The following is a 57,671-nucleotide window of genomic DNA, read 5'->3' as shown; positions in this document are numbered from 1 at the left end:
AGTGAATATCTGGCGACGCAGGCCATCGCTGATTATCTCGCTACCGAAGGGAAAGTTCCCTTGGACGGAATCATCTTCCCGTCCGTCCAAGCCGGCAATGAGGGCGTCAACGTGGTGCTCTTTCAAAAGGCGTCGCGCGCCGAAGAGATGGATATTCCCAAAGGCACCGACCTCAGTGCTGATACTTGCCATGACACAGCGGATGGTCCCGAACGCGAGTACACCGTAATCGAGCGCGTGCCGCCGCCCGAGCCAGAGCCTAAGAAGCCGGCGACACCTAGCTTCTTCGATCCGTCAGCCATCGATTGGGCTGAGCTGAGGACGAATTACGATAACCGCGAGATCACGCTTAAGGTCGATCCTGCAGGCATCACGGTGCACGTCGTGGAGGCCGTCGGCTTCAAGACGGATGAGCACCCGGTCAGGCGATATCGATGGGCGAAGCTTGATGCAAAGGACGAACCATTCTGAAATTGGTAGGTCACAGGGGAGGAGTACCGGTGGAGAGCGCGGAGCAACCCACGATCGCTTAGGCGGCAAGCATGTCCGCTTCCGGTAGAAGTTTCTGAGGGGATGAATGACCGGGATGGGGGCGCAAAGCAGACGTATCCGCCAGACCTACGCGACTTCATCTTTGATCACTTCGAAATTCGAAGCTGACCCGAAGCTTTGACAGTGTGACGTCGGTCGTATCCCTGCCGGTCGCCATGTGAATACGTCCGATCCTGGAAATATCGTGTCAAGCTTCGAGGTGAGCCAGGTGCCACTGAGGTAGGCTTCAAACCAGCCATGGAGTCCATTCGATGGTCGACTGGAGCCGGCGACGGCCAAGCCAGAAGACGGGGCACTCTACCCGCGGCATCGAGAGGCCAGCTGGAAGCTCGAAGAACGCCGCCAAGGCACAAAAACCTCGCAAGTGGAAATGCGCGCCCGCATTGCCGAATCCTAAATGTCCCTATTGACGGGACCATGTCCTATTTGATAGCTGTCCCGTACTGAGATCAGAAATGCATTCAACGGGACGGTTATGGAAAAGCTCATCATCACAGTGACCTGCGACAGCGACTCGGCTTTTCCCGGAAATCCGTACAACCCGACGCCCAAGGGTGTGGATGCGGTGGTTGCCGAATACCTGCGCGGTATCGATGCCGGTGCGGCGATCAGCCATATTCACGGACCGCGCAAGCTTGACGACGCGCCCCAGCCGGACGGCGCGCGGCTGTCTTCGCTGGAGATCCCCGGCTGGGGCAAGATGCGGGAAGCGATCATGAGCCAGCGCGACACGATCATGCAGTACGGCATTGCCAGCGGCAGGTTTGCGCAGCGCAAGGAGCTCATTCGGACCTACAAGCCGGATATGCTTTCAGTGGCATTCGTCGCCCATGACGAATGCTTCGACTATGATCCCAGCCGCGTTCCCAAGGAGATCTACGGCATTCACTCTCGCACCGAGCTTGAGGAATACTGCACGCTCTGCTCTGAGCTGGGCATCAAGATCGAGGTCGAGGCCTTCCACACAGGGGGCTTCTGGAATGCGCAGCGCATGATCGACAAGGGCCTGCTTGCAGACCCGGTCTGGATCACCTGCTTCTTCGGCTGGAAGGGTGGCGCATGGACGCCTCCTACGCCGGATGCGGTCCTGTATATGCAGCGCCATCTGCCGGAGGGCGCCAACTGGAACGCCAGTGTGATGGACCCCAAGGAGCATTGGAAAGTGCTCAGCGCCGCGATTGCCGCCGGCGGCCACGTCCGCGTCGGAATGGAGGACAATCCCTTCGTGCGTGACGGCGAATATGCACGCACCAACGCCGAACTCGTCGAAAAGATCGTCCGCATCGCACGCGAAATCGGCAGGGATATCGCAACGCCTCAAGAAGCCAGGGAAATCATAGGCCTGGGAGACAAGGCAAGAAGTAGTGAAGTCAAGATCAAAGCAGACCAGTACGTCTAAAGAGAGCGGGGGACTGGTAAACCTCGTCGTTGAAACGATGTACGCATTGTCAGAGCAACCCGAGGGGTCCAGCATTCGCGCAATCGCAGAGCAGACCGGCAGCAGCCGGAGTTCTACTCATCGGACATTGCAGTTCCTCGCCAGGGGCGGCTACACGGAGCAGACGAGCAACGGAAGCTATATTGTCGGTCCGCGCCTGCTTTCGCTCTCGGCACGCGTGTTCGGAGTCGTGCCGGTCCTGCAGATCGCTCGCGCAACCATGAGCGATCTGGCCAAGCGTATCGACGAGACCTGTTACCTCGCGACATATTCAGTTGGCGACGGATTTTGCACATACATCAATCGCGTCGAAAGCACGCACCTTGTCCGACATATACAGCCGCTTGGAGCGCGCATGCCTCTGAATGCCGGCGCAGTTGGCAAGGCGATCTTGGCCTCCTTGCCTGATTTCGACCTCACCACGCTCGACCTGATCCGGTACACAGCGAGCACCTTGGCAACAATCCCCGAACTGGAAGCCGATTTGCTCATAACTCGCAAGCGCGGATATGCCCTGAGTATCGAGGAACGCGTCATGGGCGTCACCGGCGTGGCCTCAGCAGTGTTTTCGCACGGCACAGCGGTCGGGGCTTTGACTGTTTCGATTCCGCAATCACGGGTGCCGTGCAGGGGTCTCGATGAGATCGGCGCAATTGTGCGCGAGCAGGCGGCGGAACTTACCTCGGCGCTGACGGCGATGGGTGCAAAGCACATCTAGTCATCGCCGCATTCATACAGGTTTTTGATTCGCAGGTTCGTGGCAGACATGGCTTGCACAGGATAGTTCAGAGGTAGAAAATGCGTATTGCTACATTCCTCCGTGACGGTCAGGATTCTGTCGGGATTGTCGACGTTGAGCATAATCGTCTTCTTGATCTGCAATCCGCATGGCCATCCGCGCCACGCTCGGTGGAGAAGTTCATTGAAGGCGGCGCTACGGCGCTGACCGGCGCAAGGAATGCTGTCAGATCAACGGAGGAAAGCGGTACTTTTTGGGTCCCACTGGGTGAATGCCGACTTCGTGCTCCAATTCCGAGGCCGTCCAAGAACGTGTTCTGCGTCGGGCGCAATTACAGACTGCATATCGAAGAAGGCGCAAGAGCACGGGGAGTTGAGCCAATCTTTCCCAAAGCACCCGAATTCTTCACCAAAGCGCCCACCACCGTCATTGGCCACGAGGATGAGGTCAACGTCAGCGAAAACGTCACGAAGCAACTTGATTACGAAGTCGAACTGGCGGTCATAATTGGAAAAACGTGCCGTGATGTGAGCCGGGAGGACGCGCGTTCCGTCATCTTCGGATATACAGTCCTGAATGATGTCTCTGCACGCGATCTTCAATTCCGACATGTCCAGTTCTTCAAGGGCAAAACCTTGGACACGACCTGCCCGATCGGCCCCTGGATCGTGACAGCCGACGAGTTTGGCGCTCCGGACGGGCATCGCATCACCTTGAGGGTCAACGGCGAGACCAGACAGGATTCCGTTACCACCGACATGCTTTTCGGGATCGATGAGATCATTGAAAGCCTCTCGGCAGGACTGACTCTCGAGACCGGAGACATCATCACCACCGGCACGCCATCCGGCGTTGGAATGGGGTTGGTGCCGCAAGTCTGGCTGCAAGAGGGAGATGTCGTGGAAGCCGAAATCGACGGCATCGGCGTGCTACGGAACACCATTCGCCGACCGGCCTAGGCCGAAATTCAGCACGCAGCGATTCACTCGTGCCTCGCTGCAAGCATAATAATGCATTGCAGGTTGCTGTGGCGCCCAAACGGGGTAATCGATCAATCTGCCGGAGTTAATGCGAATGAGTGGCGAGCGCGAGCAACCCAAAATCAGCACAATCGAGTGCGACTATGCGATCATCGGTGCCGGTTCCGCAGGATGCGTCCTTGCAAATCGCCTGTCTGCGCGGTCATCAAACTCGGTCGTGCTGGTCGAAGCCGGTATGGATTTTGCACCCGACAACGTGCCGAGTGACATCGCTGACGTCTATCCCACTTCATACTACAATAAATCCTACATGTGGCCCGGCCTGAAAGCGCACTGGCGCACGACCGCCACTTCGCCCGCGGTACCAATCGACCAGGCTCGGGTGATGGGCGGTGGCTCCTCGGTAATGGGCACGCTCGCGTTGCGCGGCTGTCCCGTAGACTATGACGAATGGGAAGAGCTTGGCGCCAGCGGCTGGAGCTGGCGAGACGTGCTTCCATATTTCATTCGGCTCGAAAACGATCTCAATTTTCGCGGAGAAGGCCACGGCCAGGATGGCCCGATCCCGATCCGTCGCACCCCCCACGAAATGTGGCCTGAATTCACGCGGAGCGCAGAAGCTTTCGCCCGGTCACGCGGTCTTGACTTCATTGAGGACATGAACTGGGATTTCCGAGACGGTTTCTGCATGCAGGCAATGAGCAGTTCGGACGAAGGGCGCGCGACAAATGCAACGCGCTATCTCGATGCCTCGGTTCGCGCACGTGCGAACCTCCGCATCTTGTCGAACACGCAAGTCGAAGACCTGTCCATGGACGGGAAAAAGGTCGTTGGGTTTCGCGCAAGCACACACGCGCATACACTCCAGGTTCGTGCCCGCCACGTGATAGTCTCGGCAGGCGCGCTTCATTCCCCGCTCCTGCTGCTGCGCAGCGGAATTGGCCCTGCAGCACAACTCCAGGCTGCGGGTATAACTGTGAACCTCGATCTGCCCGGTGTCGGGCAGAATCTGCAAAACCACCCTGTGCTCTACATCGGAATGAGAGTGGTGCGGGGTGCGCGTCATGCGCGCAATCTAAGACCGCATCCAACAGGATGCATGCGTTTGAGCAGCGAGGATGGCGAAGGCAGCGATATCTATATCAACGTCCAGAGCAAATCCTCATGGAACGCGCTCGGGCGTCAGATCGGCGTCCTGGCCCCGACGCTGCTCAAGCCAAGATCGGTAGGTTCGGTAACTGTTCGCCGCGACGCACAACGCCTCGATCCGCTCATCGAGTTCAATTTCCTCGATCGTGAGGAAGACCTTTTGCGGCTGGCGAATGCGTTTCGCACCGCCGCGAACCTTGCGTGCTCGCCGGAATTGGGCGCGGTGACGACTGCCCATTTCCCGATCAACTACACTGACAAGATTCGACAGCTGAATCGACTGAGTACGTCGAACTGGCTGAAGGCATCCGCCATATCCTTGGCAATGGATGCGCTGCCACAGCTGTCGGATTTTGCGGTCAAACGACTCAGCAAGGAAAGCAACTCACTGGAGGATTTGCTCAAGGATCAGGATTTGCTCCACTCTCATCTACGTGAGAATGTCGCCGGCCATTTTCACCCATCGGGTACCTGCAAAATGGGGGCGAAGGCGGACAAGATGTCGGTGGTCGATACCCGGTGCGAGGTCCATGGCATGCCGGGACTTGCGGTCGCGGACGCTTCCATCATGCCACGTGTTATACGCGGCAACACAAATATTGCCACGACAATGTTGGCGGAAAAGGCAGCGGATAGTTTCCTCGCTGCCGACTGATCCACCCTGGATAGATATTCAGGTCAGCACGCCTGCCGGTTCGCCAAGATCGCGGTCGCAGGGTCAACGCGCCTGAGCGGCTGTCGGATACTCCTCAGCGAAGATATCCATCTTATACCCCAGTCGCCCGAACAGATGGGACCTTGATTCTTCAGCGAGGGCCTGCATCCTGTGCTTGTCGTAATCCAGTACTGCCCCGCGGAGCTTGCATATGCGGCCGTCGATAATGACGGTATCGACGTTGCCGCGATCAGCCGCCTGGACCACCAGGCCGACCGCGTTCAACAAAGGCATGACGTTAAGTTCATCATGCCGGATGAGGATGACATCGGCCCGTTTGCCAGGTGTGAGGCTTCCGACCGTGTCTGAAAGCCCGGCGCAATAGGCGCCATCTATGGTTACAGCCTCCAGCATATCGCGCACGGTAACGGGACGCGGGGCATGGGTATCGCCGGTAAACCGCCGATTCTGTGCCATTGCCCTCTGCATGAAGAAGGCAACCCGCATCTCGGTAAACATATCGCCTCCGTAGGACCCTTCAAGATCGGCGCTGAGGGCGGGGCGCAATCCGTGATCGATGGCGTGCTGGTAAGTGAAAAAACCTTCCTGCATCGCATACTGGGCATCGGCACGTGGGCATACGTTAACTCGGGCTCCGGTATCCCGAAGAATTTCCCAGCTCTCCTTCGTCAGGCCCGTGCAATGGTTGAAGATATTGTCGGGACCAAGAAAGCCGTCGTCGCGCAGGGAAGGCAGGCTGTTCGCCATTTCGAGACCGAACAGCTCCGTCACGATCCGAATGCCCAGTTTGCGTATTTCTGGCCACATCTCGCGATCGATCCTCGACCAACCGGCAAGTGTGACAAGGGCGTCGTTGGAAGCAAGGCGTTCCTTCCGCAGTCTCTGGAGTTCCCCCGGCCAGTTATTTGCCCATTCGCCGGCCAAAGGTCGACCGGCCGCGAAAACCGCCCTGATACCGGATTCCTGCAGCGCGTCGATGGCGGCGTCAGCATGTTCCGGGGTGCGGCAGTTGTGAGCATTGTCGACAATGGTGGTAATGCCGGAATCAATGCAGGAGATCGCCGTCATCAGATTGCCGGCATACATGTCTTGTGCCCGGAAATGCTGCGCAAGCGACCTGTGTGTCGCGTCTCTGTACTCATCGAGAGTGCGCACATTCGGCATAAGCCGTTTCACCTGTCCGTACCATGCATGCCGGTGCGAATCGACAAATCCGGGCATTACGATCATGTTTGACGCGTCCAGCTCCAACGCATCTGCAACCTCAAGGTCGTGGCCGACGGCTTCGATTCTGGAGCCATCAATAAGAAGATCGGCGCGTTCCAGATCGCCGATTGCCGGGTCCATGCTCAGGACGATTCCCGATTTGATGAGAATGCGGCGCGCAGGGCCGATCTCTTCAATGGTATGACGCTCAGGTTCGTCAGGCTTGCTCGCAGAATTGTCCACAGGACTCACATCCGATACGCCGCGTCAGGACAACCGCCCATGGCTGAGGGCGCTCGCGCGAGGAAAGCGCGCTCCAGCCTCCGGGGCAGCCGCGACGATGGCGTGAACCGCCGCGACAATATCGGTAGCGTCGGGAATGAGATCCATCTCCATGTGTTCATCGTACGGATGGATCACATCTTCCATTGCAAGCCGGCGGACGAGAACAGGGCGCGCAGAGCTTTCCGAGACTCGAGCGATGATCTCCGCTCCCACATTTCCGGTAATAGGGGATTCTTCCGCGACGAGCAGCCTGCCGGTCTTCTCGACCGACCTTTGGATTAGGTCGAAGTCCATGGGCTTTATCGTGCGGGGATCGATCACCTCGACAGACACCCCCTGCTCCGCAAGTTTTTCGGCGGCTTTCTGTGCTTGTTGCCGCATCCACGACCAGGCGACCACGGTGACATCGGTTCCTTCGCAAACAATCTCTCCCTTGCCGATCTCGGTGACGAAATCGTCGTCCGGCAGATCTTGCTCAAGATCGTAAATATGCCTGTGCTCCAGCACCACCGTAGGTTCGCCAGAGCGGACCGCCGCGCGAAGGAGCCCGCAAAGGTCACGGGGCGTTCCCGGACAAAGAATTGTGAGGCCGGGGGCGTGGTGAAGATAGGCTTCCATGCATTGCGAGTGTTCCGGTCCCCGCCCCGGGCCGAAGCCCATCCAGCCACGGATTGTGATCGGCAAGGGACCTTCGCGGTTTTGCTGCTGGCGCCACTTGGGCATGTCCTGCATGACCTCATTGGCAACAACCATAAGGAAATCAGCGGTGTATATTTCGACGATCGGGCGATACCCCGCGAGCGCCAGGCCGAGGGCGGCCCCAAAAAATCCGTTCTCCGACACCGGGGTCTCAATTACCTGTGTGGGGCCGAATGCATCATAAAGACCCCTGCCGGTGCGGCTGGCGCCCGCACGCCTTAGGATCTCGCCGAGATATACGGTCCGCCGGTCACGGGACAATTCGGATCTAAGCGCGAGGTTGACTGCTTCTCGTCCGGTCATGCGTGCCATGTTGCTCTCGCGATTTTCCTGTCTTCCCACGTTGCTTCCTCGGCATGGTCGACGATATCGAATGCCCGCTCGATTTCGGCCCGAGCCGCCGCCTCGGCGGCGTGAATGTCCTGCATCGATCCGCCAAGTTTGGCGATCTGTTCGCGCGCGACGATCAAAGGGTCATGCTTGCGCCACTGCTCGATTTCTTCGGCTGGATGGTAATCGGCATTATCGAACCAGTGGTGAGGATCGATCCGGTAGGTCAGCCCCTCTATCACGCTGGGGCCTTCGCCGCTGCGCGCGTTCGCAATTGCCGTGCTGACGCTCGAAAAGACCTCCGCAGGATTGTTCCCATCGATCACTTCGACCGGAATATCGAAACCCCGCCACACCGAACTCATCCTGCCGCCGGGGTAAAGCCACTCCGTCCGTGAGGAGAACGACCAGCCGTTGTTCTCCGCGACGAAGATAACGGGAAGTTTCCAGAGCACTGCCATATTCATGGCCTCGTACAGGATGCCCCTCGCACCGGCTGCTTCACCGTAGAAACATATCGTCACGTCATCCTTGCCATCGAGCTTGGACGCCAGGGCCAGCCCAGCGGCGATGCCGAAGCGGGTCCCAAAGGCGCCTTCCCTCCCAGGCACACCGAGATCGGGCCTGCTGACATGCATCACGCCGCCCAGCCCTTCGTTGGTTCCGCCCTTCTTCATGAACATGTCGAGCGCTATCTGCTCAACCGGGACACCCTTGGCCATCAGATGGCCATAGCCACGATGCGTGTAGATCATCTGGTCGGTTGGACGGAGCGGATAGACGGACGCGACCATCAGCGCTTCCTGACCGACTCCGGAATGAAAGTGGTGCGGCACGGCCTTGCCGGAGCGATTAAGCTCGTCGCAACGCTCGTCGAAACCGCGGCTCAACACCATCGTCTGATAAACTTTCAGATAATCGGCGAGGTTAAGTTCCGGCGCATTTGACAATGTCGTCGCGGATCCGCTTGCAGGTTCCTTGCCGGTTGCATCATGCTCCAAGTTCTATCTCCCTCAAGCGCACGTTGACGAATTAACGGTCATCGGGCCTAGCCGACACCTGACTATCAATAGGACGCAGTCCCGTCAATAGGGACATGAATGATTCGAGCGGTATTCCCTTTCGCGCCTTGAGCATCCTTATCCGACAAGATGGGAAGTCCGTACGAGGAATTCCGGGGACAGTTCAGCAAGGCTTGACGCCCCCAGCAAGGCAAGATCGCGGTCGACTTCTGCCGACAGCAGCGCGATGGCGCGGCTTACTCCCATCTCTCCGCCAACGGCGGCCGCGAACGAGAAAGGGCGGCCCAAGAAAACGAAATCGGCGCCAAGACTCAGGGCTTTGAGCACATCCGTCCCGCGGCGTATCCCACCGTCGAGCATGACGGTCATTCCATCGGCAGCATCACGAACCGCCGGCAATGCGCGCAGAGGCGCAATTGCGCTGTCCAGGCTTCTTCCTCCGTGGTTCGAAACGATAATCCCGTCCACGCCGCATTCACGCGCCATTCGGGTATCGTCGGGAGAAAGGATTCCCTTCAATATCAGCTTGCCGTGCCAGCGCTTGCGGATGAGACGCATATGGTCCCAAGACAATTTCGAGCGTTGCCCGATCTCCCGCTGCAGATGGCGCGACAGAATAGCCGGGCCACGCGTCACCGCCATGTTCTCGAAATGCGGCATGCCATGCTTCAGCAGGGTCTGCAGCAGGGTGGAAAACAGCCAGGACGGGTGGACAATGCCCTGCCATGCGAGACCGAAACTGGGTCGCAGCGGCTGCGAAAATCCACTGCGGACGTAGTTTTCCGTGCTGGCAGATACTGGAACATCGACCGCCAGAACGAATGTATCGAATCCTGCAGCAGCGACGCGATCGAGCATGCCTTCGATCGCATGCGCCTCGCCGGCCAAATAGGCTTGAAACCATGCCGTCGATCCCTGCCGCCGGACTTCCTCCATGGGGATCAACGACGATCCGCTCAGGATCATGGGGACATCGGCGGTGGCGGCGGCGCGCGCCATGGCGATATCGGCGCGATACCCAAATATCGCCTGAGCGCCCATGGGCGCTATGCCGAAGGGTGCGGCATAGCGGCGTCCAAACAAGACTACCGATTGACTACGTTGCGATACGTCGCGCAGGACACGTGGCAGGAATTCATATTCGGCAAAGCTGGCTTGATTGGAAGACGCGGCAGATCCCGTCTCCGAGGCATTCGAAACGAACGCATACAGCATTCCAGGCAGGCGGCGGCGCGCGGCCTGTTCAAAGTCATTCAAAGAGAGATAGCGCTTCATGCCCTGAACCAGCCCGGGCCAATCAATCGGTGCGGATGGGTACCGCCCCTAGCGGAAATACCCTGATGGCGGATCATCCGCCACTTACAGTCAGCCAACCTGCGATCACCTTGCGCAAACCGTCGTCCTTCAGAAAATCCTCGGTGGTGCCTTCTGCAACATTGCGTCCCAGCTCCAACACATAGACGTAGTCGGCCGCATCGACACATGCGCGGACGTTCTGATCCACGAACAGCACCCCTACTCCCTCGCCGGCGAGTTGGCGTGTCAAGCGATAGATTTCGCCTGCGAACTTCGGTGCGATCATAGCCGTGGGCTCATCAAGCAGAATTGCTTTCGGATTTGGAAGCAGCGCGCGGCTGATCTCGAGGAAACGGCGCTCGCCGCCGCTCAGGCTGCCGGCCTTTTCACTACGCTTCCTGGCAACAACCGGAAAAGTATCAAACACGCGTTGTATGGAGGTCGCGATACGCTTCTTGTCATGGCGAAACGTCCAGCATCCCATGAGGAGATTGTCTTCAACGGTCATATCAAGGAAAAGGCCGCCGCTCTGCTGGACATAAGAAACGCCGCTCTGAACGATTTGGAATGTCGAGCTCTTCGTCATCGGCCGGCCCTCGACGATGATTTCGCCTGTGCGCAGCGGCAGCATTCCCATGATCGTCCGAAGCGCAGTAGATTTGCCAGCGCCGTTAGGACCAATGATCGCGCTGACCGTGCCGGCCTTCACCTGCACATTCACGCCGCGCAAGACATCGATATCTCCCCTGTAGGAAACAGAGGCATCCTTGAGTTGGATAATCGTCGAATCCACGCGCCCCCTCCCTTCCGTCTTTTCAAGCTGCAGCGCCAAGATAGGCCTCGATGACAACAGGGTCTGACTGGATTTTTGCGGGCGACCCTCTGCTGATGATGGCTCCCTGGTTCATGACGATAATGTCATCCGAGAGTCGATACAGCATCCCCGGATCATGGGAGACAAGCACGACCGCGGCCCCTGCCGCGGCGATCCGCTCGATGTTCTCGGCATATCTCAGGCACAAATCGGGGTGCACACCCGCAAAAGGCTCGTCGAGCAGAACGACCTTGGGCGTCACCATCAACAAGCGCGCGAATTCGAGCAGTTTTTGCTGACCGCCAGAAAGCTCGCCGGCATAGTAGTTCGAATATTGATCAAGCCCGGTCAAGGCAAGGGCATTGGCCGCCTGTTCCAACATCTCACTTGAGCTTCGGCCACGTTCTGGAACGATCAGCAGATGCTCTTCGAGGGTCAGCCTGCGGAACACCCTCGGAGTCTGGAAGGTTCGAGCGAGGCCTGCGCGCACGATCCTGTGCGCCGGCAGCCCGGTCAGTTCTTCCTTGTCGAGCAGCACACTGCCGCTGACCGGGCTCATTATCCCTGAAATGCAATTCAAAAGGGTGGATTTTCCCGCACCATTGACCCCCATGACGCCAAGAACCTTTCCGGCTCCCACTTCAAAGGATACGTCGGAGACAGCGGTGAGCCCGCCGAAAGATTTGTGCAGTTTGGCTATAGTGAGCATGGCTTCTACATATGTTGTCTGCTGCCCAGCAGACCTTGTGGGCGGAAAAGAATGACCACCGTCAGGATTATGAATCCCGACATCAGACCGGCCTCTTCGCTGAACACGAAGGCGATCAATTGCTGGGTAAGTCCATACACTATACCGCCGAGGATCGCGCCAACGGGATTGTCGACTCCGCCCAGCACGATGACGATAAATCCGAGAATGGTGTATTCCAGCCCTCCCATGGGGCCGAACGCAGGAAACACCAGAGTCATCAGAACGCCGGTAGCGCAGGTGAGGCCAAACGCTCCCGAGAAGCAGATCAGCGACAGTCGATCGATGTCGATTCCCACCGTCTGGACGGCAGCCCGGTTCATCATCGCCGCCCGCAGCGCCTTTCCGGGAAAGGTGCGGTAGAGCAGATACATCAGCCCGATCAAAACAACCGCCTCGTAAGCAATCGCCACAACACGAGCCGTTGGAATGAGCACTGGACCGAACTTGAAAGACACGGGCGTGAAGCTGAAGTCCAGGATGCGGATATCAGCATCGAACAACCGCAGGAAGATGGCGGTCAGGACCAGCGACAGGCCGAAGAACGCAAGGAAGGAACTCATCTCCCTGTCCTCCGCTTTCTGCAGTCGCTTCACAATCACCAGATAGACGACGCAACCGAGCATGGAGCCGACGGCAATCGCCAGCGGCACGGCCAGCAACGGGTTAACGTCGAGATAGTTCGCAAAAAAATATGAAACGAAGGCGCCCAGGATGAGCAGCTCGCCATGCGCCAGGTTAACCACCCTCATCACCCCGAAAAGGAGCGACAGGGTCAGCCCGACAAGGCCATAGAGCAGCCCTATGATGAGCGCATTTATCGCGAGCTGGAGATAGAGCACATTCATTTTGCTTGCCTAGTTCAGAAACGCTTTCCGAAGGAACTGCGAGGCACGTGGCTTGATGCACCCCGGAATATCAGGCGACCGGGACGCACCGCTCGACTTTCCCCGCATCAAGTCGAATTGGACCTAGAACAAGACCCTTCTCAACTTTGGCCTCTTTGCCAAGAGCGTTCCTACCAGCCCAGCCGGAATGAAAAGAACCACAAGGATAATCGCGAGGCCGAGGATCAGAACCCCCATTGTCGGGAACTGGAGCCAGATTAGATTGTCGAGCGCCGACATGAACGTTGCGCCGACAATCGGTCCGACCACCGTGCCCAGCCCGCCAATCCCGGCAAAGATGATGGCCTTCGCGGTAATCATCGAGTCAAAGGCGGTGGTCGTATCGATGATCGACGTGAACATGGCCTCCACGGCACCGGCACACGCTGCAATCGTTGCCGACGTCATCCATGCGTACAGGCGAAGCAGCGGCACGTTGATACCTGTCGCACTTGCGCCCACAGGATCGTCCCGTATGGCTTTCAGCATCAGCCCAAATCTTGATTTGGCAATGTAAACGCATATGGCAGTTGCAAGGGCCGCGATCAGGACCATGCAGACATAGATAATTTCGAAAGACACACCGGCGCGAACAAAAAGCCCGCCTGCGCCGCCCGCGATATCTTCGGGAAGCATCGACACAATTGTCTGGATAATCATTGACAGCGCAAGGCTCGTCAGGGCGAAGTAGATTCCAGACAGCCGAAGCGTTGGCGCGAGAACCACGGAAACGAGGGCGCCCGCGACAGCAGCAATCAACAGGGCTGCGGGAGCTGGCCAACCCAGCACCCCGATGACTATGCCTGCCGAATACGCACCGACGCCGAAAAATGCGACGTAGCCGAAGGGAAGGTATCCGGTGAACCCGGCAATGATATTGATCCCTCCGGCGAGAGCGATCCACTGGAACAGGTAGAACCAAAAGGACAGCCGCGACGTCATGAGCGGGATTAACATCCCCACGACGAACAGCAATCCCATGATAATCAGGATTGCGGAACGAAGTGCTGCGCCGTAGTTCAGGCTCATTTCGTATCCTTGTACGCTTGTATCAATCGCGTCGGCCTTCATAATGTTCTCCCAGCTGCCGCCAGTCCGCCAGAGCGATTATCTGTCGCTCCACTGCGGCGCCGGGTATACGGCTGGCGAGGTGGCGAACTCCGGCGGAGTGATCACCTCCAGGGACTTGTTCCGATTTTGCGTGATCAGGAATTTGATGCCCGTCTGGCGACCGGCATCGTCGATTGCGTACTTGCCAACGACTGTGTCAAGCTTGCCGCTCAGCTCTCCCGCCGTCGCGCGCAAATCATCACTGTTGAGGCTCGCAGCCTTCGAGGCAACCTCACCCATGATGACAGCCCCGGTGTAGCCAAACACTGTAAGCATGTCGACCGAGTAGACCGAGTCAGGATAGGCCTTCTTGAACGCTTCAACAAACTTGTCACCGGTCATGCCGACATTCACAGGCCGGTTGACTTTGGGGTCGTATCCGTTGTTGCCCCAGATATAGTCGGCCACCGGCGCAGCCAGTACTCCGGGCTGCGAGCTGTACTGGGTGTACACTGAAGGCACGTTGATATTCTGTTCCTGCATCTGCTTCAGCAGCAGCAATACATCACCTTCATATGACGTCGTATAAATCATATCGACATTGGCTGCCTGTGCCTTCTGCAGAAACACGCTGAAGTCCTTCGTAGACTTCGCGTGCTTTTCGAACACCGGAACCTCCAGACCGAGGCTCTCCGCTGTCTTGACTGCCACTTCTGCAAGATTGGCCGGGAAAGGCTCATCGGCGTAGAGTACCGCCAACTTGGTTCCGCCGAGCCGCTTCAACGTCTCAAGGATAGGAAGCGGTTGGAGGGAGGCCGGCGGCGATACAGAAACCAGATACTTGTTCTCGCCGGTATAGAGCGCATCCGAGGATGCATTGGTGACCATCAGGAACTTCTTGTAGCGTTCAGTGATGGCTGTCGCAGCGCCGGTCAAAGTTGATCCGAACGGCGCCATGAGCATATCGACTTTGTCATCGAGTATGAGCTTTTCGTAAACACGGGTCACAAGCTGCTTATCGCTGCGGTCATCATAGGAGATGATCTTGACCGGGATCTTCTTGCCGCCGACGAGAACACCGCCTTGTGCGTTCATATCCTCGGCCCAAAGTTTGACGCCACGCTCGGCACTTTGTGACGATGTCGCGAAACTTCCGGTCGAGGAAACCGACATGCCAATGCGCAACTCAGTAGGCTCTCGAGCATTCGCTGCGATCGGGGCCAGCATCAGGCAACCAACTACAGCACCTAGTGCGACCGTGAATTTGGCCGCGCACTTTCCAGATGTCATCGCTTCAATCCTCCAAGCACGGCACTGGCAGAACGGCTGCATGCCGTGCCGAATTCCTCCAAACCTATTGCTCCAAACTGAGCTGACGGAGTTGCTATCAGATTGGACATAGTCCCGTCAATAGGGACAACTAATCTCCTTTAAGTTTATTGCCTTTACTCTCTCAGACGGCATTTTGCGCTCCTTAAAGATCACCGGCGACCGACTATTGACTCCCGATAAGCACAAGAATAATTCTGGGACGATGTCCCTCCTAATAAGACAAGTTCCCAGACTATACCACCCGGGCGAACCTTCCATCTTGCCCGTCCGTTGGACCGGAATATTGCAGGTAATTCGGCGGCACGCATGATTCCGCTCCTTTCGGAACATAAACCCGCAACGCGCGAATATGCGGAACTGATTGCTGCGTTGCGCACAGCTGGATTTGCCGGCGATTTGTCTTCTACATTCGCGGACAGGGTCGTCCTCTCGACAGATAACTCGATTTATCAGATTGCGCCCCAGGCCATCGCGTTTCCACGAACTATCGACGATCTTGCGTTGATTGCGAAGACCGTACGTGAACCGCGCTTCAAAGGTATCACCATGACCCCGCGCGGCGGCGGTACCGGAACGAATGGCCAGTCGCTGAACGACGGCCTTATTATTGATGTCTCCAAGCATATGGATCGCATCTTGGAGATCAACGTCGCAGAAGGCTGGGTAAGGGTCCAGGCGGGCGTCGTTAAGGATCAACTCAACGCTGCCCTTCGTGAGCATGGGCTCTTTTTCGCCCCAGAGCTTTCAACGTCCAATCGCGCCACCATCGGCGGCATGATCAGCACAGATGCGAGCGGTCAGGGGTCTTGTCTCTATGGCAAAACCCGCGACCATGTGCTGGAACTGACAAGCGTACTGCTCGATGGAACCGTCTGGCGCTCAGCACCACTGCACGACGAAGACCTGCGCCAAGTCATGGAGCGAGACGATTCCGTCGGTGCGATCCATCGACTGGTAGCGGCAATTTCGAGCGATGACAGGAGCTTGATCGAAACACAGTTTCCCAACCTCAACCGCTGCCTCACCGGTTACGATCTCAAGCACATTCGCCGCGACGACGGCAGATTCGATCTCAATTCAATTCTTTGTGGATCCGAAGGCACCCTTGCCATACTGGCAGAAGCCAAGCTGAACGTCCTGCGCATGCCAACGCACGGCGCACTTGTTAATATGCGCTACACGCGTTTCGAAGACGCACTTCGCGATGCCCGGGCATTGGTGCAGTTTGCTCCTGCCTCGATCGAAACCGTTGACGACAAGGTGCTTGATCTTGCCCGAAACGATCAGGTGTGGCGCAATGTCGGCCGATTTTTCCCCGAAGACAGCACGCGACGAACAGCCGCCGTAAACCTCATGGAATTCGTAGGCCACTCCGAAGCGGAGGTTGAGGCTCTAGTCCAGCGGGCTGAGCAGTTGCTCGACGCGGAGCGCGAGACAGGTGGCAGGATCGGATATACGATCGCCCGCGGGTATCGGGAAGTCGGACAGATCTGGGAAATGCGCAAAAGGGCGGTCGGTCTTCTTGGTAGCATGCGAGGAGAAAAACGACCGGTGGCGTTCGTCGAGGATACAGCTGTGCCTCCCGAAAATCTGGCCGATTACATCCGCGAGTTTCGCGCCGCGCTCGACCGGCGCGGCCTTTCCTACGGAATGTTCGGACATGTTGACGCCGGCGTATTGCATGTGCGCCCGGCGGTCGACCTTAAAGACCCCGGCACACGACAGCTTGTCAGGGAAGTGACCGAAGAGGTGGTTGAGCTGACAGCGAAATATGGCGGATTGCTATGGGGAGAGCATGGAAAGGGAATTCGCGCTGAATTCGCCCCACGCACATTCGGTCCGCTCTATCCAAGGCTGCAGCAGATCAAGGCCATGTTCGACCCCGGCAACCAGCTAAACCCGGGCAAGGTCGTGGCCTCTGACGGAGGCAAACTGCTGACCGTTGATGGCGTGCCCATAAAAGGCGAATATGACCGGCAGATCCCGCCCATTGCCAGAGCCGTCTTTGGCGAGGCTTTGCACTGCAACGGTAATGGAGCATGCCACAACTGGGATCCGTTTGATCCGATGTGCCCATCCTGGAAGGGAACGCGCGAGCGGCGGCATTCTCCAAAAGGAAGGGCACAACTCATCCGGCAGTGGCTGTACCAGCTCACACAGTCGGGCAGCGATCTCGATGCCGAAAGGCGGCGGTTGCGCGCTAGCCCTTGGTGGCGCAGCCTGCCCGGGCGAATGGCCAATGCTGTCGCATACCGTAGGCACGCATCCGACTTTTCCCATGAAGTCAAAGCCGCGCTCGACGGCTGCCTGGGCTGCAAGTCCTGCTCCACGCAATGTCCCGTCAGGGTGGACATCCCGACCTTCCGTTCGCGGTTTCTGGAAGTGTATCACGGACGATACCTTCGCCCGGCCAGAGATTATGTCGTTGCACTGCTCGAATACGTTACGCCGGTCGTGGCTCGTGCACCTGCAGTCGCGAACGTGCTGGCCGGCACATCCTTAAGCCGCGCAGCGCTTCGAGGCATCGGTCTCGTGCACGTCCCGAAGCTGTCCGGCGCCAGCCAGGTTCGCAAAATGAGAAACCGGCGCATTGAGCTGGCAAAGCCGGCGCAGCTCCGGGCTATGAGCGACGAACTTCGCAACCGAACCGTGGTCATCGTGCAGGACGTCTTCAGCAGCTATTTTGAATCGGCATTGCTGTCGGACCTGCTCGATCTGTTACGGGCGCTTGGCTATGAGGCTAGGCTCGCGCCTTTCCGACCGAACGGGAAGGCGCTGCATGTTCATGGCTTCCTAGCCGGATTTGAACGCGTCGCGCGCCTGAATGCCGAAATGCTCGAAGAGATCGCGGCGACCGGAGTTGAACTTATCGGGATCGACCCCGCAATGACGCTGGCATACCGCTCGGAATATCGTGAAGCGGTTGAGCAGCATCGGTTGCCGCGTGTATTGCTCGTGCAGGAATGGCTCGCACGGCATCGAAACCTTATCTCCAACATAGGCGTAAGGCAAAAATTCCAGTTATTGCCACATTGCACAGAACGAACAACGGCGCCGTCCGCAGTCACCGATTGGGTCAGCGTCTTTGCCGCGGCGGGACTCGAACTGGACGTGCTGCCTTCGGGATGTTGCGGAATGTCGGGCATATGGGGTCACCAGGCGGAGAACCGTGCGGTTTCAGAGCACATATACAGCCTGAGCTGGGGTACCTATGTCTCCAGCGGGAATAAGGCGAACCTGCTCGCCGATGGCTATTCGTGCCGTTCACAGGCGATGCTTGTCGACGAGATTCGCCTTCAACATCCATTGCAGGCCCTGCTCGCGGCAATTCGCTCGTCGGAACATGCAAGTCCGCCAAGTCGCCAGCCATCGGATGAGACAAGCGACGCGCAAGAGATTTGAAAAGATGACCGACTTCGATCCCGAAAATCTGGAGGAGCGTGCAAGAGAGGTGCTTAACGCCGGCGCGTTCGCCTTCTGCAAATGTGGAGCGGATGACGAAGAAACCGCTGCCGACAACGAGCGCGCATGGCGGCGCCTGAAAATACTGCCGCGCATGTTTGCGGATGTGAGCAAGTTGTCCTGCGCAACGACCATCCTGGGAGCACCGGTGACATCGCCCATCATGATCGCGCCAAGTGGCCGACACGCGCTTTTCCATCCGCAGGCGGAGCGCGCGACGGCCATTGGCGCCGCCGATGAAGGCTGCATATACGTGATGTCGTCGGCATCCAACACACGCGTCGAGGATGTCGCCTCCGCAACTCCTGATTCAAACCGCTGGTTTCAGCTGTACCTGTCCCCTGATCGGGGTGTGTCCGATACCCTCATCGAACGGGCATGCACGGCGGGATTCAAGGCAATCGTCCTGACCCTCGATCAGCCCTATTCGGGTCGCAGCCCGCGCGCGATGGCAAGTCCGTTGGGTCAGACCACCGATGTTTTCGCCAATCTGCCGGGGCAGCCAATTGCGAGATCGGCCTACGATCCTGAGACGTCCGGTAAACCGCGTTATCCCGCCACGCTCGCGGATCTTGAACAGCTCGTTATCCGATCTCCGCTTCCAATCGTTGCCAAGGGAATCATGAGAGGTGACGATGCCTTGCGTTGCCACGACGCCGGCGCAAGTGCGGTCATCGTTTCCAATCATGGCGGACGTCACCTCGACACTGCTGCGGCAACATGCGACGCGCTTGCGGGGGTCGTCGAGGCCGCCGGGAAAAAGCTCGAGATATACGTTGACGGTGGTATCAGGCGCGGCACCGACGTGTTCAAAGCCCTCGCCCTCGGCGCGCGCTCGGTTCTGGTGGGTCGGCCAGTTCTTTGGGCACTCGCAACACAAGGCGCCGGCGGTGTGAGCAACCTGCTTTCTTTCCTGCGCGAGGATCTGATCCGCACAATGGCCCTTAGCGGTGCGCCCGACCTGTCGCTTATCGGGCGCGACCTTCTGGCGGAAGGTCACGCCTTCCGGCCGCAAGAGGAAGCCTGACCGTCGTCCTGTCCAGACCGCGTCTCACACCGGCGGCAGCAAACCCTCGGCCATGTATTCATGGAACCATTTTCTTAGCGTCTGCTCGGAATCGGCAAAGCGTGCGAATCCGGCAGAGCGAAGCTTGACGGTGGACATGATGTTATGAATGCGCATGCTCATCGCATAGTCCAGATATTGGAACGAGCTTCCAACCAGCTCGTTCATCGATGGCGCCGACAGCTTGTGCTTTCGCCGCAGTTCGTCCCATTGACCGGACCAGTCAACACTGGATTCGTGCAGCGACATGGGCTTGATCTCGCCGACCTCCATGTTGAACGAGGCTGCGATCGACGGCCATATGCTGTTCCATTGGAACACGTCGCCATTGTTGATGTTGAATATCTCGTTGCGCGCGCATTCGCTCCGCCCCGCCCAGTCCGCTGCCGCGGCGATAATGTCGGCATCGATAATGCCGCCTATCCCGCATTCCCCGCCCGGATAGTGCAACGGCTCGCTGCGCATCCGCAGGAGCGAGGCATAAACGCCCAGCGCTGCGATAACGTTCATCGAACCGCCGATCGCTTTGCCGACGATCAACTGTGGCCGCAAGATCGTCCACGACCAGTCGCCCTCGATCTGCCGGGATCGAAGATAATCTTCCTGCCGCCAATAGAAGTTGGGTTCACTTCGAAGTTCGGAGCGGTTTTCACGGGCCGGTATATCGACATGGCCTTTGTGCGAGCCATACGCCTTGCCGCCTTGCAGCAGCACGATTTGTTGCAAGGCCGCGTTGTCGATCAGCGGATCGATCAGGTTGCGCAGCATCTGGTCGTTAACCTCGATTTGCAGGTCGGACGACCATCCCTCCACAAGGCTCTCCTTTTCCCAGAGAGCGGCGTAGATGACATGGGTTACGCCCGACTCCTTTCCCAGCAATTCTGCGCAGGCGTCGCGGTCACGCAGGTCAAGGCGCAGATGCCGCGCACCATAGAGGGCGCGCGGCGCGCGGCGGGAAACAGCCAGCACCTCAGCATCACCGGACTGCGAGAAGTGACGCATCGCCGCGTCGCCAACCAGGCCCGTCGCACCCGCGACGAGAACAACCTTCTTCATTCCGTATTTTCCCGATTCCGCTATGGTTCAGAGAATGGCCGAGCGCTTTGCTGAAGGTCAGTTCTTCTTCAACACTTGCGCCCACTTCGTGCGCTCACCGGCAACAAACGCGTCAAATTCCTTGCCGGTTAGTGGGATCGGGTAGGCGCCGAGCTTTTCGGCCTCAGCGGCAAATTCGGCGCTTGAGATAATCTCGCCGAGAGTCTCGCTCAACTTCGCGACGATTGGTGCCGGCGTTTCGGCGGGCGCCCAGATGCCTGCCCACGCGCCGGTTTCAAATCCGGGAATGGTTTCCGAGAGGGTCGGCAGGTCCGGCGCAAGTTTGATGCGCGAAGCACTGGTCACTCCGAGGGCCTTTACCGCATCGTTTTCAAGAAATGGAATGCTGGCAATCGCCGTGTTGAAAGCCATATCCAGATGCCCGCCAAGCAAAGCAGTCATTATGTCGCCGGCGCCCTGATAGGTTACGTGCTTGATGGACGTTCCCGAGCGGTCTTGCAAAAGCTCGGCTGCGATGTACTGGGAACTTCCAGCCCCTGTGGAACCGAAGAACAGTTCGCCCGGGTGTTCCTTCAGATAGTCAATGAGTTGCTGGGTGTTCTCGATGCCGAGGCCGGAACGCACGAACAGGACATTCGGCGTGTCGATGATGCCGCCTATACCCACGAAGTCCTTTTCAGGATCGAACGGCACTTCGCTCAACACCGGATTGACAGCATGAGTGCTGATCGTACCCACGACAAAGGTGTAGCCATCCGGCGCCGCATGGGCTGCGGCCTGCACGCCAATATTGCCGCCGGCGCCGGGCCGGTTCTCTACCAGAAATGACACGCCGAGACGTTCGCGCAGCTTCTCGGCCACGACTCGGCTGATTGCGTCGGTTGTCCCACCCGCCGAAAACGGCACAATGAGGGTTACTTCGCGCCCAGGCCAGATCGTTTCCTGAGCGATCGCGCTTCCAACCAGCGCCAGGAAAGCAACTGCTAGCGCCGCGAATTTGCTTGGCATCGAATTATACCTCCCGTTTATACCTAGATGTCTTCCTTGAATACGTCCCGACGCCGCCCCAGCACCAACGTCAGAAGCAGGAATGCGCCTGACAGCAGCAGGAACGCCAAGCTGATCGGATGTTGGACAAAGGTCGCGAAGCTGCCGCCCGAAAAGACGAGCGCGCGGCGCAGATTGTCCTCCAGCAGATCGCCGAGGACGAATCCAAGCAGCAGCGGCGTCGGCTCAAGGCCCAGCTTGGTGAACAGATAGCCGACCACGCCAAATATCGCCGCGAACACAATCGCGGATTCTGAATTGGCGACCGAAAACAGTCCGATGGCCGAAACCAGAAGAACGGCCGGAAACAGCAGTCCATAGGGCACGCGAAGCAGCCCTACCCAGATGCGGATCATGGGCAGATTGATGATCACCAGCATCAGATTGCCCACCCACATGGACACGACCAACCCCCAGAACAAATCGGGATTGCGAGTCATCACCTGCGGTCCGGGCACCACGCCCTGAATGGTCATTGCCCCGATCAGGAGAGCCATCAGTGCCGTAGGCGGAACACCGAGCGTAAGCATCGGGATGAACGATGTCTGCGCGCCTGCGTTGTTTGCCGCTTCCGGACCTGCAACAGCCTCGATGGCACCCTTGCCGAAACGGGACGGATCGTTTGCAAGGCGCTTCTCGAGCGCATAGGAGGCGAATGGAGCGAGGGCTCCGCCGCTTCCCGGAAGAACCCCCATCGCGGAACCCAGAACGGTGCCTCGCAGGATCGGAGCAAGAGACTGTTTCATCTCGGCCCAGCTTGGCAGGATATTGGATATGCGCTCGTTGAAGGTAGCGCGATGCTGATCGCTATCGAGGTTTCTGAGGATTTCGGTAAAGCCGAACAGCCCGAGCGCAAGCACTGTGAAATCGATGCCGTCTGAAAGCGCCTGCACCCCGAACATCATTCGCGGCTGCGCGGTTTCGGCATCCAGTCCGATTGTGGACAGCACGATGCCCAACACGACCATCGCAAGCGCCTTCACAAGGGAACCCGCTGCGAGCGCGACCGCGAGAATAAGCCCCATCACGATCAGAGAACAGAATTCGGTCGGCCCAAACAACAGAGCCACTTTCATCAGCGGGGCCGAGAACACGACGATGCACAATGTGCCGAATGTTCCTGCGATGAATGAACCGATGGCCGCGACCCCGAGCGCTGAGCCCGCGCGCCCCTGCCGCGCCATTTCGTGGCCATCGATTGCGGTAACGACCGAAGTGATTTCGCCTGGAATGCGCATGAGTATGGCCGTTGTCGAACCGCCGTATTGAGCTCCGTAATATATGCCTGCAAGCAGGATCAGCGATCCCACCGGATCCAAGCTGTAGGTGAGTGGGAGCAAGATGGAGACCGTCGCGACGGGGCCGAGGCCGGGAAGAATGCCTATCAGCGTACCGATCAGGCAGCCGCAAAAACACAACAGCAGATTGCCCGGCACGGGCAGAAGCAACCCACCGATTTCGGTCCATCGGGAGCTGAACACGACGGTCACTCCCAGATAGAGACTGTTGAACACATCACCCACGGCTACGGGCGACCTATGTAGGGAAACGCGACCGACGGAAGCTGGATCCCGAACAAATACTTGAAAAATATGCAGACCACCGCTGCGGTAATTATCGAAAAGATAAACAGGGGCACCGGCCTGTTGCTTGGATCGGCGAGGCCGCCAAGGAAGCAAAGCAACACGCCTGCAGGGAACAGGCCAATGGCGCGGACGGTCGCGGCAAATATCAGCAAAGCAGCGACTATGAGTGCCGGCGCGCGAAACGCCGGGCGTCCCGGCTTATCCCCTTCAACCAACAGAGACCGTGCCATCAAGATCATGGCCAGGAACCCGAGCACGCCTGCCATGATCTTCGGCATGAAGCCAGGCCCCGTCGCGTCAAGCTGGCCTGTCTCAAGATTTGCGGTGGCGACAAAAACGAAGATCGAGACGCACGCCATGAAAAGGCCGGCGAGGAAATCCTGCGGCGCCCTTATAGCCCTGAAACTCGATCGTGACCCGCTCTCCGCCAATGCGATTCCCTGATGTTACCGATGATGGGGATCTAGCCCTGTTTAAGTCGTCAACCTACGTGAGCAGCAACCGGAAGGCAAGAAAATTCGGGACGCTGTCCCGCTTAGTTCGGTTGTTTTGAAAGGCTGTTCTTGAAGAAGCCATGCGAATGCCCGGCAAAGGCCGGCGGGTCAAAACCAGCGGCGTTTGGCAACACCGTCCATGCACGATACCTGTTCTGAACTCCCTGATTGTCAGAGGAGGGACTGGCGCTTGCGGGGAAATATTTGTACCAGCAAAGGAATTCGAGCGGCTGGAAAGCGGTCCCATCGGTGAATAGCCGGTCGCGCCAAACAGGATGCAGCAACCATCGAATACAGGGCAAGATAGCGAACATGGACAAAGAGCAATCGGAGACGCGCAAGGAAGGCGGAGGATTGGTGAATCTTGTCGTCGACACCCTCTTCGCGCTGGCTGAGCAACCCGAAGGCCTGAGCGTGCGCGCAATAGCGGAGCAGACCGGGAGCAGCCGAAGCTCAACCCATCGCATTCTGCAATATCTCGCCAAGAACGGTTACACCGAGCAAAATGAAAGCGGCAGTTACGTGGTGGGATCGCGCCTGTTGCAACTCTCGGCACGTGTCTTCGGAGTCGTGCCCGTACTTCAGATCGCCCGTTCATGCATGACCGATCTCGTGAAGACCATAAACGAAACCTGTTATCTGGCGACCTATACGGACGGCGACACTTTCTGCACCTATATCAACCGCGTCGAAAGCACTCATCTCGTCCGGCATATCCAGCCGCTCGGTGCACGTATCCCGCTCAACGCAGGTGCAGTCGGTAAGGCGATACTCGCGGCTATCCCAGACTTCGACCTCAAGACGCTCGACCTGACACGCTACACCGCAAACACACTCACCACAATTCCCGCGCTCGCCGCCGACCTGAAGCTGACCCGGGAACGCGGATATGCCGTCAGCGTCGAGGAGCGCATCATAGGCGTGACCGGTGTCGCTACAGCCATCAAATCAGGTGACACGGTTATGGGAGCCTTGACTGTTTCTATCCCGCTATCGCGCGCGCCCACCGATCGCCTGAAGCAAGTGGGCGAATCGGTCCACAAATTCGCCATGGACCTTTCGGCTGCCCTGACGGCCGTCGGCGTCAAGCATATCTAGGCCGGCTGCTCCCCGCGCACTCGAACTCGCGGGGTTCGAGCCGTTCATCCATTCTCAAACTGTCGCTACCGGGGTTACAGGGGAACCAACCGCCCCCGGAAGGCGCAGCGGCGGAGCCGTCAGGAAAAACCTGCTACGACCATTGTTCCGCAGCCAATCGGCAAGCGGATCGAGATACCAAAGCTCGCCGAGATAAACGCCAAGCTTGAAGAGGCAATGCGCGTGCAAGGGCAACGTAGGGCTTGGCTTTGCGTCCTCGCGCTCTCTTGGTTTGCCATGCCGGATATTGTCCGGCATCCCTTCAACCGCGAAATTATCGGAGGCGAGGGCTACGATTCCCGTGTCCGTAATCCAGTTCAAGAGCTTGGGATCGGTGCCGTCGAGCGCAGAGGATTCCGCAAATAGGCGATTGGGATCGGGCTTGCGGTTCATCTCCATCAGCAACTTCGAGAAGCCGGTTCTGAGACAGATCATGTCCCCGATCTCAATCTCGATCTTGTCGGCTTCCAGAATTCGCATAAGCCGATCGTAGCCCACATGTTCGCGGTTAGGACCGCAATGGGCGAAGAGATCGATCATGACGCCCCGCCCCTGGACGCAGGTTTCCGCCATTTTCTCGATACCCAAACGGCGCGCGCCCTGCGGCTCCTGGCTTGCGACGGGTTCTCCATCGCCGTACACCATCGGACCGACGACGTCCTCGACGGCGCGAAAGCCGTTGTAATAGACGTCAACTGTCCGCCCGTTGCCGTGAACGTCGAACGTCTGCCCGTAGTGCGACAGGCCATCCCACTGCGTCGAATATTGCAGCGTAATGTGAACATTGTCGTCGGACAGCACGTCCGTCGCAAGCGGATCGTCGCGCCTCATGGGGTAATTGATCGCGGGCATCCCCCCTCGCTCGACGGCACCCATCCGCGGAGGCGACCTCCGCGGATTAAGTGTTTGTCCGCCGGGGTAATCGAGAGGAAGGCTCAGGCAGAAGTTCAACCCTTCGCGGATTTCCGAAGCGGCCTGCGCCACGCGCACCGGAGTGAGAAGGTTCAAGCGTCCCACTTCATCGTCGGGGCCAAAGTCTCCCCAGTTCGATCCTTCAGGGCGTACAGTCCACCGCTTCATTCTCGCTCACTCCCAATGCAGGTTCCGGGCATTCTCAGATGTTGGTTGTGCGTTCCAGAACCGCCCAGGCCTCGTCACCGTATTGCTGTTTCCAGTCGGCGTAGAAACTGGTCGCGGCCAGAGCCTTCTGGAATACGCCCGGTTCCGGCCTGATGATGTTGATGCCGTTCTCTTCGAGAACGCCAACGCTCCGCTTCTGGTCCGCTTCGCTATCGACACGCTGTTTGAGCTGCGCTTCATCGAGGTTCTTGCGAACAATCTCCTGAAGGTCCTCGGGCAGGCGTTCCCATGCAGCGCGGTTCGCAAAGGTCGCCCAGGAATCCCAGGTATGCCCGTCGAGCGTCACATTCTTTTGCACTTCCCACAGCTTGAGCTGGACCATCAGCGAAACCGGGTTTTCCGCGCCATCCACCAGGCCGGTCTGAAGCGCAGTATAAAGTTCACCGAACGGAATGACGGTGGGTGCAGCCCCCAGCGACGTGAACAACGACGTCAGTACCGGGTTAGGTGGAGTGCGCAACTTGAAGCCCTTCAGATCAGCAGGCCCATTGACGGGGCGGCTGCCTGAATTGGTGTTGCGGAAACCCGAATCCGAAGCCTTGGACACAACGAGGATGTTGCCGGTCTTCTCCACTTCCGCGTTCAGGAAGTCGCCCAGCTCGCCATCCATGGCGGCAAAGGCAGCATTCAGGTCATCGAACAGGAAGCCCAGCGTGCACATGGAGCCGCGCGGCACCACCGCAGCGAGAATGCCGTAGGTCGTGTGATAGAATTCAAGCGCACCCGAGCGCATCTGGGAAATCTGTTCGCTGGTATTACCCAACTGCGAGGATGGGAAAATCCTGATACGAACCCTGCCGCCTGTCTCGTCGAAAATTTTGTCGACGGCTTCATTCAACCGAATGATGGAATCGACAGTGGGCGGATTGTCGCTCCCCAGCTTGTATTCGAATTCCGCTGCACGCGCCTTGCTGGGAAGAATGGCGAACGCGCCCAATCCCAACCCGCCTCCCAGGACGGTACGTCTTGATAAAGTTGTCATAAGTTCCTCCTACGTTTTTGCTATTCGTTGAATACAGTTGAACGCTTTCCTCATCCGAGCATTGCGAGCGAGAACCAGGGCACAGTTGCCAGGATTATCGTCCCGACGAACAGCACAGCGATGTATATCCAGACCGTCTTCAGGCCGGAGTCCGGACTGAGGTTCCCGATAGCGCATGCTGTGTAGTATCCAATGCCGAACGGAGGGGCGAAGAGACCCATTCCCATGGCGACGATAATGACCATCGCATATTGGATTTCGTGAATTCCGAGGGCGCCTGCCAAGGGAAACATGAATGGTCCGAGAAGTGCGATGACCGGAATACCTTCCAGTACGCTGCCGAGAATGAAGAACACAATGATGGAGAGCAGCATGAAGCCCGCGGCGCCGCCGGGCATGGCACCGACCTGGTCCATGGCGTCATGGGCAAGCCCGGATTGCGTCAGCGTCCATGCCATCGCCTTCGCGGCGCCGAAGATGGACATGATGATGCCGGTGAGTACCGCTGTTGTTTGGCAAACCCGGTAGAAGCTTGACCAGCTGAAAGACCTGTAGACGAACATTCCCAAGATGACGGCATAGACAATTCCGATTGTCGCAACCTCCGTGGCGGTGGCAACACCCTCGATCACCGCGGTCCTGATAATCACCGGCAATGACAATGCTGGCACAGCGATGATGAAGGCCTTCCAGAGAGGGTCGCGCGCCAGCCCTTGTTCGCCAGCGGCCTGCGGTGGCGAACGGAAATAGACGACTACGCCAAGCAGGATTGCCAAAAACAGCGCAGGCAGAAGACCCGCCGCAAACAGATCGCCAATGGAAAGGCCAACTGTTGCGCCCAGAATGATCAGCACAAGGCTTGGCGGAATGGTCTCGCTCATTGCCGCCGAAGAGGCCAATACGGAAAGAATTTCGCCTTCCGGAACCTCCTGCCGCTTCATCTCGGGAACGAGAACCGGCGCGATTGCCGCGATGTCCGCAGCCTTCGCCCCGGAAATGCCGGAAACCAGGTACATTCCTCCCAGCATCGCGATCGAGAGGCCGCCGCGCATGCGGCCGACCAAAGCCAGCAGGAAGTTGATCAGCGCGCGCGCCACACCTGTCGTTTCCGCGAGATAGCCGAGAATAAGGAACATGGGCACGGAGAGCAGGATGATATGGCTTATCCCGCCTTCGAATTGCCCCATGATCACACTGCCCGGAATATAAGTCCCGAGAAGAACATAGCCGCCAGCTCCCAGAAGAAACGCAAATACCAGTTCAACGCCAATGATAACGCTAACGGGCAGCAGGATCAGGAAATATGCGATAAGCCGTCCGTTGCCGGGAACCGCTTCGCCAATCAGATAGCATCCAAGCAGGATGCCAAGAGCGACCAGCGCTGCGACCGCCTTCTGGGACCAGTTGCGGGGCTCCTCGAGGATGCGTGAAATGGCCATGAACGCCATCAGCACAATGCCGATCAGAATCGGGGCGACGCGCCACGATGCGCTCATGCCCGTGGTCGGGTCGAGCATGTCCAAGCTCTCGTGCATATGTTCATAAGATGGCTTGATCAGCATCAGGAGTGCGTAAAGGCCGAGAAAGGGCGCGGCGTCGCTGATATGGAAGAAGGAATTCGTACCCGGCTTGCGAGAGATCAGGCTCAGCTTCATGTGTGAATTTTCGTGGATGGCCGTGACCGATCCCGCCATCACAATCCAGAGAAGCAGCAGCGACGCAAACGAATCGGACCAGACCAAAGGAGCATTGAGGAAGTACCGCGCAATCACGCCCCAAAGCAGCATGAGCATCGCGACAATCGTAAGGCATGCGCCAAAATGCTTGGCCCCTTGCGATACGTAATCGGAGAGCATCGCGTAGGGGGACGCTTTTTCTAAACTCAGATTTTCGTCCCGTGTGCTATGCATGCGCTCCTCCCTCGCATCAGGCTTTGTCGCGTTGGGCTGTCACGGGCTTTTCGGGAGCTTGATGATTTCCCTGGCTTCTTGAGGCGTTGCGATATCCCTGCCGATTTCGCGTGCGATGCGGACGATCTTTTCGACGAGTTCGGCGTTGGTGCGTGCATATTCGCCGTCACGCACGAAGGGATTGTCCTCCATTCCGACGCGGACGTGGCCGCCGGCGGCAATCGCGGCGCTGAGCACTTTCCAATGCTCCTTGGGGTCCATCACACTGGCGTTCCAGTTGGCGCCCTCCGGCAGATGGCGCTGCATATACAGGACCGCATCCGGCGTAGGAGGCGTCCATGCGCCACCCTTCCAGCCGAAGAAGCAGGTGATCCAGACCGGGTCTGCAAGCAGGCCCTTGTCGATCATGCGCTGCGCATTCCAGAAGCCCCCTGTGTGGAAGGCCTCGACCTCGATCTTGATGCCCAGCTCAGAGCAGAGCGTGCAGTATTCCTCAAGCTCGGTGCGAGAGTGAATGCCGTAGATCTCCTTGGGAACGCGGCTGGGATCATAGTCGAAGCATTCGTCATGGGCGACGAATGCCACTGAAAGCATATCCGGCTTGTAGGTCCGAATGAGCTCCTTGCGCTGCGCAAACCTGCCGCTGGCAATGCCGTACTGCATGATCGTGTCGCGCTGGCTCATGATCGCTTCCCGCATCTTGCCCCAGCCGGGGATCTCCAGCGAAGACAGCCGCGCGCCGTCCGGCTGGGGCGCGTCGTCAAGCTTGCGCGGTCCGTGAATATGGCTGATCGCCGCACCGGCATCGATACCGCGCAGGTATTCGGCAACCACCGCATCCACACCCTTGGGCGTCGGGTTGTACGGATTTCCGGGAAAAGCCGAGTCGCTGTCGCAGGTCACTGTGATGATGAGCTTTTCCATAACCGTCCCGTTGAATGCATTTCTGATCTCAGTACGGGACAGCTATCAAATAGGACATGGTCCCGTCAATAGGGACAGGTAGAAGAAGTGCGCAAAAGCGAGATTGCCCCGTACAGCACAACAGCGCCTGATCGAGAATGCGTAAGCTACCGCGGAAAACGATCAGTCAACCCATTTGACGGGACGATGTCCCATTGCTATAGGGCTAATCTGCGTCGCGTGCCGGACAAGGGATAAGGGACGCATCAGTGACCAGAAAAGCGGCGGCCAACTTGACAGTCCCCGGAAGCTCACAATGCCCGAATCTCTAAGAAAACATTCTTATTCAACAGGAAATCTGCCGCGAATCATTACTCCCAACTTTCTTTGGACCGGCGGCATTCTTGAAGTCCAATATGGACAGGAGATGGTGAATGGGCATTTTTCGGTCTACCTCGTGGTCGGATCCGAAAAATCTATCCTGATCGATACCGGCCATGCAATGCACTGGCCAGAGCTGGAGGAAAGCGTTGAATCCTTTCTTAACGGCCGACCCCTCGACTACGTATTTCTCACCCACGGGGAATATCCGCATGCAGGCTTGCTGCCACAGTGGATGCACAAATATCCCGATGCTCTCGCCATCGGCGATATTGCGGACTATCGGTTGTATTTTCCCGAACACGCAGACCGGATCAGAATCGTCAGAGCAGGCGAAACTGTCGAGTTGGGGGACCGGCAACTAACTTTCCTGCCAGCAATCTGGAAGGATTTGACTAACACGCTCTGGGCGTTCGAGCCTGTCGAGCGAATTCTGTTCGTCTCTGACGGCTTCTCCTATCTGCACTACCACGAGCAGGGCCAAAGTGACATGTACTCCAGCGAGATGCCGCCTGCCGATGAGAAGATGATCCAGTTTTACAACGAGCGTGCGCTGCAGTGGACGAAGTACACCGACGTTGAACGAACCTTCGCAGACCTCGACATGCTGGTGACCACGCTCAAGCCGACCTACATCGCGCCGGCGCACGCCAATCTGATCGATACCAAGGAGGACATGATTCCGAGAGTAAAATCCGCCATGACGCAAGGATATGCTCAAGGATTCCAGATCCTGAAGAGCCCGGGAATGATCAAGGCATGACGACCACCAAGCTGCAATACAGTCAAGTCGCAGACACATCGACTGCTGCGCGACAGGTCGTCAGGTTCGAACCTCTCGCACAAGGAGAAGTTGGGGCAACTGCAGCAGGCGTTGAGATTGAAAAGGGATTTTACGCACTGGGTGGCAGCGTCGCGTCGAATGCGGTCAGTTGGATGCCGGCCGATTTTGGGGGCCATCTGCCCATCCAAGCTTACCTAATCGTCGATGACGATGAGTATGTCCTGATCGACACCGGTGTAGCAGTTCACCGGCAGACGATCATGGACGCACTTTCCCGCCTTGTTGGCACACGCAAGCGCGGGCGGATAATGCTGACAAGGCGCGAGCCGGACGTTCTCACCAACCTCCCGGCAATCGCCAACAGCTTCAAAATCAGCGGAGTATTCGCAGGTGGCGAACTCAACCCTCTCGATTATTTCGACAGCATGGATGAGGCGAGCACATACGCGCTGATGCGATCGATTGCCAAACCGCAATTCGAAGTGCTTCGTCCAGGGAGTATCATAACCCTTGGCGAGCGGAAGCTGGAATTCCTGCGCACATCGTTGAAGGTTCTTGCCACGAACTGGATCTACGAACACACATCGAAAACACTGTTTTCGTCGGACTCGTGGGCGTTCGTCACATCAAGCCGGGAAACGGCTCCGTTTCGAGCCGATTTGGCCGCAAACGATAGCTGGCTCTCAACCACCGCTGTTGAAAACTATTTGGCCAGAAAATTCGACTGGATGGTGGCGATTGATACAACACCGCTCCGGCAGGATCTACAGGAGGTATTTGAAGCGCGAGAAATCAAACGCATCTGCCCAAGCTCAGGCGCTGTTATTGAAGGCTCCGATCTTGTCGAGCGGTTTGTGAAATCAACGCTCGATGCGATGCGCGGGATGTCGAAGCGGAAGTGGGAGAGCGCGCTCAAGGATTTCGAGTTTCCACCGGACTTGGCCGTTCCGGATGACAGGCGCGGTTCGATCGCATACGACAATAGCTAGAGATGCCTCGGATATCTCCAGCGCGGGCGCATCGAATCCCGGACAGCTATTGCGTGTCGGCCAAGCACGATCGCAGGTGTTCTTGTACCGCAGAGGCACTTTCACAATCTCGCCCAGCAATGGATCCGACAGCAGGCTCAACGCTGGCGCAGTACGCACGAACTGGAAATAGAAAGGGCGTGGTCGCCCTGCGTGCAAGCGACAGGTCCCGGAGGCACAATGCGCATTCCTGAAAAATATTCGTGCGCCTGCATCGCATGCCGCAACGCTTCCCCACCCGCCAGGCTGCAAGCAACCGACGCATCTCCTGGCATCTTCACGCCGCGAAGTCCACGCCTCGCCGCACCCCTTCCGGCCCGGCTCGCCAATCGCAAGGCTGATAGTTCGTTGATAATCAAGAATGCCTGCGTGCTGACTATGGATCGGGCACTCGGCGATTTCGAACAGGCCGACATTCTTGTTGTCGGCTCCAAGATTGCTGAAGTGAAACCGAATGTTCACGCTCCCGACGCGGAAGTCATAGATGGGTCCGGGATGATTGTCATGCCCGGTTTCATCGACACGCACAGGCACAGTTGGCAAGCCGCATTTCGCTGGTTCGCGCCAAATTCGACGATGGAAACCTATGGGCAGACCGTAAACAAGATTCTTCAATCAATCCGACCGCAGGACGTGTTCATTGCAAATCGGCTGACCTGCTATGGAGCAATCGATGCAGGCATCACGACCATGCTCGATTGGTCGCACGTCTCGAACACACCCGAACACTCCGACGCGGCAGTCGAAGGCCTGATGAACTCAGGACTGCGCGCCGTCTACGGGTATGCCTATTCCCGGGCAAACGTAGGCCTCTCTTTTTTTCCCGAAGACGCAAGGCGGATAAGGTCGACTTACTTCTCCTCCCCCGATCTCGTAACCATGTATATGGCTGCCAATATCGACCAGACCAACGCCTGGAAACTTGCCAGAGAACTTGATCTTCGCATCTCGGGGCATGTCTTCCGACCGAAGGATGGAGAGGTTCTCGAAGAGGTCGGCCGTGCGGGCCTCCTGGGGCCCGACGTGACGCTTATTCATTGCACGCCGCAAGTCACGGACCTCGGATGGCGTATGATGGCCGACAATGGCGTCAGCATTTCCTTGGCCACTATCTCGATTTCCCAGATCGGCGTTGCATCCGGGATTCCACCGATCCAGAAGTCGCTTGATGTCGGCATCCGCCCGAGCCTCAGTATCGATGTCGAATCCGTCTTGCCAAACGACTTTTTCAGCCTCATGCGCGTAACGCTCAGCCTCCAGCGTTCTGCCGCAAACGAACTCAGGCTGACCGGCGCGCAGAACCCTCCCGTCTTGCTGACAGCACGCGACGTACTGGAGTTTGCTACAGTTCAAGGCGCGAAAGCCCTCGGACTGGAAGACAAGATCGGCACCCTGACACCCGGAAAGGAAGCCGATCTCATCATGCTTGAGGCCGACGCAATCAACACTATGCCGCTGAACAATGCCGTCGGCACCGTTGTCGCTGGCTGCACTGCGCGCAATATCAAGCTCGTGCTGATTGCCGGTCAGGTCGTCAAGTGGGGTGATGAACTTCCCGGCGTCGATCTGAAGCAACTGGAACATATGGTCACCAGATCGCGCGACTGGGTGGCGCAGGCGGCTGGATATCCGCCCGATGTCATCGGAAATGGATACTAGCGCCTGTCATGATCAGGTAAAAAATTTGCCGGAAACATCCGGCAAAGCTCTAGTTTTGCGCACACAACGCAGCAAGATTGAGGCCTTGAAGCCGGCTTCGATACGGCTCCTTTGCTTCCAGTCGCAAAGCCTCGCGCACTGCGGCGAACGCCGCGTCAACCGCCTCACGCCCCTCGATCCAGCTCCCGAGGCTAGGACATAGCCTTTCGATCTCATACGTCTGGGCAATCGCGTCAAGATCACGCACAAGCGGCTCAGTATCCGTCGCTTGCAGCCAGTTGAACTTCTCGTCCAGATAGGTTTTCGCCAGATCGACCGTAATGCTGGAGCCATTGGTGTACGCCTTCGCAGGCCCGGGCTCCGGCTGGGTAAGGAACGCGAAAGTATCGCTGCTGAACAATGTCCGCGTCGAACGCTCATAGAGCCAGAATGTAGTCAGCACACGCAGGCTGATCCTCAGGACTTCCAGTTTCAATTCGCCCACTGCAGCCGTATGGCCAGCAGCCATCCAAATCAGCGGCCGCTTGCTAACACCGCTTGCAACGGCCTGCGCTACTGTATTTTCGAACAGATCGAAAAACTCAAACGGGTCGAGAACGCCACCGCAATAAACCTGTTCTGCTGAGAGGGCGTCCACCAAAGGGCCCATATTGATCAGCACATCGGGCTCTCGGCGCGTGAGAATGATCTTGACCCTGCCGATTGCATACTTCGCCTTCAGGGCGTTGACGGCCTGAAGTATCCTTTCGAAATGCAAAGTAATGCCTGTATCGATGAGCATAAGCTCATCCTGAGAAATCAGCACATAGCAATTGATGGGGATGAAGCCTGCGAAGCCCCGTGGGAACAGGCTGAAAGGTCGCTCAGCGGATATGCTTCCTCCGAGTACAAACAGTCTGTCGGGGACGACTTCTCTCACAAGTTCTTCAGTCACGCTCGGTTGCATGTTTGTGCCTGTACAATTCTTCGAACAGTGAATAGCCGGACGCCCGATCGCTTAGGCGATCCTCATGCCTTCCTTGATGAGAGGCAGCAGTTCCTCTGGCATGTTTATGACGCCGCCATGTGCGGGAGCTATCATCCGAGGCTGCAGTTGACCCAACATCTGGTCAATATCGTTAAAAGTCAGCTCTGCATCGAAATACCGTGTCCACTGCAGAGCCAACTGGTTGAAGAATTTGATCGACTCCACATCTGGAGCCGGATGCTCCCCGGTGAAGAGGTCGCATTGCCCATCTTCGTGTTTGTGCAGGAATGCGAAACCATCGGACACGAACAAGACACGGTCTTTGGTGTCGAAAGCCCACAGGCTCGGAAGATCCTGCCAAACTGCAGGGACAAAAACGATCCGACGGTTACCTAAATCTATGGAATCGCCTGCTTTCTTCACGTTCAAGCGATTTGCGATTCTTGGGTAGTAAAGGTCGAAATCCCTCACATTGCCCACAACCTCGCAATCGGGATATCGATCGATCCAATGTTCGATGGCGCCACAATGCGGCAACTCGCAGTGTGTCGGGAACAGGTAGTCCAGGGGACGCCCGTCAAGAAACGTTTCGACGTCCTTTAGGAGATTCGGAAACTCTGCGACAAGACCTGTGTCGATGAGCATTGTCTTTTCGCTGCCGAGCACGACGAATGCAGACAGATGCGAATGAATTGGGCCACCTTTGTATTCAAATAAGAGGCACCTGCCCGTCCAGAGAATGCTGTCTGTGATTTTCCGCGGCAAACTTCCCGTTGATGGGCAGGAGGTGGCTTCCGAACTCATTTATTCGACTCATTCCCAATGCGGCCTCGGTAAACAAATAATTTAGGGACACCATCCCGTCAATAGGGACAAATAGGAAATGTCTCGAGCTCGGCGATAATGCGTGGACTTCCTATTTCTTAAAAGACGCCCTTGTTCATCGCTGCACCGGACGGCTTCACATTCTTCCTCGGCCAGCATCAGCCCGTTCACGGCGCCGCGACTGTTTAATAATGGGATTTCAAGGAACCCTGACAAAGACTTAACGCAAGGGTCTGTCACTGCGATGAACTGGCTGAGCATGACGCCGCTCGCGCATCACCGCCTACAACTCGGACGTGTGCTGCAACCGCCGACTTGTTGCGCGATATTCCGTTGCTTATTCGCCTATTGTTTCTAACGTGTAGAGGGAATGGCGCTTTTTGTAGCTGAGTAGTTGTGATAGCGCGTCGACCTGATCATCGTGTTTTCCACGTGGAAAGGCCATGATTTCGGCTTTGAATAGCTCCAGCCAATCTGCCGCCGCTGGGAGGTAAACCTCCCCGTTTTCGATGCGTGCCGATACGGCGGACATGCGAACGATCTTGTCGCCGGCGGGCTCAATTGCTTTCACCGAGATGAACTCGCGCTTCAGATCCTGTATCAGACTTTGTCCACTACCCTTGTCCTCAATGAGAACGGCATTGGCCCTCCAACGGGCCTTTAATGAGATCACCGCCTTCTTCAAATCAGGATAGTCCAGACGACGTCGGAACACGTCCAGAATGTAGACGAAATCTTTGATCACAAGCGCTGTTATGCAAACCGAATAGTCGTTTAGCTCTCCCGACTTCGACGCGGTATCCCAGCTTTGAACAATTGTAGCTGGATACGTTGCGGGTGGTGCCACATGGTAGATCCGGAACCAGTCGATCTTGACCAGATTGCCGCCATGAGCGATCGGCATTTGAAGGTATTGGCCCGCAAATGGGATTTCACCCATCTGCGCGCTTAGACCCGCAAGGATTTCGAGCGACTCGCGTTCTGGATGCAGAGCGTCTCCGGCCTTGCGATGATGAAACCTGGTGAGGCTCAGAGGGATTGCCTCATTCTGCTGAGCAATAGCTGGCAGATTGAGGACATGCCAACCTCCCTTTTCCAGAAGGTGGCCAGCAAGATCCTCGACATGCAGTCTTTGCATGATCACAATGATGGCGCCTTCGCTCTTGCTGTTCAGGCGGGACAGGAGCGTTTCGTTGAACCATTTGATGACCTTTTCCCTCGCGATTTCAGACTCGGCATCGACTTGTTTCATTGGGTCATCGATGACGAGGTAGTCACCGCCTCGTCCCGTCAAAGGGCCGCCAACAGTCGTTGCCAGGCGAAAACCTCCCAGCGTCGTGCGAAGTTCGGTCTGGGTGTCTTTGCGTGGGTCGAGCTTGAGATCAGGAAACAGGCGTCGATACCAGGCGGTCTTCATCAGAAGCCGGGTACCGTTAGAAAAATCTGTCGCAAGGGAATCGCCATAGCTTGCACAGATAATTTTCCTGCTCGGATCGCGGCCCAATAGCCATGCCGGAAAACAGACCGAAGCCAGATGGGACTTCAGGCTCCGAGGAGGAAGCGTGACGAGCAGTCGTTTGATTTTGCCCGCTTCAACTTGCTCCAGTAAGTGGCAGATTGCTGCGATATGCCAGTTGTAGCTGAAATTAGTCTGATTGAACTCGACGAACGCCTTTTCTGCAAAGGCGGCAAGGTTATTGCGAAAAAGCGCGTCCAGGCGCCTGTGAGGTGGATAATGGTACATCTCATTCCTCTTCGGACCTGAGGTACCTATCCATGATCAACTGATCCTCAGCACTGATGTCATCGGCGGGCGCGGATTCGATTGACATTGCCGGCAGGAGTTCGGATGTCGCTTTAAGCAAAGAGAAGAATGTTGTTGCAGCCTTCTGATCACCTTTCATCGCCCTCGCAAACAACAGGCGCACAAGTGCCTCACGTTTGCTGAAGGTTTTGACACTGTCGCCCTCGCGGATCGCTATCGGTTCGTCCAGGACTTGTTCGACAAGACCGGCAATCGATTTCGTACCTTTTTTCTTTCCCTTCGGATTTCCTGACTTACCTGGCTTGAACCGCGTCGCCTCGGGCGGCTTGCCGTAGCCGATTTCATAACCCGGGGCTGGATCTGAGGACTTGCGATGTCGGTTCATGACTATCTCATGGCGACGGATATCGGGACCACGGGCTGGACTCCATTTTGTCGGAGGTAGTTGTGGTCTCCGCAGGTGAGGAGGCTGCAATCGTCGCATTGTTGCCGGCTGCCGGCCCGTCCGACTTTCGCTTCAGAACTTCCGAGAAGGTTTCGCCAGTGCGGGCCAGGATCGCATCATCCTTCGCATAGTTCTGCCATCGCTTGACCGCGACATCGCAGTAATGCGGATCAAGTTCCATCGTGCGTGCACGACGCCCTATCCGTTGTGCAGCGATCAGTGTCGTTCCGGACCCGCAGAATGGGTCGAGAACAATGCCGCCGCGCTGGGAACAGTCCAGCATGGCGTCGCAAACCATGGCGACGGGTTTTGTCGTTGGATGCATCAGCAGCGCTTCTCTCGCGGCTGCACCTCCTGAATTCACACCGCGATATTGCCAAACGTTGGTTCGGTAACGGCCCTTCTGCCCAAGTTCAAAGGTGTTGATATGCTCAGCGGAACCATTCTTCCAGACATAGATCAACTCATGTCGGGAACGATAGAAAGTTCCCATTCCGCCAGCATCTTTAACCCAGACGATAAGATTCTTGAGCTCAGCAAAGGTGTTCTCACCAGCCTCTTGCATCTCGGCCATATGGCGCCAGTCCATGCAGATATAGTGGATCGATCCATCGATCGAATGCGCTTTCAACTGCTCAAAAACGTCCGAAAGGAAGCGCGCAAATTGCGCACGCGACATTTCTCCTGAGGCCATTGCGAATTCGCGGTGATGAATACGGCCTGATCCCCCTGCATGGCCATCGATGCGGACGTTGAAAGGCGGGTCAGTGAAAACCATCTGCGCAAGTTCTGGCAAGGAACCGTCGACCCATAGCAGTTGCTTATAGGCGTTGACATCGCGCGCGTCCCTGCACAGCAGACGGTGAGGTCCGAGTTGCCAAACGTCGCCAGTTTCAGTCACGGGATTGGCGCTGGAAGGTTCGGGGATATTATCATCAGCTGGGTCAGCGTCAGCTGGATTCACACCGACATCGATGAGGCTGTCGATCTCCGCGATTTCGAACCCTGTGATCGTCACATCTATTTCTGGCGCCTGGCTGACAAGAAATTGGAGCTCAATCGCCAAAATCTCATCGTCCCATCCCGCGTTTAGCGCGAGTTTGTTGTCAGCCAGGATGTAGGCTCGCTTTTCGCTTTCAGACATTTTGCCGATCAGAACGCACGGGATTTCCGTCATCCCTAGGAGCTTCGCTGCTTCGACACGTCCGTGGCCTGCCATGATCACGCCTGCCTCATCGATGATGACAGGGTTTGTAAACCCGAAGCGGCGAATGCTGTCAGCAATCTGCTTGATTTGTTTCTTTGAATGCGTACGCGCATTCCGCGCAAATGGCTTCAGCTCGTCAGTATAGCGGTGGACAATCTTCGGAGATTTCATTTGCCGATCTCCTCTTGACTCGCCATTTGTTGCTGAGCCTTGCGATCGGAGGTTTCGCGTGCCTTTTCCAGCGCAAGCTCTGCAATGCGCTTCAGGAAATCTTCATCCGGGTCCAGACCAGTTGATGCCCAGTCCGCATACGCTTTGGCGAAAAAACGATCTGCCTGGTTTGTGCCCAAGGCACTTGCGCCCTGAATCAATTCCCAGAGCCGCATCATGCCCAGCGCCATATAATTGTCCGAATGGACACCTTCGCCACGCAAGATCTCCTGGCCCTTTGCCGAGCGCGCAAAGGTTTCGACAATGCTGAAGAGTTCGGGTTGATTTTGCCGGAGCGCCTTCAGGTCGTTCTTCCAATGCATATCCAACTGCACCTTGCGTGCTTTTTCTAGGAACTCCTCTCGACGAGATTTCCATTTCCGCTGCAGGCGCTTCACGACAGCATCATGGTCCCGCCGATCGCCAATTATCCGACGCGCGGAATTGGTAAAGTCCTCACCCAGTCCCATGGTGAGATGCAATGCAACACGGGCCAGAATGCGATCATCCTCTGCACGCGTGGGAGAAGTGCCAATTGGTCGTCCGCGGGGTTTGGGCTTCTCGATGCTCATTCGGGGTGGTGGAACACATTTAATACACCTAGTCAACCGCACTAAATCCTTGGTTGTGGATAGAACACTTTCTCATTGGAAGCGCATCGAGCCGAAGAGCTGGCTATCGCCGCTTGCTAAAGTTGGGTAGATGACAAGGCGAGCGGAGCGGATCGTCATCGTTGCAATTACAAAATAGCTGCTTGACGAGGGCGGCTCGGGCGCACGAACCCTACTTAACCTCAGTTCCCTAAATGCCCATTGAGTTTCGCTGCTAGGCTCGTTTCGTTCCCTGCTAGCTCGATAAAATTCCCTGCAATGGCTGCTAGGGAATTTTCTCGCAAATACCTGTTATGTTTAATGTATTTGTCGTGTATCTGGGCCGAAACACAGCGAATTGGCCGAATTTCCCTGCTTTCTGCCGGTTTGCAGGGAATTGGTAACCGAGACTAGTTCGCTCTGGACTGCAAACACCACCATTCGAACCATTGAATCCTTAGCTGAACAGTAAGGCCCGACGAGGGGCCACCTTCCCGACATGCGACCATTTACGCATTGTTTCGCGCGCCGTAAGGCTCCGGCGCGCTCTTCCTTGAATGGACGCACGTTGCGCCCGGCTTGGCATAAGCCATGCTTCCTGACACACTCGAAAAAACAAAAGCACATGGGGCTGCTTCGGAAATGCTCAGGATTGTGCGGCCGGCCGGCTTGTTCATAGCCGTGATCATGTTGTCGATCTGGGCCGGCGGACTCGCCGCTCAACCCCAGCCCGGCCCGACGACGAATCAACCCAAACAAATCCTCTTCCTCTATTCGCTTGGTCCGAACTTCCAACCATGGGCCACCTGGAGCAGGGTTGCCCGCGAAGAAATGAACCGGCAATCACCTTGGCCGTTGGATATTCGCGAGCAATCTCTCGTTACGGCCTTAGACGGCCAGGATGCCGTCAATGCAAAATTTGTCGAATATCTCACGGCACTTTACACGCAACGCGAACCGGACTTGATCGTCGCCATCGGAGCGCCCGCTGCTCGCTTCGTCCAGCAATATCGCGCGGACCTCTTTCCCAACACGCCGATGCTTCTCGCCGCGGTTGAAGTGCGCCGGGTCCAGAAATCAATGTTGTCCGGGCAAGACACGGTGGTCGCGACACATGTCGATCACGTTGCTGCGTTCGAGAACATCCTGCATTTATTGCCAGACACGAAGACGATCGCGATGATTATCGGCAATTCGCCGGGCGAACAGCTTTGGATCAAGGACGTGCAACGAGAGCTGAAACCGCTACTCGGAGATCGTGTCGAATTGCGCCTCTACAACGATCTCCCCTTTGAGGAAGTGCTGCACGAACTCGCGAATCTGCCACCCGACAGCGCGATCTTTTTTCAGCAGCTGATGGTCGACGGCGCCGGTGCTGTCTATGGAGACAAGGAGCCATGGAAACGAATCGCCGAAATCGCCAATGCTCCGATCTTTACGCAGGAAGGCGCGTTTTTCGATGGAGGCTTTGTCGGTGGCCCAATGTTATTGCCGAGTGACGGCGGTGCAAAGATCGCGGCAGCTGCCATCCGAATCCTGGGCGGAGAGAAAGCAAGCGATATCCACGACGCCCCGATAAGCTTTGCCGCACCCATATATGATTGGCGACAGCTTCAGCGCTGGAATATCAGAGAAAGCCTGCTGCCCTCCGGGAGTGAGATAAAGTTTCGGGAGCCGACTGCGTGGGAGCGCTACTCCTGGCAGATCATCTCCATCGCGATAGCCTTGTTGCTGCAGGCAGGACTGATTGCGGTGCTCTTGCACGAGCGTCATAGACGCCAATTGGCCGAGGTACAGTCCCGGGAGAGATTGGCGGAACTCGCTCACGTCAACCGACTGTCAACCGCCGGCGAACTGAGCTCATTGATCGCTCACGAAATCAACCAGCCGCTAGGCGCAATACTGGCGAACGCAGAAGCTGCCCAGATCATCCTCAAGCGACCGCGTCCCGACATGGCGGAACTCTCAGAAATCGTAGATGCAATTCAGCGCAATGATGAACGCGCCACAGAGGTCATCAGGAGGATGCGCAGCCTCCTGAAAAAGGCGCCTTTTGAATTGACAGGCATGGATCTCAACGACGTCGTGAAAGAGACAATCGAGCTGGCACTAACGTTTGCTCGCGGCAGACAGGTTGAACTTCGCAGCTCGATTTCTTCCGAGCCGCTGCCGATACGGGGCGACCGCGTCCAGCTCCAGCAGGTCATTTTGAACCTCATCGTGAACAGCATTGACGCGATGGGGCATATTTCGGTCGAAGGTCGGAATATTACTATCCGAACTTCGCGTGACGAAGGGTTCGCGGAGTTGTCTGTCTCAGATCGTGGCCCAGGTATCCCCGACCATCTGCTGAAGCAGATATTCGACCCGTTCTTCACAACCAAAGCCGAAGGCATGGGCATGGGACTGGCCATCGCGCGCACAATCGTCGAGGCACACGGTGGCACTCTCCAGGCACAAAACCAGCTGCGAGGCGGTGCGAGGCTTACGGTCCGTCTACCCTACGCACCATCTTGAAATACCGCAGTGCACCTCTTGGTCAGGCGAGTACGTCGGCGCGATCCGGTGAGCGACGAAACTCATCGTAGTAGATGCTCCATTTGCCAGTATGCCTGGAGCGATAGGGGCCGAATTTGAAGTACTGATTGCTTCCCAAGCCGGGGTCGCCGTGACCGATCATGCCGGTGACCGTAGCTACAGGTCGCGAGTTCGCATAGATTTCGATCCTGCCATCTCCTCCCGGGCCGGGCTTTGAATAGACCACGAGATCAATCCAGCCGGTGTCGGGCGGAGGCAAGGAATTGCCGTGGTTTGCAACCGCAATTCTATCGGTGAAATGCGTGTAGAGTTTGCCTTCCTGAGGCGTCCAGCCTGGATCAGTCGCGACCAGCGCACGCATTTGGTTCTTCTCGGGCCGCATAAAGACTGGCACGCCCTCGAATTTTCCCTTGCCATCAACGGGGCAGCCGTCCAGCGGGGGGCGAAAGTTCGTTTCAACTGTCATATGAAGCTTGCCGTGTCGAAGGCGCAAAGCAAGGAACGGACTGAAATCACCCGAGGCTCCTGGAAGTATTTCACGCTTCCACTGCGCAATCAGGTATCGATGGTCATCGGTCGGTATCGGATCGGCGAGTTTGAACGCGAACCCATACCAGACCCCCTGATTGTAAGGAACACGAAGGTCCGTGCGCTCCCAAATCTCGGCGCGCTCGCATTCGACGCCGTTTTCCAGTTTGCGTGAGTCGACGCTGAGCTTCAGCGCCCGCTTCCCCGAGAACACGTCGCTTCCCTGGAACTCGACGCTGCCAGCACGCTGTTCTGCGTTCAAGCGATAGTATAGCCCGCCATCAGGCGAAAAATCAGTTCCTTCGAAATCATCCCTCAGCTTCGCGAGCCCAGGTGCTTCATTTGCGCTAAGCGCTGCCTGAGCTTGCCTGCATGAAGATATCATCTCGGCAGGCCCGGCAGTTGCAGGCGCTGGATCACGATCAATACCATTGCCGTTGTCCAGCCGAAAATAATCCAGCCATTGACCGCCTCAAATGTCGCCAATATCCGGGATTCCCGGTCCAGCACGATGTCGCCATATCCCACAGTCGTAAAGGTGACCGTGGAAAAGTACAGTGCATCGTCAAAATTCGGCAGTGCGCCCCGAATCTTATATGCGCTTGCCCACAAGAATACGTCGATGGTGATAGGTACCAGCAGGAACAGGATCCATAGCACGACAACGAGGTTCGGTCGTCGCTTCAGCAACGCGTGCCCATTCTGTTCCATGGATCTCAACGTGCCCAGACCGATCGACATAAACACGGCCTGAACGACGACCGTGCCGGCGATGAGGCCGCCTGCCAATATCAACTGGTACAGCATGGACCCACTCCCCCGGGATGTTTGAACTTCAAGTCTTGAGCCACATTGGAGAGTAGGCCGATAGTCTGGCAACCGGCCATTGTCCCTCGGATCAATAGCAAGAAGAAGACCCTCAAAATAAGATGCAATTGGGAAACACGAGCTGATGCCGGGACAATAGTGCCGCCCAAAATGGGCGCCGATGCCGGACTTGCCTCGATGGGTCTGCGCCTGTCCGAAATGGTGAGAGATGAGGCGAATGACACACCAGACCCATCCTTCAGACCGCGACCACAGCATCGCCTCGTCGACCGGCGGGTTCAAGCCAGATCTTGTTGCCGGCTTGACGGCCGCAGCCGTCGTCCTTCCCAAGGCGATGGCCTATGCCACCGTTGCCGGCTTGCCGGTAAGCGTGGGGCTCTACACAGCCTTCCTGCCGATGATCGTCTATGCCTTTCTCGGGACTTCGCGCGTGTTGAGCGTCAGTTCCACGACGACCCTCGCCATTCTCACAGGAACGCAGCTGGGCATCGCAGTCCCGGATGGCGACCCTGCAAGACTGATCGTCGCCGCAGCGACGCTGACCGCGCTGACCGGCGCGATTTTGCTCGCGGCATCCGTGCTCAAATTGGGGTTTGTCGCCAACTTCATTTCCGCACCGGTGCTGACCGGTTTCAAGGCCGGGATCGGGGTGGTGATCGTGCTCGACCAGATCCCGAAACTGCTCGGGATACACATTACCAAGGAAGGCTTTTTTCGCGATGCCCTCAGCATTCTGCAACAACTGTCCGAGACATCGCTTCTCACATTGACGTTTGCGGTTGCGACACTTGCGGCACTGCTGCTGTTGGAGCGGTTCTGGGCTCACTCCCCTGCTCCGCTCATCGCAATGGGTGCCGCAATCGGGCTTTCGTGGCTGTTTGGCGTGAGCGCGCACGGCGTCGCGACGGTGGGTCTTATACCCCAAGCCCTTCCTTCGCCCACGCTACCGGACCTGGCCTTGGTCCAGATGTTGTTTCCCGGGGCTCTCGGCATCGCGTTGATGAGCTTCACTGAAACGATTGCTGCCGGCAAAGCCTTCGCCCTGCCCCGGGATCCGCCCGTCAGAGCCGACCGCGAACTCGTGGCAACCGGCGCCGCAAATCTCGCGGGCGCTTTCTTCGGGGCCATGCCCGCAGGCGGCGGCACATCACAGACGGCAATCGTGCGAGCGGTGGGCGGACGATCGCAGCGAGCCTCGCTGGTGACGGCTGCCGCGTCGGCTGCAACAATGCTGGTTCTGGCGCCGCTCCTCGGGCCACTGCCGCAGGGGGTGCTGGCCGCAATCGTGATCACCTACTCGGTCGGCCTCATCCAGCCGGCCGAATTTGCCTCCATTCGAGCAGTCAGGCGAATGGAATTCCGGTGGGCCATAGTGGCGTTCCTGGGCGTGCTTCTGTTTGGAACGCTTCAAGGGATAGTGGTCGCGATCATACTTTCGCTCGTCAGCCTAGCGATGCAGGTTGCCAACCCAACGGTGCACATAATCGGACGCAAAAAAGGAAGCGGCATATTGAGACCGCTTTTGACCAGGCATCCGGATGACGAGACCGTCGAGGGCTTGCTTATCCTTCGACCGGAAGGCCGGATATTTTTCCTCAACGCCCAACAGGTGGGCGACCAGATCCAGGCCGCGATCTCGACCTACAGCCCTCGCGTCGTCGTGCTCGATCTCAGCAGTGCCGTGGACATCGAATACTCCGCCTTGCAGATGTTGGCCGAAGGCAGTCAGCGCCTGACGGAACGGGGTGTGCGGCTATGGCTGGCCGGCCTCAATCCGGCAGTGCTCGACTATATCAGGGCCTCCACGCTCCCCGACATGCTGGGTCCAAATACCATGTACCACAATGCCGAAGCAGCGCTTCACGCCTACGAAAGCAGCGGATCGCTGTCACGCTGAGTGCGGCCGCGACATCGCGGCGTCGGTGTCAGCGCGCTGGAAGGTCGAACGCCTGGCCGGATGCCCTCAATTCATCGAGGGTCTTGTCAAAGCAGCTTCCCGACTGGTCGCCACCAACCCTGAGCGCCACGCCGTCGATTGTGATGGTCCCGGCCTGATTGTCCGGCGTGAGATATATGGCGCGTCCGTCGCTCCCGAGCCGGGAAAAATAGAACGCATAGTCGGTCCCGTGAGACTCACAAAAAATCAGGTAGGGAAAGTCCCTGAACGACAGATCGGCTGCCGAGGAATGGCCTGGCCAGCAAGCCAGGCAAATCAATGCGCCGGCACTTCTGGACAGGGTTCGCACTGTTCTTTTTCCGCCATGCCATGCGAGCGATACAGACGTCATCGCGCAATGCTCCCAAGAGTTCGAATTGCCACAAGCCGTTTCATTTTGCTTCGGGTGCCCAGTTCAGAAAGAATCCGACATCACCCGGAATGCCGCCGGGAAAGGTCACGATCATGGCTTTCAGCTTGAAACCCTGAGGTTTTCCGAACCTGACGAAGCGTTCATAGAACTGCCGGGCCTTGCCCATCAGCGTATCTGCCCATGCCGGGTCTCCGCTGTTGATAGCCCGCCCGCTGTCCGAGCAAAGATCTGACGGGAAGGTGTAAACGAGCGCCTCGTACTTCCCCTGCTTCACCGCACTCATGACGATGCGCCGAATCCGCTCAATCTCGTCGTCCGTCACCTGCCCTTTGAGGAAATCGTCGGTGAAGGCGGTCAGCTTCTGCTGCTCGAGGGCACGTTGCGCTTCGCGCTTCTTCATCTCCGCCATCTGCTCGTCGATGAGCGTTTTGCGAAGCTGATCGGCGCTTGGCGGCATTGCGTTCGGATCGATTTTCTTGCCCTCGGACATGGCTCATCTCCCTTGCGGATATTCTCGGACAGGCAGCGGTCAGAACACGTCGGATACGATGCGCCTTCCAACATCGTCGTCGACAAAGTCGTCCGGGCGTTTTTGTCGTTTGCCCAGCTTGGGCTCGTCGAAAGGAACTTGCTCGTAAGGGATTGAACTGAGGATGTGCGAGATGCAGTTGATGCGGGCGCGCTTCTTGTCGTCCGAGGGCACAACCCACCATGGGGCATGTGCCGTGTCGGTCGCGCGGATCATCTCGTTGTAGGCCTTCGAATAGTCCCACCAGCGCCGGTAGGACTCGATGTCCATCGGGCTGAGTTTCCACTGCCGCAGCGGATCGTCGATGCGCTGCCGAAATCGCTTTTCCTGCTCTTCCTCGCTGACGTCGAGAAAATACTTCAGCAGAGTTATGCCGCTCTCGACGATTGCCGCCTCAAACCGGGGCGCCAGTTCGAGGAAGCGGCGCGCCTTGCTCTCGCTGCAAAAGCCCATGACGCGTTCGACGCCGGGCCGCGTGTACCAGGATCGGTCAAAAATCACGACTTCGCCGGCCGCCGGCAACTGCGCCACGTAGCGCTGCATGTAGATCTGGGATTTTTCACGGTCGGTTGGTGCGGGCAGCGCCACGACACGGAAGACGCGAGGGCTGACCCTTTCGGTCAGGCGCTTGATGACGCCGCCCTTGCCTGCGGCATCCCGACCCTCGAACACGATCACAATCCGCGCGCCGGACTTTTTCACCCAGGCCTGGAGATGCGCAATCTCGACCTGCAACTGAGCCAGCTTTTTGGCATAACGGGCCCCGGACTTCTTGCCGGATTCCGTGCCATCTTCCGGGGAAGACGAAACGGTTGCTCCGCCTTCCGTGCCGCCGCTCTCACCTTCCTGGGTCTCTTTTGCTTTTCTTGCTTTCGCCTTGCCCATCATTTCCTCCGAACTCGCGACCAAGGGCGCGGCCATTCAAGAGCCTATGGCAACATGCGCGTCCGGCAATTGTCGCCAGTCGATTTCAGGGTTCAAGGATCAAAGGGTAAGTTACCGTAGCGCCGGTCAGAACTTGAAAAGGGCGCCGCCGAAGAAGGCCTGCCCGTCATCGTATTCGCCGCCATCGTCGTCGTAGCTGTAGTTTCGCCACAGCGCCCATAGCTGCAGATTGTAGTCGTCAATATTCTGTACCGCAGCCAATCCGATCGAATCGCTGTCGGAACCATCAGCCGCGATGTCCTTGCCGAAATAGTAGTCCACTGAAAATGCGGTTGCACCGATGTCGAAGAAATCGTGCTGATAGCCAAGCTTGGCATATCCATAGCTCCCCTCGACGCCGTCCGTGAACTCGCGGGCCGCAGCGAGGGTCAAGCTGATACCGGTAGGCTTGTGAAGCGCCGAAATTGACCCAGAAAGCGTATCGACATCGCTGCCGTCATTATGGGCATAGGCGATGGCGCCATCGACGTCGAACACGTCAGAGCCACCGGAATACACGGCGGCAATGTCGTATAGCGGATCCGACTTCCCGCCGAGCGCATCCTCGCCATAGGAAGCCCGCAGCCCGAATCCGTGGAAGGTCGGAGTGTCGTATCGCACGCGCAGCTTGCGACCAAGTCCATCGAAGTTTGAAAACGAACTGCCGACCGTCACGTCCGACAGGCCATTGCCGTTAAGGCGGAAGAAATAGCCTCCCGCCGTATCGGAGACGCTGGAATATGCAATGATGTTCGTTCCCGAATTGTCGACTTCAGCCGATCCGTCGCTCGCCATGCTGCCCTGACCGAGCCAAAGCTTGCCGAATCTCTCATTGGCGAATGCAATCTCCGCCTTGCGGAGGTTGGTTGACGGGAAGTCCCAGTCGGGCTCGTCGTTGAATTGGCTGACGGTGTTGGACGCCAACGGTTGGTATTCGGCTTCAAGGGTGGATTCGAATTTCCAGTCGCCGGTCGTATTGAATATCTGGAATCGGGCCCTTGAGCTGGAATTGTCGTTGTCGACGAAATTGGTGAAGCCGTCTCGACCGTCGTCATAGTGGAGCACGCCCATATTGATCTGCCCGGAGAAGCGGACAATCGTCCCATCAGGAAGGGTATATTCGATCGGTTTCAGCCCTTCGGCGCGCACGACGCCCGGGGCCATCGCAGCCGCAAGAAGCGCCACACCCAGCCAACCCGATTTCAAGCTCCAGTTCATCTTGGTGTTCCCCTTGCTACCTCGATCGACCTGGCTAGGACGCGCCCGCCATTGCAATGACGATCACCGTTCCCCAAAGCGTGAGAAGTATCTGGGCCACAGGATAGGCCGGTGTATAACCCAGGACTGTGACAGGACTGCGCGACTTGGCCTGAACGGCAGCCATCGCCGCAGTCATCGTGAGTGCACCGGCGATACCCCCCAGCAGGAGAACCGGGTTCATGCGCAGCACATATCGACCGAAGTAGAGCCCGACGACAAGCGGGGTCAGGGTAACAATGGCGCCGCCGAACAGCAGCCCGAGCCCGACTTCCCTGAGCGCCGAGACAAAAATCGGCCCGGCGTGCAGACCGGTCATCGCGACAAAAGCAGCCAGGCCCAATGACGTCATCAGCGCGATCGCCCCGTCCGGTATTCGGCCGAAGAGTGGATACCGTGTTCGCAGATGGCCGACAACCAGACCCGCGACCAGAGCGCCGACGCTGGTTCCGAGCGAAACGGAGATGCCGCCAACCGGGATATGTATCGCGGCTCCAACCAGTCCGCCAAGAAAGATGGCCATGCCCAGCACAACGAAATCGGTGGAAGTTGTCGGCGCAATAATCGGACCCAGTTCGTCGGCGGCACGCCGTACGATCGGCTCCGGACCGACAAGGCTCAAGATATCGCCTCGTTCAAGGACGATGTCCGGCCTGATAGGAAGCTCGACCTCACCTCGCCTGATGGAACGCAGATATAGTCCTCGGGCCCAGCCTTCCGTGGCAATGCGGGCGAGCGTCGCGCCTGACACTTTGGTGAGCAGCAACTCGCTAATCAGGAACGGTATGTCGAGCAATTCCCGGTCTTCGATCTCTTCGGCCTGCGTATCGATCATTTCGACAATCGCACTCCGGCGGCCCGCCACGGCGACGATATCGCCGGCATGCAGCATCAGATCAGGTGCCGTATCGATGATTTCGCCACCACGCCGGACTCTCAGGATGTAGAGGCGGCGGCCCGGGGCCATCGCCTCGACTTCAGCAATCGATTTCTCTGCCGCAGACCTCCCCGGAGCAATTCTGTAGGTCCTGAACTCGAATTGGCGATAGCCGGAAACCGCGCCTTCGGTCTTTCGTTCGATACCCAGATTTTGCTCCAACTGCCTGGCCTCCTTTTCGAGATCCACGCCCAGCAGCCTGGGACCGGCGACGCTGCAGAACCAGATCGCCCCGACGGCTCCGAACAGGTAACAAACAGCGTCGGCGACAGCGACATGAGCCACAAGGTTGGCCTGCTCGGCTGCAGGCAGCGAGAGCGCGCCAATCGCCTCGGTCGCGGTGCCCATGGCAGGACTTTGGGTCAGTGCGCCGGAGAGCAGGCCGGCGGCAAAGCCGGCATCGAGGTTGAGAAATCGCGCCACTACATAGGCGGTGGCAAGCCCGACGCCTGAGCAAACCAGCGCCAGCGCGACAGACTTCAAGCCATCTTTCCGCATGGTCTGCAGGAACTGCGGACCGACCGAGTAGCCTATGCCGAAAAGAAACAGCAGGAACAGGAACGCTTTGGTCGTGGCGGAAACGGGTACTTCCGCAAACTGGCCGATCAGTATTCCCGCAAAGAGAGAGCCGGTCACCGGCCCGAGAGAGAAGGTCCCGAACTTTTTTGCCCCGATCAGATAGCCGATTGCGATAGCGAGATAGAGCGCCAGTTCCGGATACCGTACGAGAAATTGCTCAAGCCACGGCAGCATTGCGCGCGGTCACTTCTTCGGCGTCTTCGACGCTTCATAGACGTCCCGATAGCCCCGCGCGATTGTTCGCACCCCTCGGCCAATGGCGTCGTAGGCTTCATCGGGCAGGTTGGCCAGAGAGACGCGCATCGACCACTGCGGCGCTTCAAAACCGCCTCCGTTCAACAGCACGATGCCGTGGTCCTCGGCCAGCCGGAAGGCCAAGTCGAGCGGATGGACATTCTTTTTCAAATATTCGACCGCCTCGTCACCGATATTTTTCCGGGCCCAGAACTCGAAGTCGATAAGCCCGTAATAGGCATCGAAATTGGCGTTCGGGCTCAGCTCAAGGCCCAGGCTTTCGACCAGCGCCCAGAAGCGCTTCTTGACGATTTCCATGCATGCCTTCTGGTATGCCTTTTCAACGTCCATCAATTCGGAAAGAGAAAACATCGTCATCATCACCTGCTGCGGCAGGGAGAGCCCGGCGGTGTGGTTGAGGCCGACGTCACGGCTGTCGGCAACGATGCGGTCGATGAACTTCAGCTTGCGGGGTTCAAGCGTTATCGGTCCGTAGCGCTTGTCGAGAGCCTTCAACTGATCGGGCGGGAGTTTCGCGATCATCTCATCGAAGATGTTGTCCTCGTGGACTGCGATCACCCCGAGGCGCCAACCCGTGCAACCGAAATATTTGGAATAGGAGTAGACGCCGATCGTATTGCGGGGAAGCTCGCCGAGCAGGGAGCGAAAATCATCGACGAAGGTTCCATACACATCATCGGTCAGCAGCATGAGATCGGGACGCTTCGTCTTGACGAGGTTCACAATCTTGCCGATCGTTTCCCGGTCCATCCCCATGCCTGTCGGATTGCCGGGATTGACGATGAAGAATGCCTTGATGCTCGGGTCCTCAAGCTTCCTGATTTCCTCGTCGGAATACTGGAACCTGTTTTCCTGCGGCGCTCCAATCTTGACCACCTTGAGGTCGTAATCCTCGAGATGCGTCATCTCGAGATAGGGCGTGAAAATCGGCGTTCCGAGCGCGATGGTGTCGCCCGGGAACAGCAGCCTGTTGGCCTTTAGCGATTTGAATATGTAGCACATCGCCGCCGTGCCGCCCTCCACGGCATAGAGGTCGAACTTGCCGGAGGGACGCGGTTCGCCGCACATGGCCCACATCAGGTATTCGTGCACGATCCGCTCATTATGGACGAGCATGCGATCCGGCACGGGATAGTTGTCGCCGATGATCGAGTCGACCAGCTCATGAACGAAGGCGTCAGGATCGAATGCAAATTTCTCGACCGCGAATTTCACCATTTTCATGAGGACAGCGGCCCCCGGCATGTCGCCGTGCTTGACCAGCCAGCTTTCAAGCCGCGAGGCGATGCCACTGGCCTGCGGCATACCGCCGATGCCGGGTGCAATGTCCATCACGCGTTTGCTTTCGGTGATGGCAAACTGCCCGAGCAGGAAAAACGCTTCGCGCGGCTCGGTCGCGATCCAGTTGGGATTGCCACGACCCGCATTCAGGAATGCCGCTTGAACGGTTCTCGAAGCGTCCTTGGCGAGATCGATCAGTTCATTCTTGATCTCAAACGGGCTCAGGGATTCGAACTTACGGAGGGTCATCAATTCAGCCATGGTTCGCTCCAGATTGCGCTGATCAGCGCGCGGTCGGTTGCACCTTAAGAAATGTCCGATGCGACGAGCTAGGAGAGCAGGATCACGAGGACCATTCCCCAAATCGTCAGCAATGTGTTGCCCACCGCATAGGTCACGGTATACCCAAGGCCCGGGATCTGGCTGTTGGCGCGGTCGGTAACCATTCCAAGCGACGCAGTCGTCGTCCGCGCGCCGGAAACAGCGCCCAACACAATCGCGTCGTCGAAGCGGAACAGGTATTTTCCGACGTACATGGACAGGACGAGCGGCAGGGTCGTTGCGAAAATTCCCCAGAGGAACAGGCCGAAGCCAAGCTGCTGCAATCCCGCCACGAATTTCGGCCCGGCGGAAAGTCCGACGATGGCGATGAACACGTTGAGGCCGACCGAGTTCATGAACCACACTGTTGGTGACGGTATGCGCCCGAACTTCGGACGAACCGACCGCAGCCACCCGAAGAAGATGCCCGCGATCAATGCACCGCCGGACGTGGACAGCGTCAGCGGCACGCCGCCGACATTGTAGACGAGTGCGCCGACGAGCGCCCCGATCGCAATCGCGGCGCCGATGAACATGACGTCGGCGACATCGGTCACCTTGTCAGGATAGCCAAGGACCTTCGTTGCCTGGGCCACGTCCTGCGCACGGCCCGCAAGGGTTAGGATATCGCCGCGATTGATCTCTGTATCGGGAAGGATCGGTATGTCGGTCGCGGTCGCGCCACGCGTGATCTTGCGCAGGAAAACGCCACGCGCCCAAGGCATCTGCGACAATTCCGCCAACGTTTTCCCATCGACCCCTTTGCTCGTGACGTAAACGTCCAGGCCTTCGGTCTGGACCGCCAGCAGTTCACGGTCATCGACCTCTTCGGCGGTGCTGCCGATCAGATTGACCAGCACGTCACGGCGACCGGCGATCGCAACGACATCGCCGCTCTGGATAACGGTGTCGGAAGTCGCCTCTGCGACCTCGTCGCCGCGGCGTACCCGTTGCAAATAGACCCGATGCTCCGGCAGAAGACGCTCCGCCTCGATCACGGTCTTGCCAACGATCCTTGCGCCTTCACGAACACGATAGGCGCGCAGTTCAAACTGGTGCCACGCGGTGCCGGGACCACCTGCCACCTTCTTTCCGGCGTGCTTCTCCTCGTATCGCCTGCACGCCTCTTCGAGGTCGATCCGCAGGAGCGCCGGCCCGAGCAAGGCAATGATCACGGCAGAGCCGATGGTTCCGAAGATGTATGTCACGGCATAGGCGACCGGCATTGCGTCAAGCAAAGCCCTGTTTTCGTCCGGCGTCAGGCCGAGGCGATTTATGGCGTCGGTCGCAAGGCCCATAGAGGCGGAGATCGTTTGCGAACCGGCATACAGCCCCGCCGCCGAACCGATGTCGTAGCCAGCAAGCACTGCGGCAAGATACGCGCTGAGCAGGCAGAGGACGCATACCACCGCCGCAAAGACGGCCTGTGGCAGCCCGTCCTTGGCAATGCCGCGCACGAATTGGGGGCCGACCGCATAGCCGATGGCGAACAGGAACATCAGGAAGAAGAAGGGCTTCAGCGGGCCGGTGACCTCGATGCCGAGTTGGCCGATGATCACCGCCGCTATCAGCGTCGCGGTGACGGCTCCGAGCCCGAGGCCCTTATAGGTGAAGGAGCCGAAGTAGTACCCGAAGGCGAGCGAGACGAAGATCGCGATCTCCGGATACTGGCGCAGCGTGTTGGCAAACCACTCAAACATGATCCCTCTTTCCCCGCGAAAGCGGTTCCCTCAGCTTTGGCGTTCACTCTGCTTCAGCGCGTGCTGCCCGTTTCGATTTGGGCGGCGCTTTCGTCCGCTCCTTTCGGCGCACCCCAGCCGCCACGATGTCGGGCTTGATCAGCTTGAGGCCCCTGGTGCGCTCGTAACCGTGGATTTCCTTCACATCGAGCTTACGCATGAAGTCGATGGTTTCCGGCGTGATTACCTGCCCCGGCACCATGATCGGGAAGCCGGGCGGATAGGGTATGACGAAGTTCGCGGAGACCATTTCCGGACCTTCCCGCAGGCGCCGGTCGCATTCTTCGGAGTTGATCGGAACATATTCGCAGGCTTCCGGATCATAGCCACCGTAGAAGGCCGTGCGCATGTCGCCCTCCGGTGTCCGTTCGCCCGCGTCGCTCCTGAACACATCGTGGAAGCGGCTGAAATTGGGAAGATCGGGCACCTCATGCATCAATGCCTTGACGCGCGCCTCGAACGACTTGCGCCCGGCCTCTCCACCCTGCGCAAGCCGATCTTCGATACCGTGCGAGATTTCCAGCAGCACGCGGATCAGGTGCGCGATGTCGCTGCGTGTATTGTTGATGTTGGATTGCAGCAGGACAGAATTGCGGGACGTCTTGTTGAGCTGGATATCGTATGTGTTGGCGAGCAGCGCCTTGAACTCCGTCCCGTCGAACCCCGCCGTTCCACAAACGAGCGTCATGCGCGTGGGATCGAGGCAGAACTCGTCCTCATGCATGCTCCGCACCTGGTCGGCCCAGGTGACGCCCGGCGACAGGAAGTCGACAAATCCGGTGTTCCGGTATTCCGACGGCACCATCAGGTCGGCGCCGAGTATCTTGAAGTACTTCGAGATGAGCGGATGCGCATTCACTTCGCGCCTGATCGCCAACGCGATCTCGATCGCGTTCGTGACAAGGCCATATCCTTCCAGTTCCATTTGCCGGCGGGCGATTTCAAGGCTGGCGATGAGCTGCTGGTTCGGGCTCGTGGACGCATGCGTGAAGACCGCCTCGCGGAACTGCGACTCGACGGTGTGGTAATCGACATCCTTGACAAGGACCATCGACCCCTGACGCAGCGCGGACATCGACTTGTGGGTGGAATTGGTCTGGTAGACGCGCAAGCGGATTTTTCGCGGGTCGGGAATGAGCCGTGTCCTGAGCAGGGTTTCCCGTGAGGGTGATTTGCCAAGCTCGCTTTGCTGTTTCTCATAGTCAGCGACGGACCCCGGATCCCGCATCCAGGCCTCTATCGCGGCAGCCGCGCCCATCGCCGTGCGCGGACGCAGGAAGGGCGAGAAGCGGGCGAAGCCGAACCACGCCTCGTCCCAGAGGAACACGAGGTCCGGCTTGATCGCCAGGCACTCCTCCATCACGCGCCGCGTGTTGTAGATGTGGCCGTCGAAGGTGCAGTTTGTCAGATCGACCATCTTCACACGGTCGAGCCGGCCTTCCTCCTTGAGCGCCAGCAACGCGTCCTTGATGCTGGCGAGCGGCACTGCCCCGTACATGGAGTAGGCCGTCATGGGAAACGCCTCGACGTAGAGGGGTTGGCCACCGGCCAGGACAAGGCCGTAGTGATGCGATTTATGGCAATTGCGGTCGAGAATGACGATGTCGCCGGGCGCGACCAGCGCCTGATGAACCATCTTGTTCGAAGTGCTCGTGCCGTTGGTCACGAAGAAGACGCGGTCCGCACCGAACGCCCGCGCCGCCATCTCCTGCGCCATCTTGATGTTGCCGGTTGGCTCCAGAAGGCTGTCCAGGCCGCCCGTCGTCGCGCTGCTTTCGGCCAGGAGCAGGTTGAGACCGTAGAATTCCCCCATGTCGCGAATCCAGTCGGACTTGAACACCGACTTGCCGCGCGCGATGGGCAGCGCGTGAAACGTGCTGATCGGACGCATCGCGTATTTTTTCAGATTGTCGAAGAAGGGGGTCCGGTAGCGGGCTGCGATCCCCTCCATCACGGTGAGGTGCAGTTCCAGCATTTCTTCAACCGAGTAGAGCACGCGACGCACGGCTGCCGCGCGCTCGTCGCCTGCAACTGCTTCGACGCGCCGGTCCGACAAAAGGTAGATATCGATCTCGGGGCGAATGCGCTTGAGGGCATTGGCCAGCGCCAGCGGTCGATCTTCCTCGGAGACAGAAGCCGAACCGAAACCCGTAGCATCCAGAAAACTTCGCAGGATCGGCGCCGCACTCGAGGAGGCTTGTGCAAAGCCTTCATAGATCGTAACAGCCGCAATCGCCGGATTGATGATCGCCGCACTAATCGCGTCCTCGAACGACGACACCTGAACGGCCTCATATATGAAGCTGTCTTCGGGTCGCCGCATACGCCGCATCTCACCGATCAGCTTTTCGGTGCGCATGGCGGCAACCGGCGTCACCATCAACATCTCGAAGTAAGGACGTCGCTTCTCGGTGTCCTCAAATGTGTCAACGAAAGCGCCCATGTCGTCGCCGAAGGCATCGTCGCTTTGCCAGTCCGCCGCATCCTGCTTGTAGCGGCGCGTTATGATCGAGCGCGAAATCCGCCTTGCAAGTTCGGCGAAAGACTCGGAAGAACCGCTTTCAATGTGCTCGTTCAACTTGGCCATCAATCGGCGGCCAGGATATGCATGGAACCCTTCGATCGCGCCAAGCGAGCCGAGCACCGACCTGACGGATGCGGCGTCTGCGGTTCCTGCGGCCCAATTGCCAGCCACAGCGGTAAGTTCACGCCACCGGTCGGCACGCGCCGCGGGCATGGAGAAAAAATGGTCGATCCTGTGCGTTTCCTCCAAACCGGAACCAACCATCATTGCCTTCCTCTCTCGACGACCGGGCGCATTGCAATCAACCTGTCCGCGTCGGATAGACACGTCCACGATCTGCCGGTGGTGAAGTAACTGGTCCAATGAAGACAGCGATGGCAAGTATCGGAGAGTAACTTACCGTAGCTTGGTCGCCGAAATTCCTTGGCTTACATGAAGAGAACCTGCGCGGACCTACAGGAAGGACGATCTCTATTTACGCCCGGCAGGCTGCGCCCTGCGACGACCAACTACATTGTTTGAGTGGTGTATCTTACGGCTGGTCAGATGCCTCAATCACAATTGACGGTGATGCATCCTGACAATTGCCGCGCGATGTTGTCGGCAATCCTGTCGCGTTCGTCGAGCAGGTCGTTTGTTGATATATCGCCCACGAATGTTTCTGCTCGAACCACCCTGCCAGTATGTCCGTCCAGCAGCGTGGTCTTGACCTTCAACACGTTTGCGTCAGCCACGACATTGCCGGCGAGCAGGAAGTCAAAATCGGAAGGGCCGGAGGCGAGACTGCAATGCGGATCAAATCCGGTAGCCGCCCGGGGCATGAAGATCGTCAGATCTGAAAAGTGGCTGAGGGAGATTACAATCTGCCGGACGAGACCGTCGCAGAAACTCACATCGGGACGGTGGCTGTATTCAAGCTCGAACACTGAAACAAAGACGGATGGACCCCTGAAAGACACCCGGGGGCAGTTCGCGCTCGCGCCTTCCTCGTGGAGTCGCCCCGTCCTCGCAGTCTCAAACTGAGGGACGTAGCCACCCTTCGGCAGAGCGATCTTGATCGGACCGCTTTCGCCTTCAAAGAGATAGAACCGTTCCAACGAACGACGAAGCCGCCGGGCTTCCATTCGAACGACCGGGTCGAGCGCCGGGTCGAAGCTGTCGTCTCTGCCAAACACAAGGGTCGCGATCGTATACGCTTTGATGCGGTCCGCTCTCCCCATCAACGCTTCTTCGACGACATAGCTCATGAATCGTCGGTTGCGTTCCGATGCGTCA

Annotated in this window: 46 protein-coding genes and 1 pseudogene (2 of these 47 running past the window's edge); 13 read left to right on the top strand and 34 right to left on the bottom strand. The window is 57.8% G+C overall.

Features of this window, described 5'->3' with window-relative positions; genetic code table 11:
• The 5 genes from M9924_11530 to M9924_11510 all read left to right on the top strand — a co-directional run.
• Positions 1–471, top strand: the end of a protein-coding gene (locus M9924_11530; protein ID MCO5065029.1) for an RES family NAD+ phosphorylase. The gene continues 999 nt to the left of window position 1, outside the view; the window shows 471 of its 1,470 coding nt (coding positions 1,000–1,470); the start codon falls outside the window, past its left edge; the stop codon is at positions 469–471.
• Positions 472–1,027: 556 nt separating this feature from the next.
• Positions 1,028–1,951: a 3-keto-5-aminohexanoate cleavage protein gene (locus tag M9924_11525; protein ID MCO5065028.1), complete on the top strand. Its 924-nt coding sequence runs from the start codon at positions 1,028–1,030 to the stop codon at positions 1,949–1,951.
• 46 nt (positions 1,952–1,997) lie between these two features.
• A complete protein-coding gene (locus tag M9924_11520) occupies positions 1,998–2,708 on the top strand; it encodes an IclR family transcriptional regulator (GenBank protein MCO5065027.1) in 711 nt (236 codons plus the stop codon).
• Between the two features lie 80 nt (positions 2,709–2,788).
• The gene (locus tag M9924_11515) at positions 2,789–3,688 is read left to right on the top strand and encodes a fumarylacetoacetate hydrolase family protein (protein MCO5065026.1); all 900 of its coding nucleotides are present in this window, start codon (positions 2,789–2,791) and stop codon (positions 3,686–3,688) included.
• 115 nt (positions 3,689–3,803) lie between these two features.
• Positions 3,804–5,513 (top strand): FAD-dependent oxidoreductase, encoded by a 1,710-nt coding sequence (locus M9924_11510; protein ID MCO5065025.1) that lies wholly within the window; start codon positions 3,804–3,806, stop codon positions 5,511–5,513.
• A gap of 63 nt (positions 5,514–5,576) precedes the next feature.
• Here M9924_11510 and M9924_11505 read toward each other — a convergent pair whose 3' ends face one another.
• The 9 genes from M9924_11505 to M9924_11465 form a co-directional block, all read right to left on the bottom strand.
• The gene (locus M9924_11505) at positions 5,577–6,983 is read right to left on the bottom strand and encodes an amidohydrolase family protein (protein MCO5065024.1); all 1,407 of its coding nucleotides are present in this window, start codon (positions 6,981–6,983) and stop codon (positions 5,577–5,579) included.
• Positions 6,984–7,007: 24 nt separating this feature from the next.
• A complete protein-coding gene (locus tag M9924_11500) occupies positions 7,008–8,036 on the bottom strand; it encodes a hypothetical protein (protein ID MCO5065023.1) in 1,029 nt (342 codons plus the stop codon).
• Entirely contained in the window at positions 8,024–9,004 is a 981-nt protein-coding gene (locus M9924_11495) for a thiamine pyrophosphate-dependent dehydrogenase E1 component subunit alpha (GenBank protein ID MCO5065022.1), read from the bottom strand. Before M9924_11495 ends, M9924_11500 begins: the two co-directional genes overlap by 13 nt.
• A 189-nt stretch (positions 9,005–9,193) precedes the next feature.
• Entirely contained in the window at positions 9,194–10,351 is a 1,158-nt protein-coding gene (locus tag M9924_11490; protein ID MCO5065021.1) for an alpha-hydroxy-acid oxidizing protein, read from the bottom strand.
• A 73-nt stretch (positions 10,352–10,424) separates the two neighbouring features.
• A complete protein-coding gene (locus M9924_11485; protein MCO5065020.1) occupies positions 10,425–11,204 on the bottom strand; it encodes an ABC transporter ATP-binding protein in 780 nt (259 codons plus the stop codon).
• Positions 11,188–11,895, bottom strand: coding sequence for an ATP-binding cassette domain-containing protein (locus M9924_11480; protein MCO5065019.1), 708 nt, complete (start codon positions 11,893–11,895; stop codon positions 11,188–11,190). The genes M9924_11485 and M9924_11480 overlap by 17 nt, the downstream gene beginning before the upstream one ends.
• A gap of 5 nt (positions 11,896–11,900) precedes the next feature.
• Positions 11,901–12,782, bottom strand: a complete 882-nt coding sequence (locus M9924_11475) for a branched-chain amino acid ABC transporter permease (GenBank protein MCO5065018.1) — start codon at positions 12,780–12,782, stop codon at positions 11,901–11,903.
• 123 nt (positions 12,783–12,905) lie between these two features.
• Positions 12,906–13,892 carry a branched-chain amino acid ABC transporter permease gene (locus tag M9924_11470; GenBank protein MCO5065017.1) on the bottom strand — a complete coding sequence of 329 codons (987 nt, stop codon included), beginning with the start codon at positions 13,890–13,892 and terminating at the stop codon, positions 12,906–12,908.
• A 36-nt stretch (positions 13,893–13,928) separates the two neighbouring features.
• On the bottom strand, positions 13,929–15,161 hold the full coding sequence (locus M9924_11465; GenBank protein ID MCO5065016.1) for an amino acid ABC transporter substrate-binding protein: 1,233 nt from the start codon (positions 15,159–15,161) through the stop codon (positions 13,929–13,931).
• Positions 15,162–15,509: 348 nt separating this feature from the next.
• On the opposite strand from M9924_11465, the gene M9924_11460 reads away from it, so the two are divergent.
• The gene (locus M9924_11460; GenBank protein MCO5065015.1) at positions 15,510–18,605 is read left to right on the top strand and encodes an FAD-binding oxidoreductase; all 3,096 of its coding nucleotides are present in this window, start codon (positions 15,510–15,512) and stop codon (positions 18,603–18,605) included.
• Between the two features lie 4 nt (positions 18,606–18,609).
• On the top strand, positions 18,610–19,692 hold the full coding sequence (locus tag M9924_11455) for an alpha-hydroxy-acid oxidizing protein (protein ID MCO5065014.1): 1,083 nt from the start codon (positions 18,610–18,612) through the stop codon (positions 19,690–19,692).
• 24 nt (positions 19,693–19,716) lie between these two features.
• Here the strand turns inward: M9924_11455 and M9924_11450 are convergent, their stop codons facing one another.
• The 4 genes from M9924_11450 to M9924_11435 form a co-directional block, all read right to left on the bottom strand.
• Complete coding sequence (locus tag M9924_11450; protein MCO5065013.1) at positions 19,717–20,787, bottom strand: NAD-dependent epimerase/dehydratase family protein; 1,071 nt, start codon at positions 20,785–20,787, stop codon at positions 19,717–19,719.
• Positions 20,788–20,844: 57 nt separating this feature from the next.
• Positions 20,845–21,648, bottom strand: coding sequence for a tripartite tricarboxylate transporter substrate binding protein (locus M9924_11445; protein MCO5065012.1), 804 nt, complete (start codon positions 21,646–21,648; stop codon positions 20,845–20,847).
• A 170-nt stretch (positions 21,649–21,818) separates the two neighbouring features.
• A complete protein-coding gene (locus M9924_11440) occupies positions 21,819–23,315 on the bottom strand; it encodes a tripartite tricarboxylate transporter permease (protein ID MCO5065011.1) in 1,497 nt (498 codons plus the stop codon).
• Positions 23,316–23,359: 44 nt separating this feature from the next.
• Entirely contained in the window at positions 23,360–23,779 is a 420-nt protein-coding gene (locus M9924_11435) for a tripartite tricarboxylate transporter TctB family protein (GenBank protein MCO5065010.1), read from the bottom strand.
• A 447-nt stretch (positions 23,780–24,226) separates the two neighbouring features.
• Here M9924_11435 and M9924_11430 point away from each other — a divergent pair, with 447 nt between their 5' ends.
• The gene (locus tag M9924_11430) at positions 24,227–25,012 is read left to right on the top strand and encodes an IclR family transcriptional regulator (GenBank protein ID MCO5065009.1); all 786 of its coding nucleotides are present in this window, start codon (positions 24,227–24,229) and stop codon (positions 25,010–25,012) included.
• 54 nt (positions 25,013–25,066) lie between these two features.
• Here M9924_11430 and M9924_11425 read toward each other — a convergent pair whose 3' ends face one another.
• From M9924_11425 to M9924_11410, 4 genes are all read right to left on the bottom strand, one after another.
• Positions 25,067–26,131: a cyclase family protein gene (locus M9924_11425; protein ID MCO5065008.1), complete on the bottom strand. Its 1,065-nt coding sequence runs from the start codon at positions 26,129–26,131 to the stop codon at positions 25,067–25,069.
• A gap of 34 nt (positions 26,132–26,165) precedes the next feature.
• A complete protein-coding gene (locus M9924_11420; protein MCO5065007.1) occupies positions 26,166–27,128 on the bottom strand; it encodes a TRAP transporter substrate-binding protein in 963 nt (320 codons plus the stop codon).
• A gap of 95 nt (positions 27,129–27,223) precedes the next feature.
• Positions 27,224–29,083 carry a TRAP transporter large permease subunit gene (locus M9924_11415; protein MCO5065006.1) on the bottom strand — a complete coding sequence of 620 codons (1,860 nt, stop codon included), beginning with the start codon at positions 29,081–29,083 and terminating at the stop codon, positions 27,224–27,226.
• 39 nt (positions 29,084–29,122) lie between these two features.
• Positions 29,123–30,007, bottom strand: a complete 885-nt coding sequence (locus M9924_11410) for a 3-keto-5-aminohexanoate cleavage protein (GenBank protein ID MCO5065005.1) — start codon at positions 30,005–30,007, stop codon at positions 29,123–29,125.
• Between the two features lie 295 nt (positions 30,008–30,302).
• Between M9924_11410 and M9924_11405 the strand changes: the two genes are divergently transcribed.
• The 3 genes from M9924_11405 to M9924_11395 all read left to right on the top strand — a co-directional run bounded on the left by M9924_11405 (position 30,303) and on the right by M9924_11395 (position 33,838).
• Positions 30,303–31,130, top strand: coding sequence for an MBL fold metallo-hydrolase (locus tag M9924_11405; GenBank protein MCO5065004.1), 828 nt, complete (start codon positions 30,303–30,305; stop codon positions 31,128–31,130).
• Positions 31,127–32,140 (top strand): hypothetical protein, encoded by a 1,014-nt coding sequence (locus M9924_11400; GenBank protein MCO5065003.1) that lies wholly within the window; start codon positions 31,127–31,129, stop codon positions 32,138–32,140. The genes M9924_11405 and M9924_11400 overlap by 4 nt, the downstream gene beginning before the upstream one ends.
• A gap of 387 nt (positions 32,141–32,527) precedes the next feature.
• On the top strand, positions 32,528–33,838 hold the full coding sequence (locus M9924_11395; protein ID MCO5065002.1) for an amidohydrolase family protein: 1,311 nt from the start codon (positions 32,528–32,530) through the stop codon (positions 33,836–33,838).
• A 49-nt stretch (positions 33,839–33,887) separates the two neighbouring features.
• Here the strand turns inward: M9924_11395 and M9924_11390 are convergent, their stop codons facing one another.
• From M9924_11390 to M9924_11365, 6 genes are all read right to left on the bottom strand, one after another.
• Positions 33,888–34,772, bottom strand: coding sequence for a hypothetical protein (locus M9924_11390; protein ID MCO5065001.1), 885 nt, complete (start codon positions 34,770–34,772; stop codon positions 33,888–33,890).
• Between the two features lie 63 nt (positions 34,773–34,835).
• Positions 34,836–35,609 carry an MBL fold metallo-hydrolase gene (locus tag M9924_11385; protein MCO5065000.1) on the bottom strand — a complete coding sequence of 258 codons (774 nt, stop codon included), beginning with the start codon at positions 35,607–35,609 and terminating at the stop codon, positions 34,836–34,838.
• 358 nt (positions 35,610–35,967) lie between these two features.
• Positions 35,968–37,374: a phage terminase large subunit gene (terL, locus tag M9924_11380; protein MCO5064999.1), complete on the bottom strand. Its 1,407-nt coding sequence runs from the start codon at positions 37,372–37,374 to the stop codon at positions 35,968–35,970.
• 1 nt (position 37,375) lies between these two features.
• The gene (locus tag M9924_11375; GenBank protein ID MCO5064998.1) at positions 37,376–37,780 is read right to left on the bottom strand and encodes a DUF5681 domain-containing protein; all 405 of its coding nucleotides are present in this window, start codon (positions 37,778–37,780) and stop codon (positions 37,376–37,378) included.
• Between the two features lie 7 nt (positions 37,781–37,787).
• Positions 37,788–39,218 carry a site-specific DNA-methyltransferase gene (locus M9924_11370; protein MCO5064997.1) on the bottom strand — a complete coding sequence of 477 codons (1,431 nt, stop codon included), beginning with the start codon at positions 39,216–39,218 and terminating at the stop codon, positions 37,788–37,790.
• Positions 39,215–39,829 carry a hypothetical protein gene (locus M9924_11365; GenBank protein MCO5064996.1) on the bottom strand — a complete coding sequence of 205 codons (615 nt, stop codon included), beginning with the start codon at positions 39,827–39,829 and terminating at the stop codon, positions 39,215–39,217. The genes M9924_11370 and M9924_11365 overlap by 4 nt, the downstream gene beginning before the upstream one ends.
• A gap of 609 nt (positions 39,830–40,438) precedes the next feature.
• Between M9924_11365 and M9924_11360 the strand changes: the two genes are divergently transcribed.
• On the top strand, positions 40,439–42,364 hold the full coding sequence (locus M9924_11360) for an ATP-binding protein (GenBank protein ID MCO5064995.1): 1,926 nt from the start codon (positions 40,439–40,441) through the stop codon (positions 42,362–42,364).
• Positions 42,365–42,386: 22 nt separating this feature from the next.
• On the opposite strand, the gene M9924_11355 is transcribed toward M9924_11360, so the two are convergent.
• Together M9924_11355 and M9924_11350 are read right to left on the bottom strand one after the other, a co-directional pair.
• Positions 42,387–43,298: a polysaccharide lyase gene (locus M9924_11355; GenBank protein ID MCO5064994.1), complete on the bottom strand. Its 912-nt coding sequence runs from the start codon at positions 43,296–43,298 to the stop codon at positions 42,387–42,389.
• On the bottom strand, positions 43,295–43,720 hold the full coding sequence (locus M9924_11350) for a potassium channel family protein (GenBank protein MCO5064993.1): 426 nt from the start codon (positions 43,718–43,720) through the stop codon (positions 43,295–43,297). The genes M9924_11355 and M9924_11350 overlap by 4 nt, the downstream gene beginning before the upstream one ends.
• Positions 43,721–44,075: 355 nt before the next feature.
• Here M9924_11350 and M9924_11345 point away from each other — a divergent pair, with 355 nt between their 5' ends.
• Complete coding sequence (locus M9924_11345) at positions 44,076–45,638, top strand: SulP family inorganic anion transporter (protein ID MCO5064992.1); 1,563 nt, start codon at positions 44,076–44,078, stop codon at positions 45,636–45,638.
• Positions 45,639–45,666: 28 nt separating this feature from the next.
• Here the strand turns inward: M9924_11345 and M9924_11340 are convergent, their stop codons facing one another.
• From M9924_11340 to M9924_11300, 9 genes and pseudogenes are all read right to left on the bottom strand, one after another.
• Positions 45,667–46,029 (bottom strand): hypothetical protein, encoded by a 363-nt coding sequence (locus tag M9924_11340; GenBank protein ID MCO5064991.1) that lies wholly within the window; start codon positions 46,027–46,029, stop codon positions 45,667–45,669.
• Positions 46,030–46,069: 40 nt separating this feature from the next.
• Entirely contained in the window at positions 46,070–46,540 is a 471-nt protein-coding gene (locus M9924_11335) for a histidine kinase (GenBank protein MCO5064990.1), read from the bottom strand.
• Between the two features lie 39 nt (positions 46,541–46,579).
• Complete coding sequence (gene ppk2, locus M9924_11330) at positions 46,580–47,500, bottom strand: polyphosphate kinase 2 (protein MCO5064989.1); 921 nt, start codon at positions 47,498–47,500, stop codon at positions 46,580–46,582.
• A gap of 90 nt (positions 47,501–47,590) precedes the next feature.
• Positions 47,591–48,721 (bottom strand): porin, encoded by a 1,131-nt coding sequence (locus M9924_11325; protein MCO5064988.1) that lies wholly within the window; start codon positions 48,719–48,721, stop codon positions 47,591–47,593.
• A 34-nt stretch (positions 48,722–48,755) separates the two neighbouring features.
• Positions 48,756–50,450, bottom strand: a complete 1,695-nt coding sequence (gene aspT, locus M9924_11320; protein MCO5064987.1) for an aspartate-alanine antiporter — start codon at positions 50,448–50,450, stop codon at positions 48,756–48,758.
• 9 nt (positions 50,451–50,459) lie between these two features.
• Positions 50,460–52,073, bottom strand: a complete 1,614-nt coding sequence (locus tag M9924_11315) for a bifunctional aspartate transaminase/aspartate 4-decarboxylase (protein MCO5064986.1) — start codon at positions 52,071–52,073, stop codon at positions 50,460–50,462.
• 68 nt (positions 52,074–52,141) lie between these two features.
• Positions 52,142–53,833, bottom strand: coding sequence for an aspartate-alanine antiporter (gene aspT, locus M9924_11310; GenBank protein MCO5064985.1), 1,692 nt, complete (start codon positions 53,831–53,833; stop codon positions 52,142–52,144).
• Between the two features lie 43 nt (positions 53,834–53,876).
• On the bottom strand, positions 53,877–56,660 hold the full coding sequence (locus tag M9924_11305; protein ID MCO5064984.1) for a decarboxylase: 2,784 nt from the start codon (positions 56,658–56,660) through the stop codon (positions 53,877–53,879).
• 719 nt (positions 56,661–57,379) lie between these two features.
• Positions 57,380–57,671 (bottom strand): annotated as a pseudogene (locus M9924_11300) (hypothetical protein) (it continues 125 nt past the right edge of the window).

The organism is Rhizobiaceae bacterium, assembly GCA_023953835.1.
In the GTDB taxonomy this organism is placed as follows: Bacteria; Pseudomonadota; Alphaproteobacteria; order Rhizobiales; family Rhizobiaceae; genus Mesorhizobium_G.
This window is presented reverse-complemented; position numbering and strand designations above follow the sequence as displayed.

Excerpts from the sequence above, each read along its gene's own strand:
- terL (MCO5064999.1), bottom strand. The coding sequence starts at position 37,374 with ATGTACCATTATCCACCTCACAGGCGCCTGGACGCGCTTTTTCGCAAT.
- M9924_11415 (MCO5065006.1), bottom strand. The coding sequence starts at position 29,083 with ATGCATAGCACACGGGACGAAAATCTGAGTTTAGAAAAAGCGTCCCCC.
- M9924_11375 (MCO5064998.1), bottom strand. The coding sequence starts at position 37,780 with ATGAACCGACATCGCAAGTCCTCAGATCCAGCCCCGGGTTATGAAATC.
- M9924_11475 (MCO5065018.1), bottom strand. The coding sequence starts at position 12,782 with ATGAATGTGCTCTATCTCCAGCTCGCGATAAATGCGCTCATCATAGGG.
- M9924_11350 (MCO5064993.1), bottom strand. The coding sequence starts at position 43,720 with ATGCTGTACCAGTTGATATTGGCAGGCGGCCTCATCGCCGGCACGGTC.
- M9924_11470 (MCO5065017.1), bottom strand. The coding sequence starts at position 13,892 with ATGAAGGCCGACGCGATTGATACAAGCGTACAAGGATACGAAATGAGC.
- M9924_11480 (MCO5065019.1), bottom strand. The coding sequence starts at position 11,895 with ATGCTCACTATAGCCAAACTGCACAAATCTTTCGGCGGGCTCACCGCT.
- M9924_11500 (MCO5065023.1), bottom strand. The coding sequence starts at position 8,036 with ATGGCACGCATGACCGGACGAGAAGCAGTCAACCTCGCGCTTAGATCC.
- M9924_11340 (MCO5064991.1), bottom strand. The coding sequence starts at position 46,029 with ATGACGTCTGTATCGCTCGCATGGCATGGCGGAAAAAGAACAGTGCGA.
- M9924_11490 (MCO5065021.1), bottom strand. The coding sequence starts at position 10,351 with ATGAAGCGCTATCTCTCTTTGAATGACTTTGAACAGGCCGCGCGCCGC.
- M9924_11435 (MCO5065010.1), bottom strand. The coding sequence starts at position 23,779 with ATGGCGTGCGTCTCGATCTTCGTTTTTGTCGCCACCGCAAATCTTGAG.
- M9924_11465 (MCO5065016.1), bottom strand. The coding sequence starts at position 15,161 with ATGACATCTGGAAAGTGCGCGGCCAAATTCACGGTCGCACTAGGTGCT.
- M9924_11385 (MCO5065000.1), bottom strand. The coding sequence starts at position 35,609 with ATGAGTTCGGAAGCCACCTCCTGCCCATCAACGGGAAGTTTGCCGCGG.
- M9924_11360 (MCO5064995.1), top strand. The coding sequence starts at position 40,439 with ATGCTTCCTGACACACTCGAAAAAACAAAAGCACATGGGGCTGCTTCG.
- M9924_11355 (MCO5064994.1), bottom strand. The coding sequence starts at position 43,298 with ATGATATCTTCATGCAGGCAAGCTCAGGCAGCGCTTAGCGCAAATGAA.
- M9924_11370 (MCO5064997.1), bottom strand. The coding sequence starts at position 39,218 with ATGAAATCTCCGAAGATTGTCCACCGCTATACTGACGAGCTGAAGCCA.
- M9924_11425 (MCO5065008.1), bottom strand. The coding sequence starts at position 26,131 with ATGAAGCGGTGGACTGTACGCCCTGAAGGATCGAACTGGGGAGACTTT.
- M9924_11525 (MCO5065028.1), top strand. The coding sequence starts at position 1,028 with ATGGAAAAGCTCATCATCACAGTGACCTGCGACAGCGACTCGGCTTTT.
- M9924_11325 (MCO5064988.1), bottom strand. The coding sequence starts at position 48,721 with ATGAACTGGAGCTTGAAATCGGGTTGGCTGGGTGTGGCGCTTCTTGCG.
- M9924_11365 (MCO5064996.1), bottom strand. The coding sequence starts at position 39,829 with ATGAGCATCGAGAAGCCCAAACCCCGCGGACGACCAATTGGCACTTCT.
- M9924_11305 (MCO5064984.1), bottom strand. The coding sequence starts at position 56,660 with ATGGTTGGTTCCGGTTTGGAGGAAACGCACAGGATCGACCATTTTTTC.
- aspT (MCO5064985.1), bottom strand. The coding sequence starts at position 53,833 with ATGTTTGAGTGGTTTGCCAACACGCTGCGCCAGTATCCGGAGATCGCG.
- M9924_11335 (MCO5064990.1), bottom strand. The coding sequence starts at position 46,540 with ATGTCCGAGGGCAAGAAAATCGATCCGAACGCAATGCCGCCAAGCGCC.
- M9924_11345 (MCO5064992.1), top strand. The coding sequence starts at position 44,076 with ATGGCCTATGCCACCGTTGCCGGCTTGCCGGTAAGCGTGGGGCTCTAC.
- M9924_11410 (MCO5065005.1), bottom strand. The coding sequence starts at position 30,007 with ATGGAAAAGCTCATCATCACAGTGACCTGCGACAGCGACTCGGCTTTT.
- M9924_11455 (MCO5065014.1), top strand. The coding sequence starts at position 18,610 with ATGACCGACTTCGATCCCGAAAATCTGGAGGAGCGTGCAAGAGAGGTG.
- M9924_11450 (MCO5065013.1), bottom strand. The coding sequence starts at position 20,787 with ATGAAGAAGGTTGTTCTCGTCGCGGGTGCGACGGGCCTGGTTGGCGAC.
- M9924_11515 (MCO5065026.1), top strand. The coding sequence starts at position 2,789 with ATGCGTATTGCTACATTCCTCCGTGACGGTCAGGATTCTGTCGGGATT.
- ppk2 (MCO5064989.1), bottom strand. The coding sequence starts at position 47,500 with ATGGCCGCGCCCTTGGTCGCGAGTTCGGAGGAAATGATGGGCAAGGCG.
- M9924_11510 (MCO5065025.1), top strand. The coding sequence starts at position 3,804 with ATGAGTGGCGAGCGCGAGCAACCCAAAATCAGCACAATCGAGTGCGAC.
- M9924_11460 (MCO5065015.1), top strand. The coding sequence starts at position 15,510 with ATGATTCCGCTCCTTTCGGAACATAAACCCGCAACGCGCGAATATGCG.
- M9924_11405 (MCO5065004.1), top strand. The coding sequence starts at position 30,303 with ATGCCCGAATCTCTAAGAAAACATTCTTATTCAACAGGAAATCTGCCG.
- aspT (MCO5064987.1), bottom strand. The coding sequence starts at position 50,450 with ATGCTGCCGTGGCTTGAGCAATTTCTCGTACGGTATCCGGAACTGGCG.
- M9924_11315 (MCO5064986.1), bottom strand. The coding sequence starts at position 52,073 with ATGGCTGAATTGATGACCCTCCGTAAGTTCGAATCCCTGAGCCCGTTT.
- M9924_11400 (MCO5065003.1), top strand. The coding sequence starts at position 31,127 with ATGACGACCACCAAGCTGCAATACAGTCAAGTCGCAGACACATCGACT.
- M9924_11430 (MCO5065009.1), top strand. The coding sequence starts at position 24,227 with ATGGACAAAGAGCAATCGGAGACGCGCAAGGAAGGCGGAGGATTGGTG.